The sequence below is a fragment of the Leucobacter sp. WKLB1 genome, from assembly GCF_059696215.1.
Genome location: NZ_AP046115.1, coordinates 506350 through 561308, shown reverse-complemented (window position 1 = coordinate 561308; position 54959 = coordinate 506350). Strand labels below are relative to the sequence as shown.

The 54959-nt window shown below is 67.0% G+C and carries 61 protein-coding genes and 2 tRNA genes (2 of these 63 only partly in view); 26 read left to right on the top strand and 37 right to left on the bottom strand.

The features are described 5' to 3' along the window. Window positions 1–404, bottom strand: the beginning of a protein-coding gene (locus ACZF5Y_RS02735) for a deoxyguanosinetriphosphate triphosphohydrolase family protein (RefSeq protein WP_497534298.1). It extends 1243 nt beyond the left edge of the window; the window shows 404 of its 1647 coding nt (coding positions 1–404); its start codon is at window positions 402–404; the stop codon falls past the left edge of the window. Window positions 405–463: 59 nt separating this feature from the next. Between ACZF5Y_RS02735 and ACZF5Y_RS02730 the strand changes: the two genes are divergently transcribed. Together ACZF5Y_RS02730 and ACZF5Y_RS02725 are read left to right on the top strand one after the other, a co-directional pair. Continuing rightward, a complete protein-coding gene (locus tag ACZF5Y_RS02730) occupies window positions 464–1021 on the top strand; it encodes a hypothetical protein (protein WP_497534297.1) in 558 nt (185 codons plus the stop codon). Between the two features lie 103 nt (window positions 1022–1124). Then, complete coding sequence (locus ACZF5Y_RS02725) at window positions 1125–2114, top strand: diacylglycerol/lipid kinase family protein (protein ID WP_497534296.1); 990 nt, start codon at window positions 1125–1127, stop codon at window positions 2112–2114. A 46-nt stretch (window positions 2115–2160) separates the two neighbouring features. Here ACZF5Y_RS02725 and ACZF5Y_RS02720 read toward each other — a convergent pair whose 3' ends face one another. The 9 genes from ACZF5Y_RS02720 to ACZF5Y_RS02680 form a co-directional block, all read right to left on the bottom strand. Beyond that, window positions 2161–2829 carry a GntR family transcriptional regulator gene (locus ACZF5Y_RS02720; protein ID WP_053387894.1) on the bottom strand — a complete coding sequence of 223 codons (669 nt, stop codon included), beginning with the start codon at window positions 2827–2829 and terminating at the stop codon, window positions 2161–2163. A gap of 114 nt (window positions 2830–2943) precedes the next feature. Next, on the bottom strand, window positions 2944–3726 hold the full coding sequence (locus ACZF5Y_RS02715; RefSeq protein WP_497534295.1) for a putative hydro-lyase: 783 nt from the start codon (window positions 3724–3726) through the stop codon (window positions 2944–2946). A 35-nt stretch (window positions 3727–3761) separates the two neighbouring features. Further along, entirely contained in the window at window positions 3762–5078 is a 1317-nt protein-coding gene (locus ACZF5Y_RS02710) for an MFS transporter (RefSeq protein ID WP_497534294.1), read from the bottom strand. Between the two features lie 118 nt (window positions 5079–5196). Continuing rightward, entirely contained in the window at window positions 5197–6072 is an 876-nt protein-coding gene (locus ACZF5Y_RS02705; protein ID WP_497534293.1) for a 5-oxoprolinase subunit C family protein, read from the bottom strand. Continuing rightward, a complete protein-coding gene (locus tag ACZF5Y_RS02700; RefSeq protein ID WP_497534292.1) occupies window positions 6069–6695 on the bottom strand; it encodes a 5-oxoprolinase subunit B family protein in 627 nt (208 codons plus the stop codon). The genes ACZF5Y_RS02705 and ACZF5Y_RS02700 overlap by 4 nt, the downstream gene beginning before the upstream one ends. Then, entirely contained in the window at window positions 6692–7465 is a 774-nt protein-coding gene (locus tag ACZF5Y_RS02695; RefSeq protein WP_497534291.1) for a 5-oxoprolinase subunit PxpA, read from the bottom strand. The genes ACZF5Y_RS02700 and ACZF5Y_RS02695 overlap by 4 nt, the downstream gene beginning before the upstream one ends. Window positions 7466–7468: 3 nt before the next feature. After that, complete coding sequence (locus ACZF5Y_RS02690) at window positions 7469–8041, bottom strand: thiamine pyrophosphate-dependent enzyme (protein ID WP_497534290.1); 573 nt, start codon at window positions 8039–8041, stop codon at window positions 7469–7471. Between the two features lie 3 nt (window positions 8042–8044). Then, on the bottom strand, window positions 8045–8593 hold the full coding sequence (locus ACZF5Y_RS02685; RefSeq protein WP_241488089.1) for a thiamine pyrophosphate-binding protein: 549 nt from the start codon (window positions 8591–8593) through the stop codon (window positions 8045–8047). Between the two features lie 24 nt (window positions 8594–8617). Further along, a complete protein-coding gene (locus ACZF5Y_RS02680; RefSeq protein WP_497534289.1) occupies window positions 8618–9808 on the bottom strand; it encodes a pyridoxal phosphate-dependent aminotransferase in 1191 nt (396 codons plus the stop codon). A 105-nt stretch (window positions 9809–9913) separates the two neighbouring features. Here ACZF5Y_RS02680 and ACZF5Y_RS02675 point away from each other — a divergent pair, with 105 nt between their 5' ends. The 5 genes from ACZF5Y_RS02675 to ACZF5Y_RS02655 all read left to right on the top strand — a co-directional run bounded on the left by ACZF5Y_RS02675 (window position 9914) and on the right by ACZF5Y_RS02655 (window position 16100). Continuing rightward, window positions 9914–11008, top strand: coding sequence for a carboxyl transferase domain-containing protein (locus tag ACZF5Y_RS02675; RefSeq protein WP_497534288.1), 1095 nt, complete (start codon window positions 9914–9916; stop codon window positions 11006–11008). 229 nt (window positions 11009–11237) lie between these two features. After that, on the top strand, window positions 11238–13007 hold the full coding sequence (locus tag ACZF5Y_RS02670) for an acetyl/propionyl/methylcrotonyl-CoA carboxylase subunit alpha (protein WP_497534287.1): 1770 nt from the start codon (window positions 11238–11240) through the stop codon (window positions 13005–13007). Beyond that, on the top strand, window positions 13004–13729 hold the full coding sequence (locus ACZF5Y_RS02665) for a fumarylacetoacetate hydrolase family protein (RefSeq protein WP_497534286.1): 726 nt from the start codon (window positions 13004–13006) through the stop codon (window positions 13727–13729). The genes ACZF5Y_RS02670 and ACZF5Y_RS02665 overlap by 4 nt, the downstream gene beginning before the upstream one ends. 52 nt (window positions 13730–13781) lie before the next feature. After that, window positions 13782–15158: an aldehyde dehydrogenase family protein gene (locus tag ACZF5Y_RS02660; RefSeq protein ID WP_497534285.1), complete on the top strand. Its 1377-nt coding sequence runs from the start codon at window positions 13782–13784 to the stop codon at window positions 15156–15158. Window positions 15159–15362: 204 nt separating this feature from the next. Continuing rightward, complete coding sequence (locus ACZF5Y_RS02655) at window positions 15363–16100, top strand: YceI family protein (RefSeq protein ID WP_497534284.1); 738 nt, start codon at window positions 15363–15365, stop codon at window positions 16098–16100. Window positions 16101–16134: 34 nt separating this feature from the next. Here the strand turns inward: ACZF5Y_RS02655 and ACZF5Y_RS02650 are convergent, their stop codons facing one another. Further along, window positions 16135–17328, bottom strand: coding sequence for a RimK family alpha-L-glutamate ligase (locus ACZF5Y_RS02650; protein ID WP_497534283.1), 1194 nt, complete (start codon window positions 17326–17328; stop codon window positions 16135–16137). 25 nt (window positions 17329–17353) lie between these two features. On the opposite strand from ACZF5Y_RS02650, the gene ACZF5Y_RS02645 reads away from it, so the two are divergent. Next, complete coding sequence (locus tag ACZF5Y_RS02645; RefSeq protein WP_497534282.1) at window positions 17354–17833, top strand: ATP-dependent zinc protease family protein; 480 nt, start codon at window positions 17354–17356, stop codon at window positions 17831–17833. Between the two features lie 60 nt (window positions 17834–17893). Further along, window positions 17894–18991: an N-formylglutamate amidohydrolase gene (locus ACZF5Y_RS02640; RefSeq protein ID WP_497534281.1), complete on the top strand. Its 1098-nt coding sequence runs from the start codon at window positions 17894–17896 to the stop codon at window positions 18989–18991. Window positions 18992–19175: 184 nt separating this feature from the next. Here ACZF5Y_RS02640 and ACZF5Y_RS02635 read toward each other — a convergent pair whose 3' ends face one another. Further along, on the bottom strand, window positions 19176–20522 hold the full coding sequence (locus ACZF5Y_RS02635; RefSeq protein WP_497534280.1) for an anaerobic C4-dicarboxylate transporter: 1347 nt from the start codon (window positions 20520–20522) through the stop codon (window positions 19176–19178). 128 nt (window positions 20523–20650) lie between these two features. Continuing rightward, a complete protein-coding gene (locus ACZF5Y_RS02630; protein ID WP_497534279.1) occupies window positions 20651–21028 on the bottom strand; it encodes an META domain-containing protein in 378 nt (125 codons plus the stop codon). Between the two features lie 349 nt (window positions 21029–21377). Between ACZF5Y_RS02630 and ACZF5Y_RS02625 the strand changes: the two genes are divergently transcribed. From ACZF5Y_RS02625 to ACZF5Y_RS02610, 4 genes are all read left to right on the top strand, one after another. Then, entirely contained in the window at window positions 21378–23876 is a 2499-nt protein-coding gene (locus ACZF5Y_RS02625; protein ID WP_497534278.1) for a zinc-dependent metalloprotease family protein, read from the top strand. 148 nt (window positions 23877–24024) lie between these two features. Then, window positions 24025–24456, top strand: a complete 432-nt coding sequence (locus tag ACZF5Y_RS02620) for a hypothetical protein (protein ID WP_497534277.1) — start codon at window positions 24025–24027, stop codon at window positions 24454–24456. A gap of 169 nt (window positions 24457–24625) precedes the next feature. Next, the gene (locus ACZF5Y_RS02615) at window positions 24626–25930 is read left to right on the top strand and encodes a MalY/PatB family protein (RefSeq protein ID WP_497534276.1); all 1305 of its coding nucleotides are present in this window, start codon (window positions 24626–24628) and stop codon (window positions 25928–25930) included. Beyond that, window positions 25927–27294, top strand: a complete 1368-nt coding sequence (locus ACZF5Y_RS02610; protein ID WP_497534275.1) for an O-acetylhomoserine aminocarboxypropyltransferase/cysteine synthase family protein — start codon at window positions 25927–25929, stop codon at window positions 27292–27294. Before ACZF5Y_RS02615 ends, ACZF5Y_RS02610 begins: the two co-directional genes overlap by 4 nt. 7 nt (window positions 27295–27301) lie before the next feature. Here the strand turns inward: ACZF5Y_RS02610 and panB are convergent, their stop codons facing one another. From panB to ACZF5Y_RS02570, 8 genes are all read right to left on the bottom strand, one after another. Continuing rightward, window positions 27302–28147: a 3-methyl-2-oxobutanoate hydroxymethyltransferase gene (panB, locus tag ACZF5Y_RS02605; protein WP_497534274.1), complete on the bottom strand. Its 846-nt coding sequence runs from the start codon at window positions 28145–28147 to the stop codon at window positions 27302–27304. A gap of 1 nt (window position 28148) precedes the next feature. After that, window positions 28149–29060 carry a pantoate--beta-alanine ligase gene (panC, locus tag ACZF5Y_RS02600; RefSeq protein ID WP_497534273.1) on the bottom strand — a complete coding sequence of 304 codons (912 nt, stop codon included), beginning with the start codon at window positions 29058–29060 and terminating at the stop codon, window positions 28149–28151. Next, the gene (locus ACZF5Y_RS02595) at window positions 29060–29827 is read right to left on the bottom strand and encodes a DUF2520 domain-containing protein (RefSeq protein ID WP_497534272.1); all 768 of its coding nucleotides are present in this window, start codon (window positions 29825–29827) and stop codon (window positions 29060–29062) included. The genes panC and ACZF5Y_RS02595 overlap by 1 nt, the downstream gene beginning before the upstream one ends. Window positions 29828–29835: 8 nt before the next feature. Further along, on the bottom strand, window positions 29836–31026 hold the full coding sequence (locus ACZF5Y_RS02590; protein ID WP_497535286.1) for a UDP-N-acetylmuramate dehydrogenase: 1191 nt from the start codon (window positions 31024–31026) through the stop codon (window positions 29836–29838). Next, window positions 31026–31451 carry a MaoC/PaaZ C-terminal domain-containing protein gene (locus tag ACZF5Y_RS02585; protein ID WP_497534271.1) on the bottom strand — a complete coding sequence of 142 codons (426 nt, stop codon included), beginning with the start codon at window positions 31449–31451 and terminating at the stop codon, window positions 31026–31028. Before ACZF5Y_RS02585 ends, ACZF5Y_RS02590 begins: the two co-directional genes overlap by 1 nt. Further along, complete coding sequence (locus tag ACZF5Y_RS02580) at window positions 31448–31900, bottom strand: FAS1-like dehydratase domain-containing protein (RefSeq protein WP_497534270.1); 453 nt, start codon at window positions 31898–31900, stop codon at window positions 31448–31450. The genes ACZF5Y_RS02585 and ACZF5Y_RS02580 overlap by 4 nt, the downstream gene beginning before the upstream one ends. Before the next feature lie 76 nt (window positions 31901–31976). Then, the gene (locus ACZF5Y_RS02575; protein ID WP_497534269.1) at window positions 31977–32672 is read right to left on the bottom strand and encodes a DUF937 domain-containing protein; all 696 of its coding nucleotides are present in this window, start codon (window positions 32670–32672) and stop codon (window positions 31977–31979) included. 86 nt (window positions 32673–32758) lie between these two features. Next, window positions 32759–33430 carry a hypothetical protein gene (locus ACZF5Y_RS02570; protein ID WP_497534268.1) on the bottom strand — a complete coding sequence of 224 codons (672 nt, stop codon included), beginning with the start codon at window positions 33428–33430 and terminating at the stop codon, window positions 32759–32761. Window positions 33431–33551: 121 nt separating this feature from the next. Here ACZF5Y_RS02570 and ACZF5Y_RS02565 point away from each other — a divergent pair, with 121 nt between their 5' ends. From ACZF5Y_RS02565 to ACZF5Y_RS02555, 3 genes are all read left to right on the top strand, one after another. Continuing rightward, window positions 33552–35321 (top strand): acetyl/propionyl/methylcrotonyl-CoA carboxylase subunit alpha, encoded by a 1770-nt coding sequence (locus tag ACZF5Y_RS02565; protein WP_497534267.1) that lies wholly within the window; start codon window positions 33552–33554, stop codon window positions 35319–35321. 58 nt (window positions 35322–35379) lie between these two features. After that, entirely contained in the window at window positions 35380–36360 is a 981-nt protein-coding gene (locus tag ACZF5Y_RS02560; RefSeq protein WP_497534266.1) for an LLM class flavin-dependent oxidoreductase, read from the top strand. A gap of 126 nt (window positions 36361–36486) precedes the next feature. Continuing rightward, window positions 36487–38238, top strand: a complete 1752-nt coding sequence (locus ACZF5Y_RS02555; RefSeq protein WP_497534265.1) for a hypothetical protein — start codon at window positions 36487–36489, stop codon at window positions 38236–38238. An 18-nt stretch (window positions 38239–38256) separates the two neighbouring features. On the opposite strand, the gene ACZF5Y_RS02550 is transcribed toward ACZF5Y_RS02555, so the two are convergent. The 9 genes from ACZF5Y_RS02550 to ACZF5Y_RS02510 form a co-directional block, all read right to left on the bottom strand. Then, entirely contained in the window at window positions 38257–39357 is a 1101-nt protein-coding gene (locus ACZF5Y_RS02550; protein ID WP_497534264.1) for an FUSC family protein, read from the bottom strand. Between the two features lie 76 nt (window positions 39358–39433). Next, window positions 39434–39727 (bottom strand): biopolymer transporter Tol, encoded by a 294-nt coding sequence (locus tag ACZF5Y_RS02545; protein WP_497534263.1) that lies wholly within the window; start codon window positions 39725–39727, stop codon window positions 39434–39436. A 10-nt stretch (window positions 39728–39737) separates the two neighbouring features. Next, window positions 39738–41306 carry an MFS transporter gene (locus tag ACZF5Y_RS02540; RefSeq protein WP_497534262.1) on the bottom strand — a complete coding sequence of 523 codons (1569 nt, stop codon included), beginning with the start codon at window positions 41304–41306 and terminating at the stop codon, window positions 39738–39740. 22 nt (window positions 41307–41328) lie between these two features. Next, window positions 41329–41826, bottom strand: coding sequence for a MarR family winged helix-turn-helix transcriptional regulator (locus ACZF5Y_RS02535; RefSeq protein WP_497534261.1), 498 nt, complete (start codon window positions 41824–41826; stop codon window positions 41329–41331). Between the two features lie 144 nt (window positions 41827–41970). After that, on the bottom strand, window positions 41971–43536 hold the full coding sequence (locus ACZF5Y_RS02530) for an SDR family oxidoreductase (protein ID WP_497534260.1): 1566 nt from the start codon (window positions 43534–43536) through the stop codon (window positions 41971–41973). 95 nt (window positions 43537–43631) lie between these two features. After that, a complete protein-coding gene (locus ACZF5Y_RS02525) occupies window positions 43632–44333 on the bottom strand; it encodes an esterase/lipase family protein (RefSeq protein WP_497534259.1) in 702 nt (233 codons plus the stop codon). Further along, window positions 44330–44638: a hypothetical protein gene (locus ACZF5Y_RS02520; RefSeq protein WP_497534258.1), complete on the bottom strand. Its 309-nt coding sequence runs from the start codon at window positions 44636–44638 to the stop codon at window positions 44330–44332. Before ACZF5Y_RS02520 ends, ACZF5Y_RS02525 begins: the two co-directional genes overlap by 4 nt. Then, window positions 44638–45222 carry an Asp23/Gls24 family envelope stress response protein gene (locus tag ACZF5Y_RS02515; RefSeq protein WP_497534257.1) on the bottom strand — a complete coding sequence of 195 codons (585 nt, stop codon included), beginning with the start codon at window positions 45220–45222 and terminating at the stop codon, window positions 44638–44640. Before ACZF5Y_RS02515 ends, ACZF5Y_RS02520 begins: the two co-directional genes overlap by 1 nt. Then, a complete protein-coding gene (locus ACZF5Y_RS02510) occupies window positions 45219–45749 on the bottom strand; it encodes an RNA polymerase sigma factor (protein ID WP_497534256.1) in 531 nt (176 codons plus the stop codon). Before ACZF5Y_RS02510 ends, ACZF5Y_RS02515 begins: the two co-directional genes overlap by 4 nt. 170 nt (window positions 45750–45919) lie before the next feature. Between ACZF5Y_RS02510 and ACZF5Y_RS02505 the strand changes: the two genes are divergently transcribed. From ACZF5Y_RS02505 to ACZF5Y_RS02490, 4 genes are all read left to right on the top strand, one after another. After that, a complete protein-coding gene (locus tag ACZF5Y_RS02505) occupies window positions 45920–46390 on the top strand; it encodes an Asp23/Gls24 family envelope stress response protein (RefSeq protein ID WP_497534255.1) in 471 nt (156 codons plus the stop codon). A gap of 255 nt (window positions 46391–46645) precedes the next feature. Next, window positions 46646–46885 carry a hypothetical protein gene (locus ACZF5Y_RS02500; protein ID WP_497534254.1) on the top strand — a complete coding sequence of 80 codons (240 nt, stop codon included), beginning with the start codon at window positions 46646–46648 and terminating at the stop codon, window positions 46883–46885. Window position 46886: 1 nt separating this feature from the next. Further along, a complete protein-coding gene (locus ACZF5Y_RS02495) occupies window positions 46887–47354 on the top strand; it encodes a BLUF domain-containing protein (RefSeq protein WP_497534253.1) in 468 nt (155 codons plus the stop codon). A 97-nt stretch (window positions 47355–47451) separates the two neighbouring features. Beyond that, entirely contained in the window at window positions 47452–47946 is a 495-nt protein-coding gene (locus tag ACZF5Y_RS02490; RefSeq protein ID WP_497534252.1) for a MarR family winged helix-turn-helix transcriptional regulator, read from the top strand. Between the two features lie 49 nt (window positions 47947–47995). Here the strand turns inward: ACZF5Y_RS02490 and ACZF5Y_RS02485 are convergent, their stop codons facing one another. After that, window positions 47996–48226 carry a hypothetical protein gene (locus ACZF5Y_RS02485; RefSeq protein ID WP_053352580.1) on the bottom strand — a complete coding sequence of 77 codons (231 nt, stop codon included), beginning with the start codon at window positions 48224–48226 and terminating at the stop codon, window positions 47996–47998. 310 nt (window positions 48227–48536) lie between these two features. Here ACZF5Y_RS02485 and ACZF5Y_RS02480 point away from each other — a divergent pair, with 310 nt between their 5' ends. Then, the gene (locus ACZF5Y_RS02480) at window positions 48537–48998 is read left to right on the top strand and encodes a hypothetical protein (protein ID WP_497534251.1); all 462 of its coding nucleotides are present in this window, start codon (window positions 48537–48539) and stop codon (window positions 48996–48998) included. A gap of 295 nt (window positions 48999–49293) precedes the next feature. Then, window positions 49294–49689, top strand: coding sequence for a TFIIB-type zinc ribbon-containing protein (locus ACZF5Y_RS02475; protein WP_497534250.1), 396 nt, complete (start codon window positions 49294–49296; stop codon window positions 49687–49689). Between the two features lie 67 nt (window positions 49690–49756). Here the strand turns inward: ACZF5Y_RS02475 and ACZF5Y_RS02470 are convergent, their stop codons facing one another. From ACZF5Y_RS02470 to ACZF5Y_RS02460, 3 genes are all read right to left on the bottom strand, one after another. After that, the gene (locus ACZF5Y_RS02470; RefSeq protein ID WP_497534249.1) at window positions 49757–50086 is read right to left on the bottom strand and encodes a DUF7882 family protein; all 330 of its coding nucleotides are present in this window, start codon (window positions 50084–50086) and stop codon (window positions 49757–49759) included. Between the two features lie 213 nt (window positions 50087–50299). Next, complete coding sequence (locus ACZF5Y_RS02465; RefSeq protein ID WP_497534248.1) at window positions 50300–51559, bottom strand: ferrochelatase; 1260 nt, start codon at window positions 51557–51559, stop codon at window positions 50300–50302. An 81-nt stretch (window positions 51560–51640) separates the two neighbouring features. Beyond that, window positions 51641–52306: a pentapeptide repeat-containing protein gene (locus tag ACZF5Y_RS02460; RefSeq protein ID WP_497534247.1), complete on the bottom strand. Its 666-nt coding sequence runs from the start codon at window positions 52304–52306 to the stop codon at window positions 51641–51643. Between the two features lie 208 nt (window positions 52307–52514). On the opposite strand from ACZF5Y_RS02460, the gene ACZF5Y_RS02455 reads away from it, so the two are divergent. Then, a complete protein-coding gene (locus ACZF5Y_RS02455; protein WP_497534246.1) occupies window positions 52515–52736 on the top strand; it encodes a hypothetical protein in 222 nt (73 codons plus the stop codon). Between the two features lie 84 nt (window positions 52737–52820). Here ACZF5Y_RS02455 and ACZF5Y_RS02450 read toward each other — a convergent pair. After that, window positions 52821–52894: transfer RNA gene (locus ACZF5Y_RS02450), tRNA-Met, on the bottom strand. A gap of 35 nt (window positions 52895–52929) precedes the next feature. Then, window positions 52930–53001 (bottom strand) — tRNA-Thr (locus ACZF5Y_RS02445). A 190-nt stretch (window positions 53002–53191) separates the two neighbouring features. Between ACZF5Y_RS02445 and ACZF5Y_RS02440 the strand changes: the two genes are divergently transcribed. The 3 genes from ACZF5Y_RS02440 (at window position 53192) to ACZF5Y_RS02430 (ending at window position 54616) form a co-directional block, all read left to right on the top strand. After that, on the top strand, window positions 53192–53635 hold the full coding sequence (locus ACZF5Y_RS02440; protein ID WP_497534245.1) for a hypothetical protein: 444 nt from the start codon (window positions 53192–53194) through the stop codon (window positions 53633–53635). Between the two features lie 40 nt (window positions 53636–53675). Next, window positions 53676–54332 carry a hypothetical protein gene (locus tag ACZF5Y_RS02435; protein WP_497534244.1) on the top strand — a complete coding sequence of 219 codons (657 nt, stop codon included), beginning with the start codon at window positions 53676–53678 and terminating at the stop codon, window positions 54330–54332. A 104-nt stretch (window positions 54333–54436) separates the two neighbouring features. Beyond that, window positions 54437–54616: a hypothetical protein gene (locus tag ACZF5Y_RS02430; RefSeq protein ID WP_497534243.1), complete on the top strand. Its 180-nt coding sequence runs from the start codon at window positions 54437–54439 to the stop codon at window positions 54614–54616. Window positions 54617–54806: 190 nt separating this feature from the next. On the opposite strand, the gene ACZF5Y_RS02425 is transcribed toward ACZF5Y_RS02430, so the two are convergent. Continuing rightward, window positions 54807–54959, bottom strand: the final stretch of a protein-coding gene (locus ACZF5Y_RS02425; protein WP_497534242.1) for a nucleobase:cation symporter-2 family protein. 1191 nt of this gene lie beyond the right edge of the window; only the last 153 of its 1344 coding nucleotides appear in the window; its start codon lies beyond the right edge, outside the window; it ends in the stop codon at window positions 54807–54809.

Here is a 54959-nt window from a genome sequence, read left to right as displayed (position 1 = left end):
AGCCGGGTGACGGTCGCACCGACGGCGTCATCGTCGGCTCGTTCACCGCGGACGAAGGCGGCGTGCTGCGCGGCTCGGCCGGCGAGCTGGGCGGCGATGACGCGCGCGACCGCACTCACCTTGAGCGAGTGGGTGAGGCGGTTGTGCATGACTGGCCCGACGCCCGACTGCGGCACGACCTGCGTCACGTCGGAGAGGCGCGCGAAGTATGAAGAGAAGCGGATGCGCTCGAGATCGACACGGTACTCCTGAGGCTCGGCACCAGGACCGTCGGCGTCTGCAGGCCACTGCGAGTCGGTGGTTGCGGCAGACCGGTGCTGCGACGACACGTGCTCGACGTAGCACCGCCCCTCGCGGCCGGCACCCGTTCCCTCGGAAATCTCGACACCCTCCACGACCCGCATGCCCTTATTCAAGCACGCACCGCCCCGGTACACTGAGCGCAACGTCGAAAGGGGCCTCGATGACTGACGGCAATCGCACCCGGGCCGAGAACGTCCCGGCGATCGAGCGGGCGACGGGCCGCGATTGGGAGGCCTGGGTCGCGCTCTTCGAGGCGCAGGGAGCGGCGACGCTGCCGCACACCGAGATCGCCAAGATCGCGCGGGCGGCCGTCACCGACGATCTGAAGAACCCCGACTGGTGGGCGCAGGGCATTGCGATCGCCTATGAGCAGCACGCCGGCCTACGGGTGCCGGGTCAGTCGTCGTCGGGCACGTTCCGTGTGAGCGCCAGCCGCACGCTCACGCTCGACCGCGACGCCGCAATCGAGGCGTGGATCGCAGCGCACGGCGACCGAATCGAACATCTCGGCCACGCCCCCGGCGACCCGAGGCCGTCGCGCACCGAAAAGCGCAGTTTCTGGCGCTTTCCGCTCGACGGCGCCGGAAAAGTCGAGGTCTCGGCGACCCCGAAGGGCGATGACAAGGTGATTCTCGCGGTGAGCCAAGACGGACTGGCCGACGGCGATCGCATCGAAGAGTGGCGCGCGCATTGGAAGGCGCTGCTCGCCGCACTCTGAGGCTTCCCCCGGTTGCGGAATCAGCCCCCGCGCTCGACCCAGCGCCCGCCGACTCGTTCACCTTCCCGAATCCCACTTCACTCCGCACACGAAAGCAGGCACCATGGTCGCGCAGCGCATCGGCATCGTCTGGAATCCCTCGAAGGTCTCTGAGCGCGAGTTGCGCACTGCCTGGGACGACGCGGTGACGCAGTTCGACGGCCCTCGGCCCGATGCGTCCTGGTTCGAGACGTCGCCCGACGATGCCGGGCTCGGTGCGACGTCCGCCGCGCTCGCCAGAGGATGCGACGTGGTCGTCGCCGCCGGTGGCGATGGCACAGTGCGGGCCGTCGCCGAGGCACTGGGTGATTCCGGATCGCCTGCCGCCGACCTGGGTGTCGTGCCGCTGGGCACGGGCAACCTGCTGGCGCGCAACCTCGGAATTCCGCTCGGCGACGCGCGCGCGGCGTTTACCCGGGTACTCAGCCGCGAGGCGACCCCGCTCGATCTCGGCCGCGTGCAATTCACGCTCGCGAGCGACGGAGACGGCGACACGAGTGGCGGTGCCGAGAAGTCAGAGCAGCAGCACGGCTTCGTCGTGATGGTCGGGTTCGGCATCGATGCGCAGATGATCGTCGAGACCGACGACGAGCTGAAGGCGAAGGCCGGCTGGCTCGCCTACGTCGAGTCGCTCGGCCGCGCGGCGTCGGGTGCGGAGGTCGTGGAGTTCTCGCTCGCCCTCGATGGCGAGGCACCCCAGACCGAGCACGCCCACACGCTGCTGATCGCGAACTGCGGGTCGATCCAGGGCGGCATCACCCTGCTGCCCGACGCTCAGCCCGACGATGGCCGACTTGATTTGCTTGTGCTGCGCGCGGCCGACGCGGGGGCCTGGCTCGACACGATGCGCAATTTCGTGTGGCACAACGGGCTGAAGCGCATGTTCACGCAGTCGACGGCAGCCGAGAGCACCGAGTCGACGGAGCACCTGCAGGCACGTCGCGTCTCAGTTGTGCTGCCCGAGGCCCGCGCCTTCGAGATCGATGGCGACGACATCGGCGAGGTCACGGCGTTCACGGTCGAGGTGCTGCCCGAGGCGCTGCGGGTTCGATGAACGCGAGCGCAAGACGCCAGCACTGAAGGCCCGGGCCCGCAGCGGGTCAGGGCAGGTCGTTCGCCTGCTCGAGCAGCCCTTCGTGCCCCCCGAGCACGTGGGCGAGAATGGCCGCTTCGAGCGCTGCGGCGTCACCCGCGCGCAGCGCGGCGATCATGTCGCGGTGCTCCGATTCCGCCCGCGGGCGACCGCCGGAGTTGTGCACGTACATACGCGAGTAGGGTTCGAGCAGGTAGTAGAGGCGCGAAACCGCGTCGTACCTGATGGGGAGTCGCGCGAGACGGTACATCTCGAGGTGCATCTGGAAGTTCTCTTGCGACCAGTGGTCGGGGTCTGACGCCCCCGTGCGCTCGATTTCGTCGACCCGGCGTTCGAGGTCTTCGAGGTCGGCGCGCGAGATGTTGCGCACGATCTCGGTCGCGAAGCTCGGCTCGATGAGCGCGCGCAATTCGTAAATCTCTTTAATGCGCTCGCGGTTCAACGCGGTGACGGCGGTGCCGCGCCGCTGGTCGTGCTCGAGCAGCCCTTCCGAGACCAGAGTGCGCAGTGCCTCGCGCAGCGGAATACGGCTCACCGCGAACCGCTCGGCGAGCTCGACCTGGGAGAGTCGCTCGCCCGGGGCGTAGAGACCGTCGGCGATGGCATTGCGAATCACGTGCGCGATGTCGTCCGGGCTGACGCCGTTGGCGGGTGTCGATGCGGATTTCTGAGGCACGATTACTTGTATACACGATGTTTGCGTGCAGGATCGCCCACGCTGCAACGGAGGTGCAGCAATCGGGGCATTGGAGCGCCCCAATAGGCCGCTACCTGCCTCATCGCGTGATCGTCATCGAGCCGGGGTGACGCGGTGATCGAAGACGAACATGTGCCCGGCGGCGTGCGTGATCAGCGTGTGCGAGCGCAGGTGCGGCAGCACGAGCTGCGGGGTGACGCCGCAGGCCCAGAACATCGGCACCTCGTCGGCGTGCACCTCGGGCGCAGGCCCGAAATCGGGGGTCGCGAGATCGGCGATGCCGAGTTCGGCGGGGTCGCCGATGTGCACCGGAGCCCCGTGACCCGTCGGAAAACGAGAGGTGAGCGCGGTGACCTCGTCGACGAGTTCAGCTGGGAACGATCGCATGCTCACCACGAGTGGTCCGGCCACGCGGCCCGCCGAAACGGTTTCGCGGTCAGTGAGGTAGACGGGCGGCGCCGGGGATTCCGCAGAGACGCGCAGCGGCAACCCCGCGTCGAGCATCGGCCCTTCGAACGTGTGCGAGCAGCCGAGCAGGAATCCGACGAGGTCGTCGCTCCAGTACTCGCTCACGTCATGAGGTTCCGCGACGAGCTCGCCGTCACGCCACACCCGGTACTTCGCGATGTCGGTGCGCACGTCGGCGTCGCCGCTCTCGAGCGGCACGATCGGGTCGCCGGGCTCGGAGACGTGGATGATCGGGCACACCTGCGGATTGCGCACACAGAACAGGAGGAACTCGAACGCGTCTGCCTGGGGCAGGGCGACGAAGTTCGCCTGTTGCACGCCCGGCAGCAGGCCCGCGGTGGGCTGCTTCCACGCGCCGCTGCGAATCAGGCTGCGGAGCTGGTGCGCTGAGGTGATGTGCTCGTTCATCGAAAGTCTCCGATCCGACGACCCGACCGGGTCAATTAGTGGTGCTCGAGTTCAGTCGTCGCGGTCTCGCGCAGACGGGTCACGGTGAGCAGACCCACGAGCGCTGCGAAGACCAGGATGAAGGCGGGAATCAGCAGGTTGCCGGTGCTCTCGATCAGTGACGTCGCGATCAGCGGAGTAATGCCGCCGCCGAGGATCGTGCCGATGTTGAACGCGAGCGACATGCCCGTGTAGCGCACCGAGGTCGGGAACTGCTCGGTGTAGGTCGGGTAGCCGACGGCCTGCACGATCGGCATCGGCAGTGCGAGCATGAACATGCCGGCGATGACGAGCGGCACGCTGCCGACCCCCATGAGCAGCATCATCGGGATGACGAGCACGGCGTAGCCTCCGAAGCCGACGGCGAGCACGCGCTTGCGCCCGAAACGGTCGGATGCGGCACCCGCGATGGGCATGAGGAATGCCATCACGAAGCTGATGCAGGCCATGGTCCAGTAGACGGTCGTGCGGGGTACCTCGAGGTACTGGGTCATGTAGATGTTCATGAATACGAATCCGACCCAGTAGCCGGCGTTCTGGCCAAACGACACCAGGATCACGCGAATGACGGCGCCCGGGTGCTTGGTCAGCACGGTCTTCAACGGGGCCTTCGGCAGCTCATCCTTCTTCTTCAGCTTCTCGAACTCATGCGCTTCGGAGAGGGTGGAGCGGATCGCGATCGAGAGGATCACGAGCGGGATCGACAGCAGGAACGGGATGCGCCAGCCCCACGAGTTCATGATGTCGTCGCCGAGGAGAGCGGTCGTGAGCCCCACGGCGGTGGCGGCTGCGGTGCCGCCGAATGCGACGCCCATCGGGGTGAACCCGCCGAAGAAGCCGCGGCGCCCGACCGGGGCCGACTCGGCGACGTAGGTGGCGGCACCCGTGACCTCGCCACCGGCGAAGAAGCCCTGCGCCATGCGCACGAGCAGCAGCAGAATCGGAGCCCAGATGCCGATCTGCGCGTGCGTGGGCAGCACGCCGGTGATCGCGGTGGCGACGCCCATACCGATGACCGTGGTGAGCAGCACGGCCTTGCGGCCGACCAGATCTCCGAGGCGGCCGAGCACGATTCCGCCGATGGGGCGCACGACGAATGAGACGCCGAAGACGGCAAGCGTGGAAATCAGCGCGATGCCCGGGGCCTGCTCGGGGAAGAAGAGCGGGCTGATGATCGCGGCCAGGTAGCCGTAGACGCCGAACTCGTAGTATTCGATCGCCGTGCCGATCAGTGCGGCGATGGCGGCCTTGCGCGACTTGCGGTCGGTCAGTGGACCGATGGCAAGCGTCGCGGTGGATGGTGATTGTGACATGGGATGTTGACTCCTTCGTCAATGTAACTCGAATCTCCAGTGGATTCGAGTGCTCGGGGTGTGGGCGTGTGTGTTGCGTGGGATGGGACGGGTGGAACAGAGGTGATGCAGGCTGAAGTCAGGGGTGGGGTCGGAACCGAACGCGCGCTCCGGGACGCACCTGGGCGAAGCGGCCCAGTTCGCGCTCGTCGACGACGCCGATGATCGGGTACCCTCCGGTGACGGGGCGATCGGCGAGAAACACGATCGGCTGGCCCGACGGCGGAATCTGAATGGAACCGGTCATGATGCCCTCGCTGGGCAGCGTGCCGTCGCCGCCGCGCAGACGCGCGCCGTCGAGACGAGCCCCGACGCGGTTGGTGTCGTTCGAGACGACCCATTCGGTGCGCAGGAGCAGGTCGCGGTCGGCGACGTCGAAGCGGGCATCGCGCGGTCCCCAGCGGAATGCGATCTCGGCCCGCGCCGCGGGGAGGGAGACATCGGGGTGCATCGAGCCGGCAGGATCGCGTGCGTCGCCGAGTTCGAACGCGTCGCCCGCGGTGAGGCGGGCGGGCCCGATACCCGAGAGCGTGTCGGTCGACGCGGAGCCGAGCGTCCGCGCGGCTTCGATACCGCCGGAGACCGCGAGCACGGTGTAGAGCCCGCGCGAGGCCTCGCAGATGTCGATGCGGGATCCGCTCGGCGCCAGGAAGCGCTCGGGCTCGGCGACACGAACTCCGTCGACCAGCACAGCGGCGCGAGCGCCGCTGACGGCGCACCAGCGGTCATTGCTCACCCGGAACGACAGACCGCCCAGCAGGCTTTCGAGGACCGGTGCGTGCGGGTCGTTGCCGAGCCGACGGTTCGCAGTCTCGAGTGCACGGCGGTCGACCGCCCCTGACGGCGAAACGCCGTAGTGCACACTACCGAGACGTCCGCCGTCTTGCACGGTGGTGGAAGCTCCAGCATCGATGACCTCGATGCGGGCGTGAACGGACGGGGAAGCGGCGGTCACGGCATGGCTCCGATCGGTTCGAACACGATGGTGTCGCCGACCGAGAAGGGGGTCGGCGGTTCGTCGGCGAGGTTCCAGGAGACGAAGTCGGTCTGCCCGATGAGGTGCCAGCCACCCGGAGTTCCGCCGGGATACACAACGCTCTGCAGCGCCGCGACGGCCACCATGCCTGCGGGGATCGATTTGCGGGGACTCGACCGTCTCGGCAGTTCCAACCGTCGGTCGGAACCATCGATGTAGGCGAATCCCGGCGCGAATCCGAAGAACGCGACGCGGTGCGCGCTCTCGGCGTGCGCGCGCACGAACTCGGCTTCGCTCATGCCGCACAGCCCGGCTGCCTCGGCCAGGTCGGCTCCTCCGTAGCGCGTCGGAATGATGTGCGTGCGCGGCGCGCGCAGCGCTGCCGTTGCCAGGTCGGATTCGCCGGTCGCCGCACGTTCGATGGCGACGCGCAAGGCCGCGACCAGCTGCTCGGAGCGGGCGACGACGAGCACACTGTGCGAGGCCGGCACGGCATACTCGACGAGCGGGCCGCCCCGCAACGCGAGTACTCGCTCAATCGCCGCAACTCCGTCGAGTTCGACGAGCAGGCCGCGAGTACCGGCATCGAAGATCTGGGTCATCGAGACTCCCCGATCCCGACCAACTCAATGCCTGCCTCTCGAAACGCGGTGCTCAGCGCGGCAGCGCTTGCACCGGCGCCAGGCGTGTCGCTGTGAATGCAGACGGAGCCGGGAGCCACCGGGAACGCGAAGCTCGCTCCCGACACCGTGCGCACAGTTCCCTCCTGCACCATGCGCAGGCTGCGCTCGACGATCTCGTCCGCATCGGTCACCAGAGAACCGGGGGTGCCCCGCTTCGCGAGCAGGCCCTCATCGGTGTACGCGCGATCGGCGAAGACCTCGCAGATCGGGGTCAGGCCGGCACGCTCCGCGCGATTCCAGACCTCCGTGCCCGGCTGGCACAGAATCGGGCGGTCGGGGCCGGTCGATGCCACCGCATCCACGAGGGCCTGCGCATGCACCTCGTGCCGCGCTGCCGTGTTGTAGAGCGCTCCGTGCGCCTTCACATAGGTGACGGCACCCCCTGCCACCCGAGCGAACGCCTCGAGCGCACCGATCTGGTAGACGAGGTCGGCCCAGAGCGTTTCGGCGTCGGCATCGATGAACCGACGGCCGAAGCCCGCGAGGTCACGATACGAGACCTGCGCGCCGATCGCGACCCCGCCGCGGACCGCGCGATCCGTGATGCTGCGAATGGTCGCCGGATCACCGGCGTGGAACCCGCAGGCGACATTGGCGGCGGTGATGTGCTCGAGCAGCTCCTCATCGGCCCCGAAGGACCAGGCGCCGAAGCCCTCGGCCACATCACTGTTGATCGCGATCGACGACATGGCTCAGATCCGTCCGGTGAGCCAGGACTGGAAGCGGTGCCCGTGCACGACCGGGTCGATGAGCAGCAGCTTCGCGTTCGGAATGTTCTCGGGCGAGATCTTCGCGTGGATGAACCAGGGCCCGGGCTCGGTGGCGGCCTGCTCGAGCGCGGCGGCAAACGACTCCTGGTCGTTCGCGCGGAGCACCTTGAGGCCCGAAGCCTCGGCGATCGCGCCGAGATCGATCTTGGTCGCCTGCGTCGGAATCGCCCCGGTCGAGGCGTAGACCGAGTTGTCGAGCAGGGCGATGACGAGCTTCTCGGGGGCGAGGTAGCCGGCAGTCGCCGCGGCGTTGAGGTTCATCAGGAGTGAACCGTCACCCTCCACGACGTACACGCGGTCGACCGCGGTCTGCTCGACGGCGAGCGCGAGGCCCGTGCCGACTGAGATTGCGAGCCCCATGGCGTCGAGCAGGTACAGGTGGTTGTCGCGATCGGCGACGTTCGCGAGTTCGCGGCTGGTCGCGGCGCAGGTCGCGACGACGGGTGCGTCGGGCGTGCGTTCGACGAGGATCTCGAGTGCTTCAATGCGCTTCATCGGTTATGCCTTCGCCTTCTCATCGCGGTGGTCGAAGAACTCCATGAGCACGACGACCGGCCGGTAAGTCATGCGGGCGTGATTGCCCGCTTCGCGCACGGTCGCGCCCCAGTCCTCGGCGGAATTGCGCCGATCGACCGTGAAGACCGGAATCTGGGTGCTGCGCAGCAGCTCGGGCACGGGTGCCGAGATGGAGTGGATCATCGAGTTGTACTCGCCGAGGCCGCCGCGAGTGTTCGCGACGATCAGTAGCGGCAGATGGTACGAGACGGCGAGCGTCGTCAGCGCAGTGAGCGCGTTGCCGAAGCCGTTGTCTTGCATCACGAGCACGCCGAACTTGCCGGCGAAGGGGTAGGCGCCCATGACGCCGATCGCCTCTTCTTCGCGCGAGAGCGGGTAGACCTGCTCGAGGTCACCGGCCTCCCCGTGCGCGACGAGCGACTTGATAATGGGGGCGATGCTCGCACTCGGCACGAAGCCGACGCCGTCAGGGGCGAGCGCGAGGATCGCCTGCACCACTTCGGCGTGGCGGTCCTGGGTGATGGTGGTCACTGGGAGTCCTTTCTGAGGATGGGGTTACTGCTGAGCGAAGGCGGTGCCGATACGAGCGAGCCCTTCGCGGAGGTCGTCGATGTCGCAGGCGTAGGAGATGCGGAAGGAGTGCGCCCCGTGTTCGGGATCGAACGCGGTGCCCGGAACGACGGCGACGCCGTGGTCTTCGAGCAGACGCATCGCGAGCTGCTGGGCAGGTTCGGCGGTGCCGGCGTCGTAGCTGACGTAGAAGTAGAAGGCACCATCGGGGTCGGCGACGCGGATACCGGGAATGGCGCGCAGAATCTCGAGTCCCGCCGCACGGCGCGTCTCGAACGACTGGCGCATCTGCTCGGCCTCATCACGCGCATCGCGCAATGCCGCTGCAGCACCCGGCTGCAGAAAGGTCGGCGCGCACACCGTGGTGTACTGACGCACGCGAAGCGCCGGCGTGACGAGCTCGCGGGGGCCGGCGAGCCAGCCGAGACGCCATCCGTCCATCGCGAACGCCTTCGCGAATCCGCCGACGACGAGCGTGCGCTCGCGCAGCGAGTCGCGTGCTGCGGGCGACTCGTGCACGGCGTCTCCGTAGACGAGGTCCGCGTAGATCTCGTCGGAGAGCAGCACGATGTCGGTGCCCGAGAGCATGTCTTCGATCGCGGAGATGTCTTCGCCGGTCAGCACGCCGCCCGTCGGGTTGTTCGGCGTGCAGATCACCACCATGGCGGTGCGTTCGGTGATGGCGGCGCGCAGCGCCTCGGCGTCGAAGCGGTACCCGTTCGCAGCGTCGAGCGGTACTGCGACCGGGGTGGCTCCGACCAGCTTCGCGCAGGCCTCGTAGTGAGCCCAGGCGGGAGTGAGCATGACGATCTCGTCGCCGGCCCCGCAGTAGGCCATGAAGCTCAGGAAGACGGCCTCGTTGGCCCCGATGGTGACGAGCACTTCGCCGTTGGGGTCGTAGTGCGTACCGCGACGGTCGGCGAGGTACGTCGCGATCTCACCACGCAGCTCCGCCGTGCCCGGATTCGCCGAGTAGTGCACCTCACCTCGATCTAGCGACGCCGATGCGGCGGCTTTGGCGACCTGCGGGGTATCGAAGTCGGGTCGACCGATCTCGAAGTGAAAGATCTTGCGGCCCGAGGCCTCGAGCTCGGCGGCGCGATCGAAGATCGCACGGATGGGCGATGGGGCGACCTCTGCCATACGCGAGGCGGTACGACGCTGCAGCGCAGTCATAGTCCTTCTTTCGTGAACCGGCACTCCTTCGTGAGTGTCACGGACCATGTATACAGTGTATGCTTCGTATAAGTCAAACCTCGACACTGATGCATAGGAGCACGAATGCACGAGTCAGCCGATACGTCCGCAGGTCCGGGCGCCATCGACGCACCCCCAGAGAACTGGGCCGCAGCCCTGCTCGGAACCGATGCGATTCCGTTGGCCACCAGCGCGCTCAGTGCCGCCTGGACCGGCAGCGTTGCCGACACCCCCGTTGTGCTCGTCGTCGAGCGCGGTACCGACGCCGACCCGCTTCCGGCTGACCGCGCCGTCGATTTCGCCGCCCGCACCGGCACTCCGCTGGTGACCGTCCTCATCGACGGCGGTGCTCTGCCCGTCCGGGGTCAACTCGCCGCGGTGCACCTGCTCTCGGGCGTCGTGCCCCACCTCGCCATCGAAACCGGCAGGCGAACGACCAACAGCCGGCTGCGCGCCGCAGCTGCCGACTTCGCGACCGCGGTAACGGTGGAACGTGAAGTCGACGCCCCTCACTTCTCGCAGGATCATGACGCAGTCGAATGGGCCGCGTCGATCCTGCGACGACTCCCGGCGAATCGCACCCTCCCTGCCCCGATCGGAGGGACGCCCGCAACCCCGGTGAGCGATCGCTCGCTCACCGGAACAGAGGATCCGGTGACCGTGATCGACCGCATCGCAGACGACGCCGCGACAGCCGTCACGGCCGCTTCCGCGGCGCTGCAGTGCGGCTTCGCCTCCCTCGACGGTCACACAATCGGCACGATATCGAGCACCTCGTTCGCCGGAGACGGGGCGGTCTCGGCCGGAGATCTGCGCGCCACCGCCCGTTTTCTCTCCTTCTGCGATGCCTTCCGGCTCCCGGTGATCGCAGTGCTCGACACTCCGGGCCTCGACCCGGAAACGGGCGGCAGCGCGGTGAACCCGCTCGCCCGAGCGCTCGCGGAGGCCGCCATTCCGATCGCCGCACTCGTCACCCGCCGCCTCGGCGCGCCGCTGCGCGATCTGGTCGGCGATCCCGAACTGGTGCCGGAGCTGCTCGCGTGGCCCGACACCGCCATCGAGGAGGCGCGCACGATCGACGCGACGCGCACTGCCAACGAACTGCTCGCCGCACTCGTCCGGTGGAGCGGCATCGATGCCCCGCTGCCGGCCCGCCGCAATGCGGTAGCCGCGAGATGATGCGCGCACTGCACGGGGTGCGTGTCACCGGGCATCCGAGTGACACCGAACTCGCCGCACTCTTCGTCGCACTCGCCCACCGCCTGGCGGCCCCGACGACGCGAGGCACCGCACCCCCCGAGGCCGCCGCACCGCCGAGACGACCTCTCGCACGCCGCCGCTGGCGACACGACACCGCACGCCCGTCCATATCTCTGCACACCTCACCCAGATCGGAGCCGATCGAGCGATGACGTTCCTCACGCACCCGAGCCGCCCACTCCCCCAGAAAATCCTCGTCGCGAACCGCGGTGAGATCGCCGTCCGCATCATGCGCGCCTGCGCAGATCTCGGCATCGCCTCCGTCGCCGTGTATTCGCCGAGCGACCGCGACGCACTCCACGCCGAGCGGGCGGATGAGGCGTTCACCCTCAACGGCGACGCTCCCGAGCAGAGCTATCTCGACATCGACCAGCTCCTCGCGATCGCGCAGCGCGCGGGCGCCGATGCGGTGCACCCCGGCTACGGCTTCCTCGCCGAGAACGCCGAGTTCGCCGAGCGCGTGCTCGCCGCGGAGCTCACCTGGATCGGCCCGTCACCCGACGCGATCCGCCGTCTCGGCGACAAGTTGCAGGCCCGCGCGCTGGCCGCGGAGGTCGGGGCTCCGCTCGTGGCCGGCACCCCCGACCCGGTGACCGGTGTCGAGGAGGTACTCGCCTTCGTCGACGCGCACGGATTGCCCGTCGCCATCAAAGCGGCCTACGGCGGTGGCGGCCGCGGCATCAAGGTTGTGCACGATCGCGCCGAAGTCTCCGAATCGTACGACTCTGCCGTGCGCGAGGCGATTGCGGCGTTCGGCCGCGGCGAGTGCTTCGTCGAGACCTTCCTCGCCACCCCGCGCCATGTCGAAACGCAGTGCATCGCCGATGTCGACGGCAATGTCGCCGTGATCTCCACGCGCGATTGCTCGTTGCAGCGACGCAATCAGAAGGTGGTCGAGGAGGCCCCGGCACCCACGATCACCTCTGAGCAGCTCGCCCGGCTCGAAGCGTCGAGCGCCGATGTGCTGCGCGCTGCGGGGTACGTCGGCGCAGCCACCTGCGAGTTTCTCGTCGACGGCGACCGCGTGACCTTCCTCGAGGTCAACACGCGCATCCAGGTGGAGCACCCGGTGAGCGAGGAGGTGAGCGGTATCGACCTGATCGCGTCGATGATCGCGATCGCTTCCGGCGCACGCATCGAGTCGGTGCCCGAGGTGCGCGGCCACTCCCTCGAATTCCGCATCAACGCGGAAGACGTCTCTGTAGACTTCGCGCCGGCCCCCGGAACGCTCACGCGCGTCGAGTGGCCCAGTGGACCCGGCATCCGCATCGACACCGGGTACCGCGCGGGCGACACGATTCCGACGCACTACGACTCGCTGATCGCGAAGCTGATTGTCACAGCCGAGACGCGCGACGCGGCGATCAAACGAGCCAGACGCGCCCTCGCAGAAACCGTGATCGACGGCGTGCCGACGACGCTCGACTTCCACCGCCGCATCGTCGACGAGCCCGTGTTCGTCGACGATGACGGGCGCGATGTCTACACGCGCTGGATCGACACGCACTACGCGCACTCCGGTGCGCCGACCCCAGCGGCGGCCCGCGGCGATGCCCCCGGGCTCACGCGCATCGTCGCCGAGGTCGACGGCCGACGCCTCGTCGTCGTGCTCCCCGACGTCATTGGGGGCGCTGCCGCTTCGGCGGCCGGCGTCACCGAATCAGCGCTCGCCACTGCAGACAGCCCGACCGCCGCTGCGGCGGACGCAGTGCGGGCCGGCATGGGCGGCACAGTGGTGCGCGTCGCCGTCGCAGATGGCGACCGTGTGACGGCCGGCGACACGCTCGCGGTGGTCGAGGCGATGAAGATGGAACGCCCCGTGCGGGCACCGCACGACGGAGTGGTCGCCGAACTCGCGATCGCGACCGATGAGCAACTGCAATCGGGATCGATCATCTGCCGGGTGGTCGCCGCATGAGCGCGGAAACAGCAGGGGCAGTGGAAGCCACCGTCGTTCCGATCCCGCGCGCGACGCTCCTCGACGTGCACGGATCATCGTCGCGATTCCCCGTGCGCCGCGTCTACTGCGTCGGTCGCAATTACGCGGCGCACAGCCGAGAGATGGGCCACGATCCGGATCGCGAACCGCCGTTCTTCTTCACGAAGCCAGCGGATGCGATGATCCCGTGCTCTGAGTCGGGCACCACCGACATCGCATATCCGCCTGCGACCGACGATCTGCACCACGAGGTCGAACTCGCGGTGGCGATCGGCGCTACCGCCGTCGATGTCTCGGCATCGGACGCTCTCGCAGCCGTCTGGGGGTACGGCGTCGCGATCGACCTCACGCGCCGAGACCTGCAGGCCGATGCCAAGGCGCTGCGTCGCCCCTGGGACCTCTCGAAGGGGTTCGATCAATCCGGGCCCATCAGCGCACTCGTCGCCGCAACCGAGATCGGCCACCCTGAAAACGGCTCGATCGTGCTCGACGTCGATGGCGAACGCCGGCAGACGGGCGATCTCTCCCAGCAGATCTGGTCGGTGGCCGAGGTCGTCGCCGAACTCTCGCGATCGATCACGCTGCAACCCGGAGACCTGATTCTCACCGGTACCCCGAGCGGCGTCGGCGCCGTCGCCCGGGGGTCGCGGATCACCGCGTCGATCACCGGCGTCGCCGCGCTCGACTGCCGTCTCGTCTAACCCTCGCACCGCCCACCCGACCCCACCGTTCCCGTTCTTCGAAAGGACCCGCATGCCCATCACCACCGTCAACCCGACCACCGGCGCGCTCGAGGCCGAGTTTCCCGCCATCGACGACACCGAGATTCGCCGTCGCGTCGAGCTCGCCCGCGCAACCTACGACGACTACCGCACGACGTCATTCGCGGACCGCGCCGCACTGACCCGTCGTGCCGCTGACCTCATGGAAGCCGACGCCGAAAGCCTCGCCGAGCTCATCACGCTCGAAATGGGAAAGCCGATCGCGCAGTCGCGCGGCGAGGTCGCGAAGTCGGCGGCCTGCCTGCGGTACTACGCCGACCGCGCCGAGGGCTTCCTCGCCCCTGAGCCGCTCGCTGATCCGGCCGTCGTGAACGCAGCGCAGGCGTACGCCACCTACCACCCGATCGGGCCCGTGCTGGCCGTCATGCCCTGGAACTACCCGATCTGGCAGGTCATCCGATTCGCCGCCCCCACCCTCATGGCCGGCAACACCGCACTGCTCAAGCACGCCTCGAACGTGCCGCAGGCCGCGCTCTACCTCGACGATCTCTTCCGTCGAGCCGGGTTCCCCGAGGGCGCATTCCAGACGCTACTCATCCCGGCGTCGAAGGTCGACGCGATCATCCGCAGCGCCGAGGTCGCCGCGGTCACCATCACCGGTTCGGAGCCGGCGGGTCGCCAGGTCGCGAAGGCGGCCGGTGAATCGATCAAGCCCTCCGTGCTCGAACTCGGCGGATCCGACCCGTTCATCGTCATGCCGTCGGCCGACCTCGACGGCGCCGTCGCCACCGCCGTCGCATCGCGCACGAGCAACAACGGCCAGGCCTGCATCAACGCGAAGCGCTTCATCGTGCACGCCGACGTCTACGACGTCTTCGTCGAGCGGTTCGTCGCTGCGCTCGAGTCGCTCGTGATCGGCGATCCGTTCGACGCGGCGACGCAGGTCGGCCCCCTTGCCACCGAGCAGGGGCGACAAGACGTGATCAAGCTGGTGGAGAACGCTCGGGAGCACGGCGCCTCGATCTTGACCGGTGGTGAGAACATCGGCGAGCAGGGCTGGTTCTACCGCCCGACGGTCATCGCCGACATTCCGACCTCGGCCGAGATTCGCGTCGAGGAGTGCTTCGGGCCCGTCGCTTCCGTATACCGCGTCGACTCGATCGATCAGGCGCTGAGCATCGCCAACGAGACCCGATTCGGTCTGGGTTCGGCGATCTGGACGGAGGACGACGCCGAGATCTCGCGCGCGATCTCCGAGCTCGACGCGGGTGCGGTCAATGTCAACGGCATGACCATCTCGTACCCCGAGCTGCCCTTCGGCGGAGTGAAGGCCTCAGGCTACGGGCGCGAGCTCTCGGCTGCGGGCATTCGCGCGTTCTGCAACCAGAAGACGGTCTGGGTGCGCTGATCGATTCACTGCCTCAACCCGCGGGGGCGGCGTCGCGAGAGCGATGCCGCCCCCGTTCTGATTCTGGCCCGGCGATCCCACAACCCAACGTCTGACGTTTGCAGGAGTTTCCCACGTTTCCCCGAGGCTCCTCATGAAGTGCGCTGCCATCGTGGAATTCCATCGACCGCAGCGCACCCCACTCGCGCAATGTCAGGAGTCACTGTGAAGAAGTCCCAGAAGATCCTTATCGGCGTCGGAGCCGGCGTCATCGCCCTCGGCGTCGCGGCGGCCATCGCCGGGCCGATGATCTACCGAGATGTCATCGCCGCTCCCGCGGCCGATACCCCCTCACTGACCGCGAGCGAATCGACGGAGACCACGGACTCCAGCGATGAGGCGGACAACTCGTCAACGCAGGAACTCGACCCGCGCGCCCTCGCCGGTGCCTGGAGCGTCTCCGACGGCTCCGAGGCCGGCTACCGCGTCGACGAAGTACTCAACGGCACCGATGTCACCGTGACCGGCCGCACCGACGACGTCACGGGCACCTTCACCATCGGCGACACCGGGCTCACCCTCGATGCGGCCGAACTCACCGTCGACGTCGCCTCGATCGCCACCGACAGCGACAACCGCGACGAGTACTTCCGGTCGCAGGCGATGAACGTCTCCGAGTTCCCGACAGCCACCTTCACCCTCACCGACCCCGTCACCCTCGACAGCGCTCCGGCATCGGGCGAGGTCGTCAAGACGCAGGCCACGGGCGAGCTGACCCTCGCGGGCAAGACGCAGACCGTCACCGCTGAAATCGAGCTGAAGAGCGACGGCACCACTGCCGAGATCGCCGGCTCGATCCCGATCACGTTCGCCGACTTCGGCGTCGAGGCGCCGAGCCTCGGGTTCGTCTCGGTCGAAGACAGCGGTTCCGTCGAGTTCCAGCTCACGGCCGCCAAGTCGTAACACCCCCGAGCATCGGCCCGGGAGCCCGCCGCGATCACCCGTCGGCGAGCTCCTGGGCCGCTTTCGTCAGCTTGCGCACCCGTGCACGGCGGCGCTTGCGCTCGGGGATCATCGACCGCATTTCATCGAGCCGACCGAAACAGAGCAGGCGGTCCTCGGCCTCGAGCACGAGGTGCTTGCGCGGGTTCGGGATCACCTGCACCCCGCGGTGCAGCGTCAGCACGGTGACATCGCGGTCCCACAGCCCGAGTTCGCCCAGCGTTTTGCCGACGTGCTCCGAGCCGTGCATCGTAAGCTCCGCGACGCCGTACGCGGTCGAGACGCTCAGGCGCTGACGCACGTCGATCTCGGGGAAGTCGACCTGGTTCGCGATGAAGTCGATGATCGCGCCGGCCACGTCGAGGCCCGTCGCACTCTCGATGCCCTGCAGCCCGGGCGAAGAGTTCACCTCCATGACCAGCGGCCCCTCGTCGCCCTCGAGCATGTCGACGCCGGCGACGCGCAGCCCCATGATCTGAGCCGCTCGCACGGCGGTCTGCTCATAGGCGGCATCGAGCTGCACCGCTTCGACGGTGCCGCCGCGGTGCACATTCGACCGGAACTCGTCACCGGCCGCGGTGCGGCGCATCGCCGCGACCACGCGGTCGCCCACCACGAGCGCGCGCACGTCGCGGCCGCGGCTCTCCGAGACGAAGCGTTGAATGAGCACATTCTGCCGCGTCGAGTGCAGGGTCTCGATAATCGCCTCGGCGACTTTCACCTGCGGGGCGAGAATGACGCCGATACCCTGCGTGCCCTCGAGCAGCTTGATGACGACGGGGGCGCCGCCGACGCTCTCGATCGCCGGGCGCACGTCGGCGCGGTTGCGCACGAACGCCGTCGCGGGCATCTCGATGTTGTGCTTCGACAGGATCTGAATGGCGCGCAGCTTGTCTCGCGCATTGGCGATGCCGTTCGCCGTGTTCGGCGTGTACACGTCCATCTGCTCCAGCTGCCGCACCACCGCGGTGCCGAAGTAGCTGATCGAGCTGCCGATGCGCGGCAGCACCGCGTCGTAGTCGCTGAGCTGCTTGCCGCGGTAGAGCAGGTCGGGTTCTTCTCCGGCCAGGTCGATCGCGAAGCGCAGAGTATTGAGCACGCGCACCGTGTGACCGCGCTCGAGAGCCGCGGCCTGGAGCCGCTGAGTCGAGTACGCCTGCGGGGCGCGCGAAAGAATCGCGAGTTTCACCGTGATTTCCTGCCAAGATAGATGCGTGACCGTACCCGACCATTCAAGCACTCCGACGGGGTGGCGTGAATGGGTGAAGCTGAATGGTATCGGCGTGCCGTGGATCAAGGCGAAGATCGACACCGGAGCCCAGACCTCCGCCCTCCACGCAACCGAGATCACCGAGTTCGAACGCTCGGGCGAGCCGTGGGTGCGCTTCCTCGTGCAGCCGTGGCAGGTGGACGACGAAGACGCCGTCGAGGTCGAGTTGCCCGTGCACGATCGCCGCACCGTGCGCAGTTCATCGGGCCATGCGCAGCTGCGTCCGGTCGTGCTCGTGAAACTCACCCTGGCGGGTCGCAAGGTCGAAGCCGAGCTCACGCTCACCGATCGCGAAGAGATGGTGTTCCGCATGCTCATCGGGCGCGAGGCGCTGCGCCAGGGCTTCGTGGTCGATTCGGCCGCGTCGTACCTCGGGGGCCGCCCGCCGCGACAGATCCGGCGTCGCAATCGCGGCCGCGCGTAACGCGCCACACGCACCCGCCGGCCTCTTCCCGCCCGGCACCTCCACCACTACTCTGGTGCCATGAGCGCGCACGATCTCGACCTGATCCCCGCCGGCACGGTCTTCGCCCCCGACGAGATCATTCACTACGCCGACCCCGACACCCGCGATCTCGACCGCGCGATCGCCGAGGCCGACCTGCTGGTCACGACGCCCCACTCGGGCGCGGCGATCCCGGAAGAACTCGCGGAGTTTCTGTCGCCCGAGCTCACTCGTCGGCTGCAGTACGACTTCACCGATGTCGCCACCGCTTCAGTGGTGAAACGGTGGGCTGAGATCGATCCCCGCATCGTCGCCGTGATCAACCCGCACCCACGCCTCGTGCGCGACCCGAATCGCGCGAAGCCCACCGATGTTCGAGCCGACCTGCAGCAGGCGATCGAGCGGGTGCGCGAGGCGGGCCCGTGGCAGAAGGTCGACCTGTCAGGGGTCGACGCGATCCGCCCCGTCACGTTCTCGTTCTTCCCGATTCTCGAGATCCCTGAGACCGAAGATGGCCTGCATCGACTCGTCGACGCGTTCGCCGCCACCGCCGAGCACGGCCTCGGCGTGTACGAAGCGACGCGGGAGGTGCTCACGGATCGATTCATCGAGCACGGGCTCGCCAACGGCGGCTCGTTCACGCGCCTTTCGTTCCACGACACGATGAACACGAAGACGACTCGTGAAGGCGCCGTCAACGTGGCTCGTGCCGCTCAGGATCGCCTGCCCGCCGTCGTGGCACTCTCCAATCGCGGTGATGCCCAGGGCGAGTCGCGGGACCCCGCCGACCCGCCGACGATGCACCCGGCGGCCCTGCGCCGTCTGGCTGCCGCGCACCGCACCGGGTTCGAGGTCGAAGAGCCCGAGGCGGTGCTGCTCAATCAGCCGTATCTCGGGAGCCAGGAGATTCTCGCGGCGGGTGCGCGCTTCCGGTCGCTCGACGCCGAAGCCGCCGAAGCCGGGCTGACGCTGGGCGCGGTGCAGGCGGAGTTCTTGCGCGAGTATCTGCTCGGGCCCGAGGCCGTGGCCGAGTTGCAGCAGCCCGGCACCGAGTGGATCACTGAAGATCGCGAACGCGTCGACATCCTCGCCTACGCCTGCAAGCGGGCGTGGGATCAGTTCCGCGATCAGGCCTAGGGCGTCGGGCACCCGGGGCGCCCGACGCCCCAGCCACCGCCGGCACCATCCCCTCGAGCGCACCATTTTCTGCCGAGCGCACCCGATAGACAGTGGTGCACTCGGCAGAAAATGGTGCACTCGAGGCAGGAGGCGGGGAGCAAACGGGCCCGGGGTGGGTGGCGCCGCGCTGGGGCAGTGACGCCTACGCGCCGCCCCAGATCGCGCCGAATGCAGCTCCGGCGGCAATGGTGGTCACCGCGAGAATCAGCGTCGGCAGGAAGAACGAGTGGTCGACGAGCTTCGTGCCGAGCTTCGTACTGCCGGTCGTATCGAAGTTGGCCGCGGCGATCTGCGAACCGTTGGTCGGCAGCAGGTAGATACCGGCGAACGCGCCGGCCCACATGCCCGTGAGCAGTCCGAGCGGAATGCCCGCTGCGAGGCCGATCGGCACGATGATCCGCGTCGCGGTCGATTGGCTGGTGGTCAGCACGCAGACGAGGAAGACGCCGAGAGCGAAGATCCACGGCACCGCGGTGACGAGCCCACCGACCCCATCCGCGATGAGCGTCGTATGCGCGCCGAGGAATGTATCGGTCAGCCAGGCCAGACCGAAGAGTGAGATCGCCGAAACCATGCCCGCTTTGAACACCGTCATCGTCGGAATCTTGCTGACCTTCGGTCGTGAGATGAGCAGGATCAACGTGCCCGCGACGAACATCACGATCTCGATGATCGGAGTCATCGAGATCGGGTCGCCGTCAGCGGTCAGCGGACGGAGGCCCTTGAAGAGTCCGAAGATGACGATCGCCGCGACGCCCAGCAGGAAGATGATCGCGGCGTTGCGTCCGGCGGTGGTCACAGTGACCTGCGCCTTCACCTCGTGGGCGCTCGACTGCGGTGCGGCGATCTCCCCCGAAGCGATCTTTGACTGAATCTCTGCGTCGTCGGCGATGTCTTTACCGAGACGATTGACGACGATGCTCGACAGCACGATGCCGACGATCGCTGCGGGGATCGTGACCTTCAAGATGTCGATCAACTCGAAGTTCCAGGGAGCGGTATCGGTGAGCGTCACCATTGCCGCCATCGCCGCCGACACCGGGCTGCACGCGAGGGCGACGCCGGTCGCGACGACCGAGAGCGAGAGCGGGCGCGAGGGGCGAATGCCGTTGCGGTACGCGAGATCCTGGATCACCGGCAGCAGCGGGTACAGGATGTTCGAGGTGCCCGCCCCGACCGAGAAGAGGAAGGCGACGAGCGGGGCGACGAGGGTGATCTGCTTGGGACTCTTGGCGATGAGCTTGGCCGCGATGGACACCATCCAGTCGATGCCGCCCGCCGACTGCATCATCGACGAGGCGAGCACGACCACGAGCACGATCAGCAGCGCGTCGATCGGTGGGTTGCCCGGTGCCAATCGGAAAACGAAGACAAGGATCGCGACACCGGTGCCGCCCCAGAGGCCAAGGCCGACACCGCTCGAACGCGTGCCCATGACAATGCAGCCGAGCACGACGAGCAGTTGTGTGATGAAGAGAAACGCGTCCATGAGGCTCCCAGCGTCAGAGCTTTCTAGGAGTCAGCGTATCCAGTTGCCGTGCGCGAGCACAGCTTCTTTTACACGGCGTCCATGTCGACGGCGAAAAGAATCGTAGCCGGAGGTCACGCCTGTCTGGACTACTGCGAGTCTGCTGCGCGCTGCAGCGTTCCGATCTGCTCGCCCGCCTCGTTCATCACGTTCATGGTGTCGCCATCGATCTGCACCTCGCGCACACCGCGCAGCCAGTCATCGACGCCGGGGCAGGCCATTAGGGCCGATGCGAACGTGTCGACGCGCACCGAGTTGCCCTCGATCGTGTGCTGCGTGCCGATATCGTTGCAGCCGCCGGTGCCCTCTACAGCGACGTACTCGTCCAACGTTAACCTCGCATTTCCCTGCTCTTCGGAAGACCAGGTCCCGGCCCGTTCGGCCACACTCAACGATGCCGCACCATTCAGATGCTCTCCATAGTCGCTCAGCGCGCAGCCGGGGAGCCCGGCAGCCGTTGTGAGCACGACGATCGCGCCTATCCCGAGGCAAACGCGCCTATCCGTCATATCTTCCTCTCCGCCTGCGCTATTCGTGCCCAGCCTGCAGCGCGCAGATCGATCGGATTCGCACCAGATGACGCTCCATTGCAACATTCTCTATTGCACGGCGCATCGGGGATTTCTGTACAGCGTCGCTTTTCCCAGCTCTTTCGCCTCTTGCACTGAGCAAACGAACAGGTTAAGTTTGCCCCGGCCCCTGGTGTCTGACCAGGGTGCTCGCGCAGGGGAAACGCGCAAGCATCTAAACACCCATACGTCTGTGACTTCCGGTGGCCATAGTTGACCATTTCACGATCAATTCGGGGGAACACACGTGACGAAACGTCGTCCAATCGCGCTCGGCGCGGTAGCGGTTCTCGGACTCGGAAGCCTCTTCATCGCCGCCCCGGCGATGGCTGAGGACACGAGCGCCCAGGACCCCACTCAGCAGGAAGCCACTGTCAATGGCCTCAGCGTCGTCGATCGGGAGAACTCCGCACTTGTCGCTGCTGCGGATCTCAATCCGGACCGTTCGCTTGAACAGCTGCAGCAGGAGCGCGACAGCGGCGAGATCTTCATTGCACCGAGCGGCCACATCGCTATCGTGGATCCGGTATTTCCAGCCGGTGAGGACGAGCATCACGATCACGCACGCGTTGCGAGTGGTGCTCTTGACGGTCGCACGCCAGCGGGTGGCTCACTCCCGGGCGCACCTGTAACGGTGTATCTCGACTTCGATGGCGAGGTCGTTGAGAACACGGGTTGGAACGATCCTGAGGCGAACCCCAAGGCTGAAGACAGTTATGATCTCGCCGGAGCCCCTGGACTCGATCAGCAGGAAATTTGGGAGCGCATCGCGGAGGATTACGCGCCGTTCAACGTGAACGTGACGACTACTAACCCTGGTGCTGATGCGCTGTATAAGTCATCTGCCGACGACAATACCTACGGCTCCCATCTGGTATTCACGGACAGCTACCCGGCATTCGGCCAGGGCTCCGGTGGCATTGCATTCGTGGGCGGAACCGGCTCAGCGTATCTGTCTCCCGCATTCGTATTCACCGATGGCGTCGGCGGCGATTCCAAGTCGGCGGCTGACGCAGGCTCTCACGAAGTCGGCCACAACTTCGGACTGTCGCACGATGGTTTCGACTACGAGACCGGCAACCCCGACGACAACGAATATTACCACCCAAATGGCGGTATCTGGGGGCCCATCATGGGCGCGCCATACCGCTCACCGCTGAGCCAGTGGTCTAACGGCGATTACGCCACGGCGACGAACCAGGAGGATGACCTTTCGGTGATCACCGCTCGCGGCGCGAACGCTCCCATCTTCTTCGGGTTCAAAGATTCGAACGGTGAATTCTACGTCGGGAGCGTATGCAACCCGAACGGCGTGAATTTGAGCGATCCCAAAGCCGTGAATCCCGGCGATGTCATCTACAAGCCGAACGGCTCCAATACGTGCGACCCTCTGGGAGAGGAACTCACCGCTTACTTTGAGTACACCGACCGCGCGGACTTTGTGAGTGACGATCATGGCGACGATGCTGCTTCGGCAACGACGCTCGACAACACGTCTAATGCGTTCTCTGCAGAGAGCCTCATCGGCACGACCGGTGATGTGGATGCGTTCAAGCTCACCACTGGTGGCGGCAACCTGACTGCACGCGTAGATGTGGCGAAGGTTGGGGCGAATCTCGACTCGAAGCTGACGCTGACGGATTCTTCGGGCACTGTGATCCAGGAAAACAGCCCCGAGACGACGGTTTCCGGGGGCATTGCAAGCGGTCTCGATTCCGAGGTCAGTGCAGACGTCAATGCTGGCATCTACTACCTCTTCGTTACCGGCGTGGGCCAGGGCGATCCCCTGAGTGCAACTGCCGATGCAGCTAACGGATACAGCAACTACGGTAGCCTCGGGTACTACACGATTTCTGGCGAGGCTCCCGTGTTTGATGCTGACCCCGTCGCCATCACCTCTCCTGAAGATGGCTCGACCATCGAGGCTGGTGGAGCCACAGTCGAGGTCGTCGGTACCGCCGAGGCGGGCGCCGATGTCACGGTGACCGCGAATGGCGAATCGTACGCGACCACCGCGAACGACTCAGGCGCGTGGAACGTCGACGTCACAGCGGCAGTCGCCGGCGAGACGAAGATCGAGGCATCCGAAGTGGTCGACGGCATCGCAGTCGAGGGCACCGATTCAGTCACCGTAGTAGCGCCCGTCGCCGAGCCGGTGATCACCTCACCGCAGGAGGGCGACACCACGTCTGAGGCCCCGACCGTCACCGGTACCGGCATCGCCGGTGCTGAGGTTTCGCTCAACGTTGTTGAGGCGGGCTCAGAGGATCAGCCGGCCGCCCGCGCAGCGGCAGCTGCTGCTCCTGCTGTGACCACCGTCGATGCGAACGGCAACTGGGCCGTGACCGTCGCAGCACTCGTCGACGGCGAGTACACGGCGACCGCGACGCAGTCGATCAACAACGTCACCTCTGACACCACCGATCCGGTCACCTTCGTTGTTCAGGCCGCAGTTGCCGCCGACGCCGATGCAAACGGCACCGCGGGTGCTGGCGCTGACGGTTCGGCTGGAGCCGGTGCTGATGGATCTGCAAGCGCGGGTGCCGGAGCGAACGGCACCGCTGGCGCCGGCGGATCAGGCGTTGGTGTGAACGGCTCGGGCAGTGCAGACGGCTCGCTCGCCAATACCGGTGCGGACTTCGATTTCGCTCCGATGATCGGGCTGATCACTCTCGCACTGCTCGTCTCCGGCGGCGTTCTCGCTGCCGTGGCGATCCGCCAGCGTAAGCTGCACGTCGAGAGCTGAACCGCGCAGTAACCCATTCGGGGTAACCGATTCGAGGGGTAGGATTCGCGCAAGCGGATTCTGCCCCTCGGCGTTTATACACCCGGCAGACGTACCCTGCATGTGGAGCGGGCGTCCCCACATGAACACTGGCGAAAGGCGGCTCACCATGAGCACACGAGATCTGCGCTTGAGTGCCGGAGCGGCGGCGCTGCTGAGCGCCGCCGCACTGACAGTCACCCTGGGCGCCTGTTCGCAGCAGAGCGCCGGCACGGGGTCCTCCGGCGACACGAGTGCGCAATCGGACAGCGCCGCGTCGCAAGACAGCTCCGCGGAAGGCTCAGCATCCACATCCGTTGACGAAGAAGCAGAGGGAGGCACGATGGAGCAGACACCCTTCGCAGGTGGCAACCTCTTGGAGAAGGAATTGAGCGGGCAAGAGGCGATCGATGCCCTCGGCGACAAGATTGACACCGTTGCAGAGCGCGTGGGGAAGACTCCCGAAGAACTCAAAGAATTGCTGCTGCGCGATCCCAGCGCGCACGTCACGCCGAAAGGCTTCGTCGTGTACCGCGACTCATTCCCCTCGCCCGCAGACTAAGATCGCGAGAGCCGCCGAGCGTCGCGCGACGCGTCAGGCGGTCTCGCATCGAACGGGCCTCGATCTTCGGATCTGGGCCCGTTCGTCGTTTCCGAACCATCACAGTTCTAAATGACGGCCCATTACCTCGCGACTCGCGCCGCCGTGCGACGCGCGAGAGCATGGACGCATGACTGACGCCGACTGTACCGCGACGACCGCCGTCGACCCCTCCGGCGTCCCATTCGCTGATCTCGACCCGCACCTGCTGCGCGGCCAACGCACGAGCATCAAGTGGCGTCGCTTCCCCGAAGATGTGCTGCCCCTCTTCGTCGCCGAGATGGACTTTGCGATCGCCCCCGAGGTGCGTCAGTCGATCATCGAGCGGGTCGAGGCCTCGGATCTCGGCTATCTTGATCAGCCCGGCATCCTGGCCCCCGCGTTCGCGGATTTCGCGCAGGATCGCTGGGGCTGGTACGTGCCCCACGATCACGTGCACATCGTCACCGATGTCGCTACCGGGGTGGTCGAGGCGCTGCGCGTGGGCCAACCCGAGGGCGGGCGTTTAGTGATTCCGACGCCGACCTACCCCGGCTTCTTCGAGATGCTCGAGGAAGTGCCGTTCGAGGTCATCGAGGTGCCGCTCGCCGTCGACACTGCGGGGCATCGCGCGGGCGATGATCCCGCCGTCTTCGCGGCGCCAGTGCGCCTCGATCTCGCCGCGATCGAGCGCGCATTCGCGAGCGATGCCGGCGTCGACGCGTTCGTGCTCTGCAACCCGCACAACCCGCACGGCCTGGCGCACTCCGAGGCCGACTTGGCCGAGCTCGCACGCCTCGCCGCAGCCTACGACGTCTTCGTCGTCTCCGACGAGATTCATGCTCCGCTGACCTACACGGAGGCACTGTTCACCCCATTCGCGCCGCTCGCGGCCGCAGCTGGAGCGCTCGCCGTCACCACGCTCTCCGCGAGCAAGGCGTGGAACCTCGCCGGAGCGAAGTGCGCCGTGCTCGTCGCCGCCGATGAGCGCGCGAACACCGTACTGAATCGTCTGCCGCCCGAGGCGGTCACTCGCGTGAGCATCCTTGGCTTGCACGCCAACACGACGGCGTTCACCGAGTCTCGTGAGTGGCTCGACCGCGCGATCGCGCAGATCGAGGCGAATTTCGCCCTGCTCGTCGAGCTCATCGCCGCGCAGCTGCCCGGTGTGCGCGTCACCCGGCCCGACGCCGGTTACCTGGTCTGGCTCGACTTCCGAGCTGCCGGCATTGGCGACGATCCGTACACCCGCATCTTGCACGATGCCCGAGTTGCGTTCAACGATGGTGCATTCTTCGGCGACGGCGGTGCCGGCCATGTTCGCATCAACCTCGCCTGCGCTCCCCAGACCATTCGAGCGGCGGTGGATCGCGTCGCGTCGATCCTCCCCGCTGCAACGGCACCCGCCGCCCCCACAACGTCACTGCCCGCCCTCAACCTGGAGGCCACCCGATGAGCGACCAGCACCTCGACACCGCACAGCCCGTCACCGATTGGGAGGGTTTCGGTTTCGACACCCGCCAGGTGCACGCCGGCGAGTACCCCGACCTGAACACGGGGTTGCGGGTGCCACCGATCGCGATGTCGGCAGGCTACGTCTTCGACGACTTCGACGACCAGGTTGATCGCTTCGCCGGGCGCTCGCTCGACCCGATCTACTCGCGTCAGGGCAACCCGACGAACTCGGTCGCCGAGGAGCGCCTGGCCTCGCTCGAGGGCGGCAGCGCCGCCGTCGCGGTGTCGAGCGGTCAGGCCGCAATCTCGGCCGCCCTCTTCACCCTTGCGCAAGAGGGCGACCACATCGTCTCGACCGCGTCGATCTACGGCGGCACCCGCATCCTCTTCGGGCGCAGCTTCAAGCGCTTCGGCATCGAGTTCGACTACGTGTGGAATTCGGCCGATGACGCCGAGTGGGAGCGCGCGATCCGTCCGAACACCAAAGCGATCTACACCGAGACGATTCCGAATCCGCGTAACGACGTCACCGACCTGCGGCGCATCGCCGCGGTCGCGGCTCGCTACAACCTGCCGCTGGTCGTCGACAACACGATCGGCACCCCCGCACGGATTCGCCCCTTCGAGCACGGCGCGAACATCGTGGTGCACTCCACCACGAAGTTTCTCACCGGGCACGGTGCGGCGGTCGGCGGCGCGATCGTCGACGGCGGCAACTTCGACTGGGAGGCCGCGGAGCGCGCCGGCCGTGCCTACCCGCTGATCACAAACGCTCCGCGGCCCGGCGTCGGTTCGATGCTCGACCGCTTCGGCACCGGCGCCTACGCCCGCACTGCGCGCGAAGCCGTCGTCAACGACATCGGGCCCTCGCTGTCGCCGTTCAACGGCTTCCTGCTGCACCAGGGCATGGAGACGCTGTCGCTGCGCATGGAGCGCCACGTCGAGTCGTCGCTGCGCATCGCCACCTGGCTCGAGCAGCAGCCCGAGGTCGAATCCGTCGATTACTCCGGACTCCCATCGAACGCGCTGCACGACATCGCGCTGCGCGACTACGCCGGTCGCACCGGTTCAATCTTCGGCGTCACAGTGCGCGGCGGCGTCGAGGGCGCCCGCGCCTTCGTCAACGGCGTGCGGGTGTTCTCGCGCATGACCGGTATCGGCGACACGCGCTCGATGGTGATCCACCCGTTGACCTCGACGCACGCGACCTTCACCGACGAGATCAACGATCGCCTCGGCATCACGCCGGGGCTGCTGCGCCTCTCGATCGGGCTCGAGTCGGCAGACGACCTGATCCGCGACCTGCGCGACGGGCTCGATCGTGTCGGGGCGCTCGCGTCGCCCACGATCAGCCTCTCCCGCTAGCCGGACCCTACTCCCCGAGCTCGGCGCGCGCCGCCGCGATCGCCTCGTCGGTCGCGGCATAGCGGTGCTCGGGGCCGGGGAACGCGCGCGAGCGCACCTCGGCCGCATACGCCTCGATGGCGGCCACGGAGTCGTCACCGACGCTGCCGTACCGCTTCACGAATTTCGCGGTACGACCCTCGGTGATCCCGAGCAGATCATTGAGCACCAGCACCTGCCCGTCGGCGTCGCCCGCCCCGATGCCGATGATCGGGATGCTGAGCTCGCCGCGCAGCAGTTCGGTGATCTCGGCGGGCACGGCCTCGACGACGAGGCAGAAAGCGCCCGCCTCTTGCACGCCACGGGCCTCGCGCACGAGCTTCGCCGCGCTCGCACCGGTGCGCCCCTGCGCGCGCATACCGCCGAGCGCGGTCGCGGTCTGCGGGGTGAGCCCGAGGTGCGCCACCACGGGGATGCCCGCCGCGACGATCGCGCGGATGCGGCTGACGCGCGACTCCGTGCCACCCTCGAGCTTCACCGCGTCGGTGCCCGCTTCTTTCACGAATCGAATGGCGGTCTCAACCGCCTGCGCATCCGACACCTCCGTCGACCCGAACGGCACGTCGCATACGACGAACGCGGTCTCGGTGCCGCGACGCACCGCGCGGGCGAGCACCAGCATTTCGTCGGTCGTAACGGGCACCGTGGAGTCGTAGCCGAGCACCACCTGGGCGCCCGAATCGCCGACGAGCACCATGTCGACGCCCGCCCGCTCGGCGGCGCGCGCACCCGGGTAGTCATACGCCGTCACCATCACGATCGGCTCGCCGGCGGCGCGCTTCTCGGCGAGCGCAGGAATCGAAACCTTCGGCATGTCAGTGCTCCTCGGTACGGGGGTGGTGCGGGGCGGGTGGATCGCCGAACCCGTCAGCAGTCGGCGGAGTCAGCAGCGTATTGTCGATGAGTCGCACCACACCCACGCGCGCGGCAATCGCAAGTAGCGCGGGGGCATCGATCGTGTCGAGCGGCGCGAGGGCTGTCGTGTCGACGAACGCGAGGTACTCGGGCTCGATGCCCACTGCGGTGAGCACGGCGGCGGCTCGGGCGTGCAGCGCGGCGACGCGGGTCTCCCCCAGCGCGAGCGCGGTTTCGGCGGCTTCGAGGGCGCGCGGGATCGCCAGAGCCCGTGCACGATCCTCAGCGCTCAGGCGCACGTTGCGGCTCGACTTCGCGAGCCCATCGTCGTCGCGCACCGTGGGGCAAGCGACGATCTCGACCGGCAGCCCGAGGTCGGCGACCATACGGCGCACGACCAGCAGCTGCTGCGCGTCTTTCTGCCCGAAGTAGGCGGCGTCGGGGCCGGCGGCGATGAGCAGCTTCGACACGACCGTCGCGACGCCGTCGAAGTGCTCGGGCCCGCGGCCGGCAGCTTCAAGTGTCTCGGTCAATGGACCGCCCACATGCACGTTCGTCGCAAACCCGCCGGGGTACAGCTCGGTCGCTTCAGGGGCGAAGATCACATCGACTCCAGCGCCCGCGGCGAGTGCCGCATCGGCCTCTTCCTGGCGCGGGTAGGCATCGAGGTCAGAGGCCTCGGTGAACTGTTTGGGGTTCACGAAGATCGACAGCACCACGAATCCCCCGGGCTGCTGCGCCGCGCGCACGAGCGAGAGGTGCCCCTCGTGGAGCGCTCCCATGGTCGGCACGAGCCCGACGTGCGGCGATCCCGCCGCCCGCGCATTGCGCACCTGCTCGCGCAGTTCGCGCACCGTGCGCACGATCTTCATCAGGTCTCCTCGGTCTTGTGTCGAGCGCCGGTCAGCTGCCCCGTCGTGTCGTCGTGCTGCGCCGCCAGTTCTCGGCTCGCCGCCACCATCGCATCGTACAGCGGCACGGCACCGGGTAGGCGATCCGTCACCGCAGCTCGCTGCCGCGCGATGGTCGCTTCGTCGCCGCGCGCGACCGGGCCGGTCAAGGCGCGGACGGCGCCAAGGTGCTCCCAGTTCTCGAGCGCCCCGCGTGCCAGCGGCATCAGAGCCTCTCGCGGCACTCCGGCCGTCGATGCGAGTCGCTCAGCAACGCTCTCGAGCGTCACCAGGAAATTCGCCGCGATCGACGCAGACGCGTGATAGGCCGCGCGATCCTCGTCGCTCACCTCGAACGTACGCAGACCGAGCTGCCCCGCGAGCCAGACCGCTGCGGCGTGCGCCCGAGTTCCGGCTGCAGCGAGCGCCGCCCAGGAGCCCGCGAACCGCGTCTCGGCCCCGGTGATCGACAGCAGCGGGTGCACGCTGCAGCGCTCGTGCGGTGCAAGGGGTGCGAGGGTCGTCGCGCCAGAGAGGTGCGCGACGATCGGGCCGGGCTCGATCAGCGCTGCCGCAGCGGCGATCGCGGCGTCAGGCACTGCGAGCAGCACGAGGTCGACCGCCCGGCCGGCGGCGTCACTGCCCGTCGCGCCGCGGCCGGCGAGCGGCAGCACGTCGGCACCGGCCTCGCTCAACGCGCGATGCAGTGCGGCGCCCATGCGACCCTGCCCGACGACCTGGACCCGCATTACGCGCGCTACAGCTCGAGGCCGTAGAGGTTGGGCTCGGGCGCCAGGATCACGCCGAACTCCTGCTGCACACGCTGCACGACGAAGCGAGCGAGTTCGGCCACATCGTGGGCGGTGGCTCCCCCGCGGTTCGTGATGGCGAGGGTGTGCTTCGACGAGATCGCTGCGCCGGATCCGGGCAGGCGGAAGCCTCGCTGCACCCCGGCCTGTTCGATGAGCCAGGCGGCCGACAGTTTGACCATGCGTTCGGGCGTCGCCTGGGGCACACGGATCGGATACCCGGCTTCGAGCTCCTCGAACGTTGTCACCGCGTCCTCGACCTCAGGCACCGGCTGCGGGAAGCGCGGGGCACTCTCGGGCAGCTCATGGGCGAAGCGCTCGGTCACGATCGGGTTCGTAAAGAACGAGCCAGAGCTCCAGCTGTCGTGGTCATCGGGATCGAGCACCATGCCCTTGGATGCGCGCAGGCCGAGCACCGAATCTCGCAGATCGCGGATCGGCACGCGATCCCCGACCTCGACGCCGAGCGCGCCGGCGAGTTGCGCATACGCGATCGGCTCGGAGAGCACCTCGGGGGCGGCGTGCGCCCGTCGACCCGGGCCCGCCTCGCCCACGGTCAGCACGATGTCAATCGAGAGCACGACGCCTTCGAGCCCCTGCTTGATCGCCGAGTCGCGGTACGCGAGCCCGAGATCTTCGGCGGGAATGCGCCGGGCGTACCCGCGGTCGCGATCGAGGAACTCGATCGAGTGGAGCACGTCCGAGAGCTCTTGGCCGTACGCTCCGATGTTCTGCACCGGAGCCGCACCCGCGGCGCCCGGGATGCCCGAGAGCGCCTCGATGCCCGACCAGCCGTTCTCGACGCACGCCGCGACGAGGTGATCCCAGTCGTGCCCGGCCTGCACGCGCAGACGGATCTTGTCCTCGGGCAGCGCGTCGTCTTCGACCGGCGCAATGCCCGTGGTGCGCACGAGCAGCACCGTGCCCGGGAAGCCGTCGTCGTGCATGACCGTGTTCGACCCGCCGCCGAGCAGCAGCCAGGGCTCATCCGTATCCCACAGACCCTGCGCGAACGCCACGAGCTCCTGCAGTTCGTGCGCGACGAGCACGCGCTCGGCGGGGCCGCCCACGCGCATCGTCGTGAGCTGCGAGAACGGGGTGCCGTCGCCCGCGGGCTCGGGTCCGATCTCGGGCAGGATCACGCGAAGGCCGCCACGAGCTGAGACTTGCCGAGCACCGTCGCGCCGTCGAACACAACCTTCAGATCGAGGCGTGCGGTGCGCGCATCGGCGTCAACGGCGCCAACCGTCGCCGTGACGGTCAGCGTCGCACCGGCGACGGCATCGACGGGAACCGGGCGGGTAAAGCGCGACTGGAAGTCGGCGACGTGCCCGGTGGTGCCGAGCCAGTCGGTGGCGACCGAGCCCGCGACGCCCATCGTGAGCATGCCGTGGGCGAGTACTCCGGGGAGCCCCACCGAAGTCGCGACGTCATCGCGGTAGTGGATCGGGTTGAAATCACCCGAGGCGCCTGCGTAGCGCACGAGGTCGTCGCGGGTCAGCGTGATCTCGCGTTCGGCGACGACGTCACCGACGGTGAGCTGAGAAAAATCGACGGCGATCATGCGTGCTCCTCCTCAGCGCGAACGACGAGCGTGGAGATGGCCGTGACAACGTGCGCGCCGTTGGCGTCGACCATGTCGCTCGACGCGGTCACCATCGAGTGCCCGCCGAGTTGCTTCACGGCCGTGATCGTGAGGGTCGCGGTGAGCTCGTCACCCGCGACGATCGGGCGGGAGTAGGTAAAGCGCTGGTCGCCGTGCACGACGCGGGAGAAATCGACGCCCGCCTCGTCGTCGGCGAGCAGCTGCGCGAGCGTGCCCTCTTGCACCACGACCGCGAAGGTGGGCGGCGCCACCACGTCGGCGTAGCCGGCGGCTCGGGCCGCCTCTGGGTCAAGATGCAGCGGCGACGCGCTGTGCACGGCTCGTGCGAATTCGCGCACCTTCTCGCGGCCGACGAGGTACGGCGCAGTCGAGGGGTACACCCGGCCTTGGATCTCTGGATTCACCACGGTGCCAGTGTAGCGAGCGCGGCTCCGGGCTGTGCCGGAGCCGCGCTCGCCGATCCGTCGCCCTGCGCGAGAGGTGTTACTTCTTCCCGCCGAGCAGCCCGCCGAGCAGATCGCCGAGGCCGCCACCCGACGACTTGTTGCCATCGGAGCCTCCGCCGAGCAGCCCGCCGAGCAAGTCACCGATGCCGCCACCGGAAGACTGCTTCGAATCGGAGCCGCCACCGAGCAGCCCACCCAGCAGGTCACCGACCCCGCCACCCGAAGACTGCTGGGCGTTACCCGAGCCGCCGCCCAGCACCCCGCCGAGCAGGTTGCCGAGCACGCCCCCCAGGCCGCCGCCATCGTTCGTGGCGACGGTCGAGGTCTGGCCTCCGACCTTGCCCGAGAGGAACTGGAGCACGATCGGAGCAAGGAGTGGGAGCAGCTGAGGGATCAGGCCGGAAATCACCGAGTTGCCCGAGTTCGAGCCGAGAGCGAGCGCGACGTCGTCTTTCTTGTCGCCGAGCACGTGCTTCACGATCTTCTCGCCATCGGCCTCATCAATCGCGTCGAGCGAAATCGTGCCCTGCTGCGGAGCGTGCTTTTCGAGGGTCGAAGCGAGTTTCGCCGCGCCCTGCTCGTCGCTGGCGTTGACGGCGAGGCCGCCGACGAGACCGGGCAGCGCCTGGCGCACAGCCGCGTCGATGGTCGCCTCATCGACGCCGAACTTGGCGGCGAGGTCGGCGGTGGGTACCTGGCTGAGCAGGTCGTCGAGTTCGTTCTTGCTGGCCATCGGATCCTCCATCGGGTCTGCACTGCAACCGCCCATCCGCGGCCACGATTCACAGATTATCGGGATGCGCTCCGATTCCACACCCTTTATGACGCTGCAGCAATCAACCAGATCGTGAACACTGCGAACGCGAGTGCGGCCACCCCGAGCCCGACGTACACGAGCGGGAGATACGCCCGGCCCGGGATCGCGAGCCCGCGTTGCACGCGGGTCAGACGGGCAAGCGCCGGATCTTGGAGTGCAGTGGCATGCTGCGCAGCATCAGCGAGCGGCGCGAAGTGCGCGATGTCGGGTCGTGCCGGGTCCATGACCAACCACGCTCCGGAATCGATCGGCGGCGGCACCGCGGCCGCGGGGAGGGCGAGTGCGACGGGTTCGACCCCGCGCTCCGTGTGCACCGCATACAGCAGCTGGTGCACCGTGCGCTTGCCGCGAGCGGGTACGACGCGCACGAGCTTCGCTGGAACCGGAGCAGTCGCAGCCGGAGTGGCAGACAGCGACGCTGCGAGCAGCGGAGTGAATGCCTGCTGATCGCGCAGCAGCAGTACCAGCCCGACCACGAACCCGACAAGCATGACTCCGGTCGCCACGAGGTGGAAGAGCGAGGTCTGCGCAATGACGTCGGGCGAGAGCCGCGGCAGCGCGATGAGCCACGCCAGCAACCAGCCGAGCATCACCGCCGCCCCCGCGAGATACCATCCGCCGCCACGGAGCACGGTGCGGCGTTGGCGTTCGGCCAGAGTCATCGCGACATCCATGCCAACACCTTATGGGGCGGCACCGACATTCGGCCGTGCTGTGGCCGTCGGTAACGTTTCGCGAAAAGGTTTGTGCGATATATCCAAGGGATGACCGCAGTGCTCGAATAGGCTGTACCTCATGTCGCGCATTCGTAAAGTGCTCATCGCCAACCGCGGTGAGATCGCCGTCCGCATCATCCGAGCCGCCGCAGACAGCGGCATCGCCTCGGTCGCCGTCTACGCAGATCAGGATCGCGACGCGCTCCATGCGCAGCTCGCCGACGAGGCGTACGCACTGAACGGCACCACCAGCGCCGACACCTACCTCGTCATCGAGAAGATCTTGGGCGTCGCTCGTCGCTCGGGTGCCGACGCCGTGCACCCCGGGTACGGCTTCCTCGCGGAGAACGCCGACTTCGCTCGCGCCGTCATCGCCGCGGGCCTCACCTGGATCGGCCCCGGCCCCGATGCCATCGAGCGTCTCGGCGATAAGGTTTCGGCCCGCCACGTCGCAGAGAAGGTGGGCGCGCCGCTCGCTGCCGGCACCAGCGATCCGGTGCAGAACGCCGAGGAGGTGCTCGCGTTTGCCGACGAGGTCGGACTGCCCATCGCCATCAAGGCAGCCTTCGGCGGCGGCGGGCGCGGCCTGAAGGTCGCATACGAGCGCGACGAAGTGGCCGAGCTCTTCGAATCGGCCACGCGCGAGGCCGTCGCCGCATTCGGTCGCGGCGAGTGCTTCGTCGAGAAGTATCTCGAGAAGCCCCGACACGTCGAGACCCAGTGCCTCGCCGATGCGCACGGCAACGTCGTCGTCGTCTCGACGCGCGATTGCTCGCTGCAGCGCCGCCACCAGAAGCTCGTGGAAGAAGCGCCCGCCCCCTTCCTCACGCAAGAACAGAACGACAAGCTGTACGCGGCTTCGAAGGCGATCTTGAAAGAGGTCGGCTACGTCGGCGCCGGCACCTGCGAGTTCCTCGTCGCGAAAGACGGCACCGTCTCGTTCCTCGAGGTCAACACGCGCCTCCAGGTCGAGCACCCCGTCTCCGAAGAGGTCACCGGTCTCGACCTCGTGCGCGAGCAGTTCCGCATCGCCGAGGGTGGCGTCATCGAGTACGGCGATCCCGAGCCCCGCGGCCACTCGTTCGAATTCCGTCTGAACGGCGAAGATCCGGGCAACGGCTTCCTGCCTGCTCCCGGCCCCGTCTCGCTCTTCAAGCCCGCATCGGGCCCCGGTGTGCGCATTGACACCGGTGTCACCTCTGGCGACGTGGTCTCAGGCGCGTTCGACTCGATGCTCGGCAAGCTCATCGTCACCGGTGCCACCCGCGAGGAGGCGCTCGAGCGCTCGCGCCGCGCACTCGACGAGTTCGAGATCCAAGGCCTGCCCACGGTGCTGCCGTTCCACCGCAAGATCGTGCGCGATCCCGCGTTCACCGCACCCGACGGCACCTTCGGCGTCTACACGCTCTGGATCGAGAGCGAGTTTGACAACGACATCGAGCCGTGGGAGGGCGAGGTGCCTCCGATCGCTCAGGATGCGAAGCGCCGCACGGTCACCGTCGAGGTCGAGGGCCGTCGGGTCGAGGTCACCATGCCGGCGACGCTGCTGCCACTCGTCGACCAGGAGGTCACCCGCGGGCCCGCGCCGCGCCGCGCGAAGGGCGCCGGCATCGCTGCGTCTGCCGGCGACGGCGTTACCGCGCCCATGCAGGCGACGGTCGTGAAGCTCGCGGTCGAAGAGGGTCAGGAGGTCGCCGAGGGCGATCTCATCGTGGTGCTCGAGGCGATGAAGATGGAGCAGTCAATCTATGCGCACCGCTCCGGCATCGTCGCGGGCGTCGACGCGCCGGTCGGCCAGACCGTGTCGAACGGCCACCTGCTGCTCTCGATCATCGATCCAGCCGAGTAGCCCGAGCGCGCCGTCGCGCTGGCGGAATAGACCCACCGACAGCGGGGTTGCATTCACTATGAGTGCAACCCCGCTGTCGATCCTGGACCTCGCCACCGTCGAAGCGGATGGGACCATCGCTGACGCGTTCCGCCACTCCGTCGAGATCGCGCAGCTTGCGGAATCCGTCGGCTACACGCGCATCTGGTACGCCGAACACCACAACATGCCGTCGATCGCTTCAAGCGCGACGTCGGTGCTCATCGCGCACATCGCCTCGCAGACGCAGACGATCGGCCTGGGCGCCGGAGGCATCATGCTGCCCAATCACTCCCCGCTCGTCATCGCCGAGCAGTTCGGCACACTCGCCGAGCTGCACCCCGGGCGCATCCACCTCGGGTTGGGCCGCGCGCCGGGCTCCGACGGCGCCACGTTCCGTGCGCTGCGGCGCACGTACGAGGCGGCCGAGAGCTTTCCGAACGACGTCGCCGAGCTGCAGCGCTATCTCTCGGACGAGCTGCCGCGCACCGCGGTCAACGCCTACCCCGGCCGCGGCACGCGAGTGCCCCTTACTGTCCTCGGCTCCAGCCTGTTCGGAGCCAGCCTCGCCGCGCAATACGGTCTCCCCTATTCGTTCGCCTCGCACTTCGCCCCCCAGGCGCTGAAGTCAGCGATCAACCACTACCGCAGCCACTACGTGCCGAGCGAGGCGCACCCTGAGCCCTACGCCAGCGCCGGGGTCAACGTAGTCGCCGCCGAGACCGATGCAGAGGCCGAGACGCTCTTCGCTCGCGCCGAGGTGGATCGCGTACGCCGTTTCCTCTCACGCGGTCGCGAGCAAGAGCTCACGTACGACGAAGCCTCGCAGCTGATCGATACCCCGGCGGGCCGGGAGATCCGCGGCATGATGCAGTACACCGCGATCGGTGGTGCCAGCCGCGTGCGCGAAGAGCTCGAGGCGTTCGCGAAGTTCGCCGAAGTTGACGAACTCGTCACGGTGCACGTGGCGCCGACGCGCGCCGAGCAACTCGCCTCGGTGCGCATCGCCGCATCGGCGTAAGTCGGCGACTCAGTCTGCCGCACCGCCGTCACCTAAGGGCCCTACCTGTTGCGATTGGGGTAACTTCGGACCCGTGTTGGCTCCCAAACTGCCTTCGCACCGATTCCGTCTCGATGAAGGGACCGCATGCGCTCTGTTCGCTCACGTCTTCTCGCCGCGTTCGGCGGGCTGGCGGTTACCGCCTTCGCCCTCAGCGGGCCACTCGCGCCCGTCGCAGCACACGCAGATACCACGCCTGCAGATGCCGCACCGGCAGCGCCCACGCCGCTCGAAACGGAGCCCGCGATCGAATCGGTGACGCTCGAGCCGCACTTTATCGGCGAGCCGAGCTGGCCGTCGACGATCTTTCCTACCGCGGCACTGCGCATCGCGTGGACGCAGGCCGCGCCGATCCCGGGAGACTCGTTCTCGGTCGACCTGTCGACCGGCCTCAATGCCTCCGCATCGGCCGGCGAGATCACCGACGACGCGGGCGTGCCGCTTGCGGCGTACGCCGTGTCAGAGAACGGCAGTCGCATCACGGTCACATACGCCGAAGCCGCCGGGTCAGTGGTCAACCTGTCGGCGACGCTCGGAATCTTCGTCAGCACCGACACCGCAGGCCCGACATCGACGACGTTCACCGGCACCGCCACGATCGACGGCACCGCGTATCCCCTGTCGACGCCGATCACCGGAATGCCCTGGAGCACCCTGAACACGATCGGCACCTGGACCACTGGTCCCGAGGGTGCGCCGCGATTCGTCGCGCGCGCCATCACCGAGTCGGAGTCGGCGAACCGTGAGCACGGCGGCGAGTGGGTCGGTGTCGGGTCCACCGCAGACTGGCCAGGCTCACTCGTTCCGACCTCGGGAAGTACGCGTGTCTTCGCTTTCGAAGAACTTCCCGACACGCTCGCGGCGTTCTCCGACCCGACCGCAATGTTGACCCTCGGCGACGAGTACACCCTCGATGAAGCCGACACCCAGTCTGGCTATTCGGTCTTCGGGGTCACGGTTCCCGAGCCCGCAGATGGCTATCTCGTGGTCGAGCAGCAGTTCGATCTTGTGGAAGACGGCGGGGTGCTGTTCCTCGGCCCGAATACGGCATTGCCCGACGCCGCCCGTCGCGTGTTCGCGACCGGCACGGCGGTGGCCTCGGGCACCGTCGACGCGCATGCCGGAATCGGCACCGACACGAGCGTGAGTAGGCTCACGTCGCTCACCTACTTCGCGGGGTCGGGAGGCTCGGCGACGTCCGACGCCATTGAGCTTGGCCTGACGCTCACGCGCGACACGTCGGTAGTCGCGACCGGAACCGGCACCGCGAGCGCCACCACGACGCTCACACTCCGCAATACCGGCAACGCCACGGTTGATGTCTCGGTGTCCGATGCCGTCACGACCGCTGCGGCGAGCGCGACACTGCGCGATGCCAATGCGTCGCTCGGCGCAGCGGCAATCGACGGGAGCACTGTGCACTGGACAGCGCGCCTCAGCGCTGGCGAGACCTCTGCACTCACCTACTCCGTCGACGCTCGCGCGACACGCACATCCGCCGGCAGCGTCACGTTCTCGGGCTCAGCGGTCGGGGTCGCAGCGTCGAACGCGACGCTCAGCGTGCCGGCTTCGGCCGCCGACGGCACGCTCGCGGTGACGGGCTTGCCCGCGCCGGTGGATCCGGTGGACCCCGTGGATCCAGTAGATCCGGTGAACCCAGCCCTGCCGACATCTCCACCGTCGCCGACACCTCAGGCGAACGCGACGGCGGTCGGGCAGGGCCCGTCGCTCGCGCGCACCGGTGCGGCCGAACAGGTCGCGCCAGCCGGCCCCATCGCCGCAGCAATCTTCCTCGCTGGGGGTGTCTTCGCGCTCGCCGCCCGCCGACGACGACTCTAAGCGACGCAGGTCTGAACGCTACTGCTCGCCTGCTGTGCGCTCGTCGATGCGCCCGAGCGACGAGCGCAGCGCGAACACGATCGTCCCGAATCCCGACTCCGCCGATGCGCGCACGAAGATCTCCCCCACCGCCGCGACCTCGGTTGCAGCTGCCGCACGGGCGGCCTCGAGCTCGATGCCGGTGTTCCAGGCGCGGAGGTATTCGGCGAGGGTGTGCAGGGCACGACCCAGCGCCTCGAGCGCATCGACCGGAATCTCGACGGCGACGGGCTGCTTCCACATGGCCCCGCTGAGCGCGTCGGCAATATCGGCGATGCGCAGCCCAACGTAGCGCAGCGTCTCGATGTCGGCGTCATCACCGCTCGCGTCGTCGCGTCGCCATAGCGCACGCGGATTCGCGAACCCGCTCTCCCGGGCCTCCTGCACCATCGCTTCTGCCTCGTCGACGTACCGCTGCCGCCGGCGCGCCTCGTCGAGCCAATCCGCGCGATCCGGCGGCCAGTCGGCCCCCAGCACTTCAGCGAGATCATCGGCCGAAGCCGCAAGGTCGGTCTTCAAATCGGCGACGCGAGCGCGCGCGTACCCGAACGCGAGCGGCGGAATGAAGACCAGATTGACGAGGGTGCCGACCGCGAGCCCAATACCGAACTGCGCGATGTACCCAGCGACGTACGATTCGGGGTCACCGGCTCCCAAGATCACCACGAAAACACCGGCGATCGCGACGTACACGCGCCCTTCCCCGAGTCTGCGCACTCCGGCGAACAGCATCCCCAGCCCGGCAGCGAGCGGCGCACGCACGTACCAGGGCCACTCAAGCGCAACGAGTGCCCAGCCAATGACCAGGCCGATGGCGATGCCGCTCAACAACTGGATGCTGGTGCGCATCGAGCTCACGACCGTCGGCGCGACGCCAAGCAGGGCTCCGAGCGGCGCGTAGTACGCGTACTGCTCCAGAGGCATGGGAAGCAGCCGCGCGATCAACCAGGCCGCCGTCACGCCGATCGCGGCTTTGAGTGCGACGAGCAGCCGATAGCGCGTCACGATCGGCCGCAGCGCATTCGCCGTCCGCCGCACGAGGATCGGCAGCGGCGACGTGGATTCCGATGGGGTACGCACGCTCCGAGCCTGCCTGCGCAACCCTGTATCGACCAGGGGATCGACCGCCCCCGACCTTGGCTGGTAGTGCACCGCGTTACTCCCGCAGGCGTCGCAATCGGTCTTCGGCTCGCGCCACGCGCTCCGACTCGGCGAGCTCCCACCATGCGGTGCCGCGTTCACCGAGGCCTTCTTTTGCCCACTGCACGCGATCGCGCACCGGCCGCCGCTCTTCCTCGGAGTGGAGGTGCCCGATGCGCGAGCGCGCCGAGCCGAGCTCCGAGCGAAGCGCGGCGACTAAGCCTGGCGGCAGCACCGGATCCGTGGCGCGCCACCGACGACCGTGCACGATGATGTATCGGCCGTCGGCAGTGCGCTCCGGATCGCTCATGGTCGACCGCCTAAGCGCGCTCGGGCTCGGGCTCGGTTTTTGGCTCCGCAGTCTCGTCGAGCACGCGTTCCGGGAACAGCTCATCGAGGTCGATGTCGGGGTTCGTGTCCTGTGTCTCGACGAGTTCGACCGCTTCCTCTTCCGTGAGCACGCTCGGCATCGCGCCCGGCAGCGGGCGTCGCGCCGATTCCTTGAGCACGAACACCGCGATGAGGCCGGCGATCGAGGTGCCGATCACGTAGAAGGCTGGCGCGAGCGCCGTGCCCGTGAGCTGCACGAGCGCCTCCATGATCACGGGTGCGGTACCGCCGAGCAGGGCGACCGAAAGGTTGTACGAGATGCCCATGCCGCCGTAGCGCGATGACGTCGGGAAGAGCGCAGGCAGCGACGATGCCAGGTTCGCAATGTAGAACGTGACGGGCACGGCGAGCAGCACCAGCCCGAGCAGGGTTGACCAGTTCGCGCCGTGCATCATGAAGAGGAAGGCCGGCACCGCGAGCACGATCGCGCTGCCAGCGCCCATGAAGAGCACCTTGCGGCGGCCGATGCGATCCGACAGCATGCCGGTCAGCGGAATGCAGAGCGCCATGCCGACGAGCACCGGCAGGGTGAGCAGTGTGCCGTGGGTCTCGTCGTAGCCGAGCGTGCCCGTGAGGTAGGTCGGCATGTACGAGGTCAGTGCGTAGCCGACCGTGTTCGCGGCGGCGACGAGCACGAATGCGGTGAGCAGTTCGCGCCAGTACGCGCGGACGAGGGCGATGACACCCTTCGGCGCATTCTCTGCAGCCTGGGCTTCGGTGCTCGCCTGTTCAGCGGCGTCTTGCGCCGCCTGGAATGCCGGAGTGTCTTCGATCTTGAGTCGGAAGTAGATCGCGATGAGGCCGAGCGGCAGTGCAACGAGGAACGGCACGCGCCAGACGAACCCGTCCATGGCCTCGGCCGAGACGGTGAGCTGCAGTACCGACACGAAGGCGGCGCCGATCGCGAAACCGAAGTACGAGCCCATATCGAGCAGTGAGGCGTAGAAGCCGCGCTTGCGGTCGGGCGCGTACTCGGTAATGAACGTGGTCGCGCCGGCGTACTCGCCGCCCGTCGAGAAGCCCTGAGCGAGCTTCAGCACGATGAGCAGGATCGGGGCGAATACGCCGATCACGGAGAAGTCGGGCAGCACACCGATCAAGAACGTGGCGGCGGCCATCATGATCAGGGTGAATGCGAGCACCTTCTGACGACCCAGGCGGTCACCGAGCTGGCCAAGAATGATGCCACCGAGCGGTCGAGCGACGAAGGTCACGGCGAACACGCCGAGCGAGAAGAGCGACTGGGCGCCGGCCGAGGCGTCGGGAAGAAACACCCGGCCGAGAATCACGGCGAGGTAGCCGTAGATGCCGATGTCGTACCACTCCATGAGGTTGCCCACCACGGTGCCGGCGACGGCGCGCTTGAGCATCGGCCGGTCGACAACGTTGACGTCATCGAGTTCGAGCCGTCGCGGCTCGTCGCTGGGCCGTTGCCGCCAGGGCGTCAGCCGGTAGATCCAACGGCGCCAGGGGGCCCGGGTGGGTTCGGGTATGGACATGTCAGGATGCTCCGATCCGGGTTTAGTCGAGCGCGTCGAGTGCGCTCGTGAGACGCTCGATCACCCGCGCGGCCAATTCGGCCTCGGCGGGCTCGAGCTCATCGATCTCGGCCACGAGCGCTGCGTGATGCCGCGAGAATACGGCATCCACTTGCTCACGACCGGTGTCGGAGGGTTCGAGGTAGTGGGCGCGACGATCGGTGGGGTGGCTCACTCGGTCGATGAATCCCTTGCGCACCAGACGGTCGACGATGTTCGTGACGTTGGCGCTCGAGGTGCCGAGCATGCCAATCAGATCTTTCGGCCCAATGTGGCGGCCGTCGCGCGAAGCTTGCACAAGATAGCGGAGTGCGCGAAGGTCGAGGCTTGAGAGCCCCGAAGCCCCGATCCTCCGCGTCTCCTGCTGGTGCTCAGACCGCCTCAGCCGCAGCAGCGCCGATGCCAGCGCTTTCCCCGCCGCGGCCAGCGGCTCGGTCGCATACAGATGCTCCGATTCATTTTTCACAATGTTCTGCGGCACTGTCCCGTTCCCCCGAGTTCGACCGTTGAGTTATTGCACACTCACTGTACTACTCACTCGGTGGAACTTTCAAATCATGGATGACACGACCGCTGTGAGAGCTGGCGCCGACGGCGTACGGTGGCGGATCGCCGGACCGGCCGTTCACCGCGCATGGCGGGCATGTTCCCCCTCGGCAATCGACACGATACGCGCGACCATTCCGCTGAAGATCAGCCCGTGGAACGGCAGCATCGAGAGCCAGTACAGACGGCCCGCGAGACCGCGCGGAAAGAACACGGCCCGCTGCGAATACCGCGAACCTCGCTCAGTGGGCTCGACGCAAAGCTCGAGCCATGCGAGCCCCGGCACCCGCATCTCAGCCCGCAGTCGCAGCACCCGACCCGGCTCAATCGCTTCGACTCGCCACACATCGAGCGCGTCGCCCACGGCGAGTCGAGCTCGCGATCGTCGGCCGCGCTGCAGCCCGACTCCTCCGGTGACCCGGTCGTACCATCCGCGCAGCGCCCAGAGCCGCGGCGCCGAATACCACCCGGTCTCACCGCCGATCTGCGTGATCACCGCCCACACCGCCTCGGGCGTCGCACTCGACTCGCGTTCGCGGGAATCCGAGAACACCGTGCGCCCCGCCCACTCCGGGTCGCTCGGCAGCGGTTCACTCGGTGCAGTCACTCTCGCGTCCACCCAACTCGTCTCGATCGCGTCGAGTTCGATGCGGCCGAGAGCAAGGCGCACAGCCTCGCGATACGGCGTCAAACCGGAAGACGGCCGAGGCAGAATGGCGTCGACGTCGTGATCGCTCATCACGCACCGGTGCTGCAGCGACTCGACGAGCGGACGAGCGATCGATGCCGGCACCGGGGTAACGAGACCCACCCACAGCGATGCCAGTTTCGGCGTCAGCACCGGCAAAGAGGCGATCGCGCGCTGGCGAAGTCCGGCTTCAACGGCGTACCCGTTCATCATCTGCCCATAGCGCAGCACATCGGGGCCTCCGATGTCGAGCACTCGACTCACCTCAGCATCGGCACGAGCCGCGAGCAGCAGGTAGTGGAGCACGTCGCGCACGGCGATCGGTTGAATGAAGTTGCGCACCCACTTCGGCGCCGGCATGTAGGGCAGCACCTCCGTGAGATGGCGCACCATCTCGAACGACGCCGAGCCCGATCCGATCACCACTCCCGCCTGCAGCACGAGCGTCGGCACACCGGAACCGAGCAGGATCTCCCCCACCTCTGTGCGCGATGCCAGATGGGGCGAGAGTTGCACCCCCTCCGGGTGCAACCCGCCGAGGTAGACGATGCGCCGCACCCCGGCCTGCTGCGCCCGGGCGGCGACGTTCTCGGCGATCTCGCGATCCTGCACGGCGAACTCCCTGCCACTCGACATCGAGTGCACCAGATAGAACACGACATCGACGCCGTCGGTCGCCCGACGCACGGCATCGGCGTCAGCAGCATCGCCCACCTCGACCTCGATTTCACCCGACCATGGGTAGGCCCGAATACGCTCTGCCGAACGCGACAGCGTGCGCACGCGATACCCGGCGCGCAGCAGCCGCGGCACGAGCCGCCCGCCTAGGTATCCGGTCGCGCCGAGCACCAGTGCCCGGGGCGCTGCCCGGCCGATACTCGGGATCGCCCGGTACTCGCGCTCCGCGCCCGTTGGCGCACTGAGTTCGTCTGCCCGCTGCTCGCTGCTCTCGCTCATGATTCCCCCGATCATCGCCAGGGTACGCAGAAATGCTGCAGAGTCGCGGGATCAGCTGCACGGGTTGCACTTCGTGCCGCCGGTGAACTATAAGCTCACGGGCCTGCGGTCTCGGCGAGCACCGCGCGCACCGCTTCGAGCACCTGAGGATGGTCGAGAATGCGGAAGTGACCCCCCGTATAGATGCGCACGTTGCGCGCTCCGATCAGCTCGCTGCCCTCGGGAATGTGCGGGTCGAAGGCCGCGAAGACGGACGTGATGCGCGCGTTGACCTCGGGTGCCGCCACGAGGAGGCGAATGGTGGGATCAACCGGCGACAGCGCCCGCAACGTGCGCCCCGGCATGAGCCGCGCGTAACGTGAGCCCCCGAAGGGCGCTGCGATGGCAACCATCGCGCGCACCCGATCGGCGTGCTCGCCGAACGCCATCACGTGCTTGCCGACGAGACCCCCCTTGCTGTGCGCAATCACCACAGCGTCGGTGACCTCGGCAGCGACCAGGAACGCGTCGACAATGCCCGCGCCGTCGACCACCGGAACACGGTTGCTGCGCAGCGGATCGAGCACGTGCACCGGGTGCCCGAGTGCGTGCACGTGACGGATGATCGGGAGCATGAAGCGCCACGGCTCGTACACGCCGGGAATGATCACGACCGGCGATCCGGCACCCGAAAGGAAGTCGCGAGGGGTGCTGCGAGAGAAGCGAGCCCCGATCTGCCACCGCAGGGCCGCCAGGTAGTCGACACCCCACCACAGTGCTCGGCGCAGGCGGCCGTCGCGATGCACTCGACTCGTCACGACTCCGCGATGCGCGCGACGCGCACGCGCACGATGCCCGCAGGCGATGGTGACTCCGTCGACGCCCGCTCGGCGAGCAGCGCATCCGCTACCGCCCGCGCCACCTCCGGCGTCGCCGCCTCGCGGTCAGTGGCGATGGTGACCGCCGCAGCGCTCGATTCTTCAGCAGAGAAGAGCCGGGTGACCGACTCCGCAGCCGCAAGGAGCCCCGCACGTTCGGGATACACCGCTGCGACTCCGGGGACCCCGGCGACCGTCTCCGCGTCCGGGCGAACCGGATCCCCGGCATTCGATTCCACCGGCATCAGGCATGCTCCTTCGGATGGTAGCCGTGCACATCCACGACTTCGATATCGATGCGTTCGACGCGCAACTCCGTGTGTCGCCCCAGTGCGCGCGCCGCCTCGGCCCGCAGCTGCTCGCTCACTGCGGGGATGTCGACTGACCATTCCACGCTGATGCTGAGCGTAATGGCGACGGGCGCTTCGGGTATCTCGACCTCACCCGACAGCACGACCGAACCCACGATGACCCCGGGCACGCCGTCGCCCACCGCCCGCAGAAGCGACTTCACCGCCCCTTCGTCGATGGAAAGAGCAACAAGCGGATCGGGATGCGAGATCGGGAGCGCGCGCCCCGACTGCAGGTCGAGTGCGATGGCATCCATGATGCCTGCGAACCAGCCCGACGGCGACTCCGGCAGATCTTCGGCTTCTGACTCCAGCAACGCTCGCGCTGCACTCGATGAGCCGGTCAACGCCTGAATCGCGTTCTGGCAGTACGGGCACTCGGAGATGTGCGCATCTTGCCCGGCAGCCTCGGTGTCGAGCAAGGAACTGACGTCGCCGAGCGTGCGGCCGCACTCGAGTCGTGGATCGTGTTCGCTCATCGCCATCCCTCCATGCTCACAGTGATCGCGGTACGTGCCCGGGCCAATTGCCCGCGCACGGTGCTCGCGGGCACTCCGAGCTCCGTGGCGATCTCCTCGTAACTCAAGCCTGCCATCTCCCGAAGTAACCAGCACTGCCGCTGCGTTTCTGGAAGCGTATCGAGCACCGCCGACACTGCGGAGACCTGCGCGCGCTGCAGCACGACGCGATCGGGTCCGGGGCCGGGCGAGGCGGTCTCGGCGACGGCGTCGATCGGCACCTGCGGAGCCCTCTGGCGCAGCACCGCCGTCGCCTCGTGGCTCGCGACGCGCATGAGCCACGGTTTCAGCGCTGACGGATCACGGAGCGTCTCCAGCTTGCGCCACGCGACGACGAACGTGTTTTGCACGACATCGTCGGCTTCCGACTGCGACCCGAGCAGCCGGGCGACATAGGCCCGCATCAGCCGGCTATATCGATGCACGATCTCGCGGAACGCCCGCGCATCCTGGTCGATGGCGCGCGCAACGAGTATCGCGTCACCCACCTCTGAGATGTCGCCGCGCCAGGCCTCGTTCGCGTTCGTCGGAGCCTCCCGAAACTTGTTTGTGACGATTGCGCTGCGATCGCCCTCTTACTTGTGAGCGACGCTACCGCGCTCGGTTCACGCGCCACAAGCACGTGGATTTTTCCACACCCAATGAGATAGGAGCCATCATGGCCGACACCACGAAGCCCACCCCCGCTGCACCCCGAGTCGACCGAGTCGCTGCGAAGCAGTCCACCCCAGACGCTGCAGCGCCTGCTGGAGCGACCGCAGGCCGAACGACCATCGCTGATCACGTCGTCGCCAAGGTCGCAGGGATCGCCGCACGCGAGGTTTCGGGCGTCTTCGCGCTGGGATCGGGTGGAGCGCGCACGCTCGGCGCGATCCGCGATGCGATCAACGCCACCGATCTCACTCAGGGAGTCAAGGTCGAGGTCGGTGAGACGCAGGCCGCAGTCGATGTGACGATCGTGGTCGAGTACCCGTCACCCATTCACACGGTGTCTTCCCAGGTGCGCACTGCGGTCGCCCGCGCCGTCTCTGAACTGGCCGGCCTAGAGGTCGTCGAGGTCAATATCGCCGTCGATGATGTGCACCTGCCGTCGGAGGATGCCGAATCCGATGAAGGTCGCGTCGCATGAGTGCGACGGCCTCCGGAGCTCTCATCGGAAGAGCCCATCGACGCAGCATCGCCAGCCCGGGAGTGCGCATCGTTCGCGACGTCGGTCGCCTGACGCTCGCATCACCTCACGAACCACACACATGCTTCACAGCAGGCGACGAACAGCATGAGTCATCAGATGAGCGGGCACTACGATGAACACGTCCACCATTTCTCGGTACCTGTCACCCGTGCGTCCTGTGCGACCTCTTGCTGATAGAGAAAGGCACTTTCGATGAGTGACCGCACGTCCGCTCACCCCGGTGATATCACCTGGGCCCGCATCGAAGATGATTTCTTCGTCGGCAGCCGTGGAGGCGTATTTCTCGGATTCATCGACCGTGATGCCCCGGGCACCTATGTCGTCTGCGATCAGTTCTCGCAGCCCATCGGCCAGCACGCCAATCTCCAAGCGGCGATGGATGCCCTGAGCGCGGCATCTGGCGATGCACTCGCAGAGACCGGAGCCGCGTGACATGACGCTTCATCTCTCTACTCCGACGACGCCGGGCAGCCAACTTCGGTCTCTCGTGTATTCGAGTACGGCGACGCACGCCTTCAGCGAAGCCGAGCTCGATGCGCTATTGCAGCAGGCTCGCGAGCGGAACGAGCGGTTGGGGGTGACCGGAATGCTGTCGTACCGCAGCGGAAGCTTCGTGCAGTTCCTTGAGGGCAACCCGAGACACATCGATGCGCTGCTTGAGTCTTTGCGCGCCGATGACCGACATCGCGACCTCACCGTGCTGATCGACGAGCCCATCTCCGAACGCCAGTTCACGAACTGGACGATGGGGTACGAGCGCATGCGCACCCCGACTTCTCCGGCGCCCGAAGGATTCCGTGACACGTTCGCCGACCTCGAGCAGAACACTGACAGCGAAATCACCGCCCGTGCGGCACGAGAATTGACGCTGTGGTTCACAGTGCGGGCCGGTCGCGCGTAAGCTACGGAAGTGTCTCGCGGGTTCTTGGCGTTCACCATGGGTTTCTGCCCTAAAATAGGCCTGCGTCACGTGAGATCACTGGGTAAGGAATCGGGTTGTGAAGAATATTGTCAGCAGCGAAGAGGAGCACCTATACTCCGCTGACCCCATTACCGAGTCCGCTCGCGAGCTCATCACGGCCATGCAGCATCTCCGCGGCGCGCAGCAGCGTCAGGAGGCGCGCTCCCTGGACCACTCGGGGCTGCACAGCCAAGATCTGCGCGCGCTCCGCTACATTGTGCAAGCCGACCGCAATGACCAGCCGATCAGCCCCAAAGATCTGATCAGCATGCTCAGAACGTCGAGTGCAAACGTCACGAATGTGATCGATCGACTGGTCAAAAAGTCTCTTGTCACGCGAGACCCGCACCCGACTGATCGTCGGGCTCGCTATCTCAAGCCGACCGGTGTCGCGGTGAACCAGGTCGACGCCGCGTTCGAAGAGCATCATGCGGCGCTCATCGGCACAGCCAACGGCGTTTCCGAGGCAGACGCGCAGACGACGGTGCGCGTGCTTCGACAGCTCACGGCAGCGCTCGACGGGGTCGCCTAATCAGCCCAACGTGCGCTGCGTAGACTGCGTCGGTCTTGCCGACCGCGTGTCAGCGGTCGAGCAGGCGCGGCCGGCGCCCCGGGCGACGGTTGAAGTGCTCGCGCACCTTGAAGTGCGCACGCACCGCGTTCGCCATGTCTTCGTCGAGCTCCCAGGGCTGGTGACGCGGATGGTCGGGATAGCGCAGGCGTAAGAACTTGCGCACGCGGTTTCCGGGGTGCTGCCCGGGATCATGCCCCAGTTCGTTCGCAAGATCGCTCGGCGTCATGGGGTACTGCATTGCGCATCCATCCGGGTCTACCGCCACGCCTGCGTCCACGGATCCATACATCCGTGTTCCCACTCGGAACAGTCATCTCAATGCGCGATTTCCGCACAGAGGAATCGCAGGGACGAAGTTAGCATGCCAGCTGACCCGGTCGTCAGGGCGCGACGCGCCGATCTGTCTTAAAAGTTGACTTTAATTCTTTTCTAAACCCAGTCCACCGTTACCGCGCCGTTATACTTTCACTCAGACTCGGTTGCTACCGTTTCGGAGTCATCGCTGGTGCAGCGATGCGCCGACATCGCACAGACCGAGGAGGTGAACGATGCAACGAACGACAATTCCACGGGCCGCCGCGAGGCGACCGAACCTCGGCGGTAGGTGGTTGCTGATCGCGGTCGCATCACTCTGCCTCGGGCTGTTCGGCATGCTCGCCATGCCCGATGCCGTTGCTCACTCACCGCAGGCGGGACCCGCCGCCGTGCCGATGATGCTCAGCGCTGACCTGACCGCCGTCGCGGCCGCCACACCGGCAACGCTCGAGGGTGCCGCAGACATGGAGCTCGAGCGGCGGGACCCGGGTTCATTGCCTGGTATCGATGCCGAAGAGCTCGTCGCGCTCGGTCTCCTGGCCATGCTCCTCGCGCTCGCGCTCGTGGCCCGCACGCACCCGTCACGATTCGGGCAGGCCGCACGCGCCCGCATCGCAAGTGTGCAGCACTATTCAGCGCCACCCGCGCTGCACCTTCGTCCATCGCTCGTGCGCCTGTCAATCAGTCGCACCTGAGCCGCTGTGCGCACGGCGATCGCACCCGGCGACCGTCACGCACACCCGTTTCGTCCCGCTACAGGGCCCGGCGAACGCCGCCGGCACCGTTTCGCGCATGCGTTACACAGCCCTGACCCCTCATTTTTGGAGTATCTCTGTGACCACCACCAAGCGTTCTATTCGCAACCCGAAGACGTTCACCGCCCTCATCGTTCCCGCCGCACTCGTGGTGTCGGTGGGTACGTACCTGGTCACCGGCCTGCTCTTTCCCTAACTGGAGCCCCTGAGAGCTCCACCTGCACAAGGAGACCCCATGCAGTGCCCCATTGATCAGACCGCCCTCGTCATGTCGGAGCGATCCGGCGTCGAAATCGATTACTGCCCCCAGTGCCGAGGCATCTGGCTGGATCGCGGCGAGCTCGACAAGATTCTCGATCGTGTCGCCGCTGACAGCCCCGTGGCGCCCGCCGCACCTCCCGCGGCCACCATGGTCGCGCCCGTTGCGCCCGCGGCGGTGATCCCTGACTCCCGTGCAACAGCAACGTACGGCGCACCCCATCCGCGGCCCGATGACCGCGGGCGCGGATACGATAATCGTCGCGGGTACGACGACCGCCGCGGCGGATATGACGACCGCGGATACGACGACCGCGGTCGGCCGCGCAAGCGCAAGCGCGAAGGGTTCCTCGGAGAACTCTTCGACTTCTAACCCCCTCGAAACACGATGGCCCCGGTTCCCTCAGAACTGGGGCCATCGTGCGATGCCCGACACCGAATTAGGCGATCAGCGGATTGCGTTTCGCGTACTTCGCCGCTTCTGATTCGGAGATGACCGTCAACCCCCGAGTCGAGTGCGACAGCGCCGCGAGCACGTGCAACCACTCAGGGTTCAGCTCGGGGGCTTTGGCCCCGCTGAAGCGGAAGGCGATGGTCGTGTGCTCCGAGATCCAGAGCGAGTTGCGCCCGCTGCCCTCTTCGGGTGGTTGCGTCCACGAGAGGAAGAATGCCTCTCGCTTCGCGAGTTTTTGGCCGATGACTGTTTTCAGGTGCGCGAGCGTTCGATCTTCGAATTGATACTCGCGTTCCCCGTGCAAGATGTACCCCATAGCCGCAGCCTTGCACGTTTGGAGTCAAATAGAAAGCGAGCGTGACGATTCGCACGGCCGCAAGGGGGTGGTGTTTCGCACGATGTCAGCGAGAATCGAATGGTGTCGCCGTCGCTCGACCGTGGTGTACCCCAATGCACCCGCGCACGGAGGCACACGGCCTCGGCAGCGCTTTCTGCGCTGCCGAGGCCGCTCGTGAGTCACGCCACTGTTCTAGGGCTGAAGGCCGGCAATTGCCGGCTTGAAGCCGAGCCGTGGATTCTCGCAGCAGCCGGGACGGCAGACGTCGAACCACGGGCCGATCGTCGTGGCGTTCGCTCGCTCGGCAACCGGGCGGCCTTCGATGCGTTCTTGCACCAGGTCGACGAGCGCGTCGACAAACGCTGGGTGCACCCCCGGCGTGGGCGCACGCGTCACCCAGAGCCCGCGTTCCGTCGCGGTCTCGGTGGCTTCTTCGTCGAGATCCCACATGACCTCCATGTGATCGCTGACGAACCCGAGTGGCACGATGATGACTGCGGTGCGCTGCTCAAGTGCATTGATCGCGTCATTAATGTCGGGCTCGAGCCAGGGCTGCGACGGGGGGCCCGAGCGCGACTGGTAGACGAGCTGCCAGGTCGCTTCGGGTGCAGCCTGAGCGATCACTTCGGCAGCGGCGGCAAGATGCTGCGCGGCATACCCGCCACCTTCGACATCGGTGAAGAGCCCCGCACCCGAGAGCTCCGCATCGGCGGTCGGAATGCTGTGCGTCGCGAACATGACCTCGATCTGTTCGAGGGTGCGCCCAGCAGCGATTGCCTGGTCGACGCCGGCGCGAACGCCCTCGATGAACGGCTGCAGAAACCCGGGATGCGAGAAGAACTGCCGCACTTTGTCGATGCGCAGGGTCTGTTGCAGGCCTGACGCTTCGAGCGCGTCAGCCCAATCTTCTCGATATTGGCGACAGGACGAGTATGAGGAGTACGCACTGGTGGGGATGGCGAGCATCGTGCGCACGCCATCAGCGGCGGCTTGCTGCAGGGCTTCATCAAGGTAGGGGGCCCAGTTGCGGTTGCCCCAGTAAATAGGCAGGTCAAGCCCAGCACGATCGAGAGCGAGTTTCAGTGCCGCGACCAGTTCACGGTTGTGGTCGTTGATCGGACTCACACCCCCGAAATGCCGGTAGTGGTGCGCGACTTCTTCCAGGCGTTCGTCAGGGATGCCGCGGCCACGAGTGACGTTGCGCAGGAAGGGAAGCACGTCGTCCTGCCCCTCGGGCCCGCCGAAGCCCGAAAGCAGAATCGCGTCGTAGGCGAATGGTGCACTCGTGTGCTCGGGCCCCTCGGCAGTCGCCGCAGTGGCGCTCGGCACGATTGCGCCGGGGTCCAGGTGGACGCCGGTCGCCGCAGTCGGTTTCGTCTCGCGGCGCCCGGTCGGGCGATAGAGCGGTGCGTCAGTAGCGCGTTCCGCTTCGGCCTGCTGGTCGTGCTTCATGGATCCTCCCCAGAATTCAGCGTCGCATATATCTTAGATTGTTTCTTTGTTTGATTCTTACAGATCGATGCGAACCGAGCGTCAAGCGATCTCGACGCCGACCTGAGCAGCAAACACTTCGAGGAGGTCGGTCGCCTGACGCGTCGAGATGCGGGCACCTCGCAGACCATCGATGCCGACGATCGATGCAAAGTCGAGACCCCGCAGATCAAGGTGCTGAGACTTCGCCGCGGTGAGCACCAGCTTGTCGACGCTGCAGTTCTCAAAGGCGACGCGCACCAGCTCGGCACCTTCCAGATCGAGTTCATCGATGTGGCAGTTCACAACGTGCACGTCTTGCAGTTTCGCGGCGCGGAAGTTGAGCCAGCCGAGCTTCGACCCCTCGATGCGTACGCGCGCGAATTCCGCATCGTAGGCTTCGACCGCGCCTAACCGAGACGTCGAGAGTTCGACCCCTTTCCAGGTCGTGCGCCGCATGGACAGCACCGGCGCCGTCAGGTGCTCGAATCTCGAGTCGATAAATCGAGTGCTTTGCAGATCTGCCTCATGGGCCTGCACCGCTTCAAATACGCACTCGGTGAACTGGGCACCGGCGAGCGAGAGGCCCGAAATATCGACCGTGTCGAATCTCTGCAGCTCATACACGCCTCGCGGCGCGAGCACCTCGACACCACCACTCTCGAGCCTGTTCAGGCGAAAGTCGTCGAGCTGGGGCGCCTGAAAGGCATTGCGGGTGCGCGGCGGCATGGAGACTCCTGAGCTTTCAGTTCGCAGCCCGGGCAGTGCCGCGATGCATCCAGGCTATGCCCCGCCACCGACATCGCACTCCGGCCCACAACCCGGTCCACACCAAATCCCATCCGCACTGTAGACAGCGATCCAGCACAGCGCCACCCCCTGTGCCCCGCGTGGGAAAGGTGCGCAACCTGGTACTCCACGAGCGAAGGAGCGCAACATGTCGACAAACCTGCAAAACCCGAACCCCGAAGATCTCGGCCCCGCGGGCAACAACCCGCTAGTCGACCCCGCGATGGAGCCTGAGCAGCCCCGCATCGATCAGTTCGAAGAGGGCGCGGACCTCGATGCTCCGACTCGGCCCGGGACCCCAGATGCTCCGGAGAAGACCAACCTCCCCGATCAACAGGATCCCGATGCCGCAGAAGGCCTGGCTCCGTAAGCGCGGTGGAGGTACCGAGAAGCACCCTGACCCAAACACGAGAAAACCCCCGGGGACAACCGGGGGTTTTCTCGTGACTCTCTGTAGCTGAGGCGGGGCTCGATCCCGCGACCTCACGATTATGAGTCGTGCGCTCTAACCAGCTGAGCTACTCAGCCAAACTGGCCCGCACGAATGCGAGCCAGAGAGTCAGAGCCCCGAGCCAGGATTGAACTGGCGACCCCTTCCTTACCATGGAAGTGCTCTACCACTGAGCTATCGGGGCGCGGCCACCTTGCGATGACAACCGTTAGAGAATAGCACTGAAGCCTGGCCAATGCGAAATCTGTCGACCCGGTAGCGTTATCCCGGGCGGGTCACGCAGATCGCCCGCGGGTTCGAGCAGTGAAATGGGTGGAGCAGTGCGCGTGCAGAGTCGCGGTATCGCGATCGTCGGAGTGATATTGGCGCTGTGGATGGCAGTCGGTCGCTGGCCGTTCGGAATCGGCGGCAGCCTGACCTGGTGGTACCTGCCCACTATCGGACTCGTGTTCGCCTGGCTGCAGATCTGGCTGGCCCGTCGCGTGCTGGTCTCGGCGTCACGTGGCCGTCGCACAAGCCGCAGCACGATCGTGTCACTGGTGCTCGCGTGGATCAGTGCCGTCGGGTTCGGGCTCACGGTGCCGGATCGCGTCGGCGACGAACTCATCTCCATTCTGAGCCTCGCGGCCGGCTCTTCATTCTCGTCAGAAATGTCGCTCGCGCTCTGCAACCCGTTGGGTATTCTCGCCTTCGCCCTGGCCATCGCCGCCGTCGGATTCAGTTACGCCGACGCGCGCGAACCGAAGCCCGAGGAGGACGAATTCCCTGACGACGCTGGGGGCGAACACGGCGGCATGGCACCGCACCCGCTGGCGTAACACATACGTTTCTGGAGCCGATTCCGATATGGTCAGAGCCATGGGAGCCTCGACGTCGCGACTCGCGCTGGCCGCTTCGGCCGCGGTACTCACCCTTGCCCTCGCGGGGTGCGCCGACGAAAGTGACGGCGATCCGGCGCCGACGACCCCTCAGACCAGCGCGAGTCCGACCACGACGCCGACTCCGACCACATCACCGACCCCCACCGACACCTCCACCGATACGTCGCCGGCCAGCCCTCCAGTGCTCCCGGGGTGCGACGAGCTGATCCCACTCGATCGCGCCGTGCAGTTGTCGGGTATCGACAACCTCGAGGCCTTTCATGAGCAGGCAGAACTGCGCGACCTGCTCATCGCGCGCGTGCTCGGGCCAGTCGCCGCCGAAACCTACGCGAACGCAGCGCAGGCGCAGTACTGCTCATGGGCGCCGCCCAACAGCGACAACATCACGTCGGTGTTCACCGCGGTGCTCACGCCTGAGGCGCGCGAGACACTCACCACCGCGCTTGACGACTCTGATTTTGTGCGCGCAGGGTCCGGCACCACGGCCACCTATGTTCGCGAGCTGCAGATGGGGCTCGGGCCCCGCTACATCTGGTACGCGTTCTCAGGAGACGTGTGGGTGGCCGAGCTGGCCAACGCGTCGAACCCGGTGTTCGGCCAAACGGCGCTCGACGCGATCCTCGCGGCGAACTGAACCCGGCCGCATACCCTACGCCGAGAGGCGACAGCCGACCACCCCCTCGCGATCAGCTGCTCATGGACGCAGTCTGGGAGCACGCAGACTCGAGGGAGCAGATCATGACGATGAACAACACCAGCGCGAACCCCGATGGCCCTGAAGAGGGTCGGGCACCGCTTGCACATCCGCCGGTGAAGGGCGAGCACATCCTCGAGGACGGCTTCGTGGAGAGCCCGGAATTCGGCCAGGCAGATTCAGACGATCCGAACGACCCGGATCCGGTAGCGAACCTCGAGTAAGCGTCTGAGCCGCGCTTCACCTCCGAGCCCCTCCCTTCTCACCGAAAGCTGCCCAAGTGCACGCGCAGATTGATAGCACTCGGCGAGATGAGAGGGGTTCGGCATACGCGCGACGGGATCGGCGCTCAGCGCACGCCAGGTTCGGTGCACGCTGCGCGGAATGCAGCTCACGCCCGGCGTGGGGCCGAACTCACGCAGTGGCGGTCGCGTGCCGACGCCGGGTCGGGAGCAATTCGGTGAAGAGCAGATTCAAGATCACCGCGGTGATCGCGGCGGCGCTGATGCCCGAGTGGAAGATCGTGCTGAACCAGGTCGGAAACTGGTCGAAGAAGTCGGGCTGCAC

Coding starts and splice junctions, on each gene's coding strand:
- ACZF5Y_RS02480 (WP_497534251.1), top strand. CDS start 48,537: ATGCAACGAACGACAATTCCACGGGCCGCCGCGAGGCGACCGAACCTC.
- ACZF5Y_RS02455 (WP_497534246.1), top strand. CDS start 52,515: ATGTCGACAAACCTGCAAAACCCGAACCCCGAAGATCTCGGCCCCGCG.
- ACZF5Y_RS02430 (WP_497534243.1), top strand. CDS start 54,437: ATGACGATGAACAACACCAGCGCGAACCCCGATGGCCCTGAAGAGGGT.
- ACZF5Y_RS02585 (WP_497534271.1), bottom strand. CDS start 31,451: ATGATCGCCGTCGATTTTTCTCAGCTCACCGTCGGTGACGTCGTCGCC.
- ACZF5Y_RS02730 (WP_497534297.1), top strand. CDS start 464: ATGACTGACGGCAATCGCACCCGGGCCGAGAACGTCCCGGCGATCGAG.
- ACZF5Y_RS02640 (WP_497534281.1), top strand. CDS start 17,894: ATGAGCGCGCACGATCTCGACCTGATCCCCGCCGGCACGGTCTTCGCC.
- ACZF5Y_RS02485 (WP_053352580.1), bottom strand. CDS start 48,226: ATGCAGTACCCCATGACGCCGAGCGATCTTGCGAACGAACTGGGGCAT.
- ACZF5Y_RS02610 (WP_497534275.1), top strand. CDS start 25,927: ATGAGCGACCAGCACCTCGACACCGCACAGCCCGTCACCGATTGGGAG.
- ACZF5Y_RS02595 (WP_497534272.1), bottom strand. CDS start 29,827: ATGCGGGTCCAGGTCGTCGGGCAGGGTCGCATGGGCGCCGCACTGCAT.
- ACZF5Y_RS02515 (WP_497534257.1), bottom strand. CDS start 45,222: ATGAGCGAACACGATCCACGACTCGAGTGCGGCCGCACGCTCGGCGAC.
- ACZF5Y_RS02690 (WP_497534290.1), bottom strand. CDS start 8,041: ATGAAGCGCATTGAAGCACTCGAGATCCTCGTCGAACGCACGCCCGAC.
- ACZF5Y_RS02435 (WP_497534244.1), top strand. CDS start 53,676: ATGGGAGCCTCGACGTCGCGACTCGCGCTGGCCGCTTCGGCCGCGGTA.
- ACZF5Y_RS02470 (WP_497534249.1), bottom strand. CDS start 50,086: ATGGGGTACATCTTGCACGGGGAACGCGAGTATCAATTCGAAGATCGA.
- ACZF5Y_RS02725 (WP_497534296.1), top strand. CDS start 1,125: ATGGTCGCGCAGCGCATCGGCATCGTCTGGAATCCCTCGAAGGTCTCT.
- ACZF5Y_RS02555 (WP_497534265.1), top strand. CDS start 36,487: ATGCGCTCTGTTCGCTCACGTCTTCTCGCCGCGTTCGGCGGGCTGGCG.
- ACZF5Y_RS02615 (WP_497534276.1), top strand. CDS start 24,626: ATGACTGACGCCGACTGTACCGCGACGACCGCCGTCGACCCCTCCGGC.
- ACZF5Y_RS02700 (WP_497534292.1), bottom strand. CDS start 6,695: ATGACCCAGATCTTCGATGCCGGTACTCGCGGCCTGCTCGTCGAACTC.
- ACZF5Y_RS02495 (WP_497534253.1), top strand. CDS start 46,887: ATGACGCTTCATCTCTCTACTCCGACGACGCCGGGCAGCCAACTTCGG.
- ACZF5Y_RS02545 (WP_497534263.1), bottom strand. CDS start 39,727: ATGAGCGATCCGGAGCGCACTGCCGACGGCCGATACATCATCGTGCAC.
- ACZF5Y_RS02710 (WP_497534294.1), bottom strand. CDS start 5,078: ATGTCACAATCACCATCCACCGCGACGCTTGCCATCGGTCCACTGACC.
- ACZF5Y_RS02665 (WP_497534286.1), top strand. CDS start 13,004: ATGAGCGCGGAAACAGCAGGGGCAGTGGAAGCCACCGTCGTTCCGATC.
- ACZF5Y_RS02465 (WP_497534248.1), bottom strand. CDS start 51,559: ATGAAGCACGACCAGCAGGCCGAAGCGGAACGCGCTACTGACGCACCG.
- ACZF5Y_RS02440 (WP_497534245.1), top strand. CDS start 53,192: ATGGCAGTCGGTCGCTGGCCGTTCGGAATCGGCGGCAGCCTGACCTGG.
- ACZF5Y_RS02715 (WP_497534295.1), bottom strand. CDS start 3,726: ATGAACGAGCACATCACCTCAGCGCACCAGCTCCGCAGCCTGATTCGC.
- ACZF5Y_RS02505 (WP_497534255.1), top strand. CDS start 45,920: ATGGCCGACACCACGAAGCCCACCCCCGCTGCACCCCGAGTCGACCGA.
- ACZF5Y_RS02475 (WP_497534250.1), top strand. CDS start 49,294: ATGCAGTGCCCCATTGATCAGACCGCCCTCGTCATGTCGGAGCGATCC.
- ACZF5Y_RS02520 (WP_497534258.1), bottom strand. CDS start 44,638: ATGCCGGTGGAATCGAATGCCGGGGATCCGGTTCGCCCGGACGCGGAG.
- ACZF5Y_RS02500 (WP_497534254.1), top strand. CDS start 46,646: ATGAGTGACCGCACGTCCGCTCACCCCGGTGATATCACCTGGGCCCGC.
- ACZF5Y_RS02670 (WP_497534287.1), top strand. CDS start 11,238: ATGACGTTCCTCACGCACCCGAGCCGCCCACTCCCCCAGAAAATCCTC.
- ACZF5Y_RS02680 (WP_497534289.1), bottom strand. CDS start 9,808: ATGACTGCGCTGCAGCGTCGTACCGCCTCGCGTATGGCAGAGGTCGCC.
- ACZF5Y_RS02620 (WP_497534277.1), top strand. CDS start 24,025: ATGAGCACACGAGATCTGCGCTTGAGTGCCGGAGCGGCGGCGCTGCTG.
- ACZF5Y_RS02695 (WP_497534291.1), bottom strand. CDS start 7,465: ATGTCGTCGATCGCGATCAACAGTGATGTGGCCGAGGGCTTCGGCGCC.
- ACZF5Y_RS02460 (WP_497534247.1), bottom strand. CDS start 52,306: ATGCCGCCGCGCACCCGCAATGCCTTTCAGGCGCCCCAGCTCGACGAC.
- ACZF5Y_RS02560 (WP_497534266.1), top strand. CDS start 35,380: ATGAGTGCAACCCCGCTGTCGATCCTGGACCTCGCCACCGTCGAAGCG.
- ACZF5Y_RS02575 (WP_497534269.1), bottom strand. CDS start 32,672: ATGGCCAGCAAGAACGAACTCGACGACCTGCTCAGCCAGGTACCCACC.
- ACZF5Y_RS02565 (WP_497534267.1), top strand. CDS start 33,552: ATGTCGCGCATTCGTAAAGTGCTCATCGCCAACCGCGGTGAGATCGCC.
- ACZF5Y_RS02530 (WP_497534260.1), bottom strand. CDS start 43,536: ATGAGCGAGAGCAGCGAGCAGCGGGCAGACGAACTCAGTGCGCCAACG.
- ACZF5Y_RS02635 (WP_497534280.1), bottom strand. CDS start 20,522: ATGGACGCGTTTCTCTTCATCACACAACTGCTCGTCGTGCTCGGCTGC.
- panC (WP_497534273.1), bottom strand. CDS start 29,060: ATGAAGATCGTGCGCACGGTGCGCGAACTGCGCGAGCAGGTGCGCAAT.
- panB (WP_497534274.1), bottom strand. CDS start 28,147: ATGCCGAAGGTTTCGATTCCTGCGCTCGCCGAGAAGCGCGCCGCCGGC.
- ACZF5Y_RS02540 (WP_497534262.1), bottom strand. CDS start 41,306: ATGTCCATACCCGAACCCACCCGGGCCCCCTGGCGCCGTTGGATCTAC.
- ACZF5Y_RS02675 (WP_497534288.1), top strand. CDS start 9,914: ATGCACGAGTCAGCCGATACGTCCGCAGGTCCGGGCGCCATCGACGCA.
- ACZF5Y_RS02570 (WP_497534268.1), bottom strand. CDS start 33,430: ATGGATGTCGCGATGACTCTGGCCGAACGCCAACGCCGCACCGTGCTC.
- ACZF5Y_RS02660 (WP_497534285.1), top strand. CDS start 13,782: ATGCCCATCACCACCGTCAACCCGACCACCGGCGCGCTCGAGGCCGAG.